The sequence below is a fragment of the Rhodococcus sp. WS1 genome, from assembly GCF_003797745.1.
In the GTDB taxonomy this organism is placed as follows: Bacteria; Actinomycetota; Actinomycetes; order Mycobacteriales; family Mycobacteriaceae; genus Rhodococcus_F; species Rhodococcus_F erythropolis.
This window is the reverse complement of sequence record NZ_RKLZ01000004.1, coordinates 230,687-286,714: the sequence shown is the minus strand read 5'-3', so window position 1 is coordinate 286,714 and position 56,028 is coordinate 230,687. Positions and strand designations below refer to the sequence as shown.

The 56,028-nt window shown below is 60.6% G+C and carries 61 protein-coding genes and 2 pseudogenes (2 of these 63 only partly in view); 41 read left to right on the top strand and 22 right to left on the bottom strand.

Features of this window, described 5'->3' with window-relative positions:
* The 8 genes from EEB12_RS29525 to EEB12_RS29490 all read left to right on the top strand — a co-directional run.
* Positions 1–438: the 3' portion of an isochorismatase family protein gene (locus tag EEB12_RS29525; protein ID WP_141489148.1), read on the top strand. 189 nt of this gene lie to the left of the window's left edge; the window shows 438 of its 627 coding nt (coding positions 190–627); its start codon lies off the left edge, out of view; the stop codon is at positions 436–438.
* Positions 435–2,300: an anthranilate synthase family protein gene (locus EEB12_RS29520; RefSeq protein ID WP_141489147.1), complete on the top strand. Its 1,866-nt coding sequence runs from the start codon at positions 435–437 to the stop codon at positions 2,298–2,300. The genes EEB12_RS29525 and EEB12_RS29520 overlap by 4 nt, the downstream gene beginning before the upstream one ends.
* Before the next feature lie 47 nt (positions 2,301–2,347).
* On the top strand, positions 2,348–3,481 hold the full coding sequence (locus EEB12_RS29515; RefSeq protein WP_315985413.1) for a PhzF family phenazine biosynthesis protein: 1,134 nt from the start codon (positions 2,348–2,350) through the stop codon (positions 3,479–3,481).
* Complete coding sequence (locus EEB12_RS29510; RefSeq protein WP_141489146.1) at positions 3,474–4,103, top strand: pyridoxal 5'-phosphate synthase; 630 nt, start codon at positions 3,474–3,476, stop codon at positions 4,101–4,103. The genes EEB12_RS29515 and EEB12_RS29510 overlap by 8 nt, the downstream gene beginning before the upstream one ends.
* 27 nt (positions 4,104–4,130) lie before the next feature.
* The gene (locus EEB12_RS29505) at positions 4,131–5,774 is read left to right on the top strand and encodes a flavin-containing monooxygenase (protein WP_141489145.1); all 1,644 of its coding nucleotides are present in this window, start codon (positions 4,131–4,133) and stop codon (positions 5,772–5,774) included.
* Entirely contained in the window at positions 5,755–5,997 is a 243-nt protein-coding gene (locus tag EEB12_RS29500; RefSeq protein ID WP_141489144.1) for a hypothetical protein, read from the top strand. The genes EEB12_RS29505 and EEB12_RS29500 overlap by 20 nt, the downstream gene beginning before the upstream one ends.
* Positions 5,998–6,530: 533 nt before the next feature.
* Positions 6,531–6,857: a hypothetical protein gene (locus EEB12_RS29495; RefSeq protein WP_141489143.1), complete on the top strand. Its 327-nt coding sequence runs from the start codon at positions 6,531–6,533 to the stop codon at positions 6,855–6,857.
* A 4-nt stretch (positions 6,858–6,861) separates the two neighbouring features.
* Positions 6,862–7,122 carry a hypothetical protein gene (locus tag EEB12_RS29490; RefSeq protein WP_181447613.1) on the top strand — a complete coding sequence of 87 codons (261 nt, stop codon included), beginning with the start codon at positions 6,862–6,864 and terminating at the stop codon, positions 7,120–7,122.
* A 180-nt stretch (positions 7,123–7,302) separates the two neighbouring features.
* On the opposite strand, the gene EEB12_RS29485 is transcribed toward EEB12_RS29490, so the two are convergent.
* Positions 7,303–7,728 (bottom strand): hypothetical protein, encoded by a 426-nt coding sequence (locus tag EEB12_RS29485; protein WP_141489141.1) that lies wholly within the window; start codon positions 7,726–7,728, stop codon positions 7,303–7,305.
* 114 nt (positions 7,729–7,842) lie between these two features.
* Between EEB12_RS29485 and EEB12_RS29480 the strand changes: the two genes are divergently transcribed.
* Entirely contained in the window at positions 7,843–8,892 is a 1,050-nt protein-coding gene (locus EEB12_RS29480) for a hypothetical protein (protein WP_141489140.1), read from the top strand.
* Positions 8,893–8,964: 72 nt separating this feature from the next.
* On the opposite strand, the gene EEB12_RS30665 is transcribed toward EEB12_RS29480, so the two are convergent.
* Together EEB12_RS30665 and EEB12_RS29475 are read right to left on the bottom strand one after the other, a co-directional pair.
* Positions 8,965–9,129: a hypothetical protein gene (locus EEB12_RS30665; protein WP_181447612.1), complete on the bottom strand. Its 165-nt coding sequence runs from the start codon at positions 9,127–9,129 to the stop codon at positions 8,965–8,967.
* A 190-nt stretch (positions 9,130–9,319) separates the two neighbouring features.
* Positions 9,320–10,276 carry an SMI1/KNR4 family protein gene (locus EEB12_RS29475; protein ID WP_141489139.1) on the bottom strand — a complete coding sequence of 319 codons (957 nt, stop codon included), beginning with the start codon at positions 10,274–10,276 and terminating at the stop codon, positions 9,320–9,322.
* A gap of 351 nt (positions 10,277–10,627) precedes the next feature.
* On the opposite strand from EEB12_RS29475, the gene EEB12_RS29470 reads away from it, so the two are divergent.
* From EEB12_RS29470 to EEB12_RS29440, 7 genes are all read left to right on the top strand, one after another.
* On the top strand, positions 10,628–11,899 hold the full coding sequence (locus tag EEB12_RS29470; protein ID WP_141489138.1) for a pentapeptide repeat-containing protein: 1,272 nt from the start codon (positions 10,628–10,630) through the stop codon (positions 11,897–11,899).
* Positions 11,900–12,055: 156 nt separating this feature from the next.
* Positions 12,056–12,307 (top strand): hypothetical protein, encoded by a 252-nt coding sequence (locus tag EEB12_RS29465; protein WP_141489137.1) that lies wholly within the window; start codon positions 12,056–12,058, stop codon positions 12,305–12,307.
* A 47-nt stretch (positions 12,308–12,354) separates the two neighbouring features.
* Positions 12,355–13,326 (top strand): DUF2510 domain-containing protein, encoded by a 972-nt coding sequence (locus tag EEB12_RS29460; RefSeq protein ID WP_141489136.1) that lies wholly within the window; start codon positions 12,355–12,357, stop codon positions 13,324–13,326.
* Positions 13,327–13,589: 263 nt separating this feature from the next.
* A complete protein-coding gene (locus EEB12_RS29455; RefSeq protein ID WP_141489135.1) occupies positions 13,590–14,594 on the top strand; it encodes a hypothetical protein in 1,005 nt (334 codons plus the stop codon).
* A 216-nt stretch (positions 14,595–14,810) separates the two neighbouring features.
* Positions 14,811–15,959, top strand: a complete 1,149-nt coding sequence (locus EEB12_RS29450) for an SAVED domain-containing protein (RefSeq protein WP_141489134.1) — start codon at positions 14,811–14,813, stop codon at positions 15,957–15,959.
* Positions 15,959–17,314 carry an SMODS domain-containing nucleotidyltransferase gene (locus EEB12_RS29445; RefSeq protein WP_141489133.1) on the top strand — a complete coding sequence of 452 codons (1,356 nt, stop codon included), beginning with the start codon at positions 15,959–15,961 and terminating at the stop codon, positions 17,312–17,314. The genes EEB12_RS29450 and EEB12_RS29445 overlap by 1 nt, the downstream gene beginning before the upstream one ends.
* 80 nt (positions 17,315–17,394) lie before the next feature.
* Positions 17,395–17,748 carry a hypothetical protein gene (locus tag EEB12_RS29440; protein WP_410055718.1) on the top strand — a complete coding sequence of 118 codons (354 nt, stop codon included), beginning with the start codon at positions 17,395–17,397 and terminating at the stop codon, positions 17,746–17,748.
* Between the two features lie 100 nt (positions 17,749–17,848).
* On the opposite strand, the gene EEB12_RS29435 is transcribed toward EEB12_RS29440, so the two are convergent.
* The 4 genes from EEB12_RS29435 to EEB12_RS29420 all read right to left on the bottom strand — a co-directional run bounded on the left by EEB12_RS29435 (position 17,849) and on the right by EEB12_RS29420 (position 20,714).
* Complete coding sequence (locus EEB12_RS29435) at positions 17,849–18,244, bottom strand: hypothetical protein (RefSeq protein ID WP_141489132.1); 396 nt, start codon at positions 18,242–18,244, stop codon at positions 17,849–17,851.
* Positions 18,245–18,827: 583 nt separating this feature from the next.
* On the bottom strand, positions 18,828–19,073 hold the full coding sequence (locus tag EEB12_RS29430) for a hypothetical protein (RefSeq protein WP_141489131.1): 246 nt from the start codon (positions 19,071–19,073) through the stop codon (positions 18,828–18,830).
* 311 nt (positions 19,074–19,384) lie between these two features.
* Positions 19,385–19,702, bottom strand: a complete 318-nt coding sequence (locus EEB12_RS29425) for a VWA domain-containing protein (RefSeq protein ID WP_141489130.1) — start codon at positions 19,700–19,702, stop codon at positions 19,385–19,387.
* Positions 19,703–20,183: 481 nt separating this feature from the next.
* On the bottom strand, positions 20,184–20,714 hold the full coding sequence (locus EEB12_RS29420) for a MarR family winged helix-turn-helix transcriptional regulator (RefSeq protein ID WP_141489129.1): 531 nt from the start codon (positions 20,712–20,714) through the stop codon (positions 20,184–20,186).
* Between the two features lie 548 nt (positions 20,715–21,262).
* On the opposite strand from EEB12_RS29420, the gene EEB12_RS29415 reads away from it, so the two are divergent.
* Complete coding sequence (locus tag EEB12_RS29415; protein ID WP_141489128.1) at positions 21,263–21,814, top strand: MarR family winged helix-turn-helix transcriptional regulator; 552 nt, start codon at positions 21,263–21,265, stop codon at positions 21,812–21,814.
* A gap of 228 nt (positions 21,815–22,042) precedes the next feature.
* Here EEB12_RS29415 and EEB12_RS29410 read toward each other — a convergent pair whose 3' ends face one another.
* A complete protein-coding gene (locus tag EEB12_RS29410) occupies positions 22,043–23,263 on the bottom strand; it encodes a glutamate-cysteine ligase family protein (RefSeq protein ID WP_258537459.1) in 1,221 nt (406 codons plus the stop codon).
* A gap of 172 nt (positions 23,264–23,435) precedes the next feature.
* Between EEB12_RS29410 and EEB12_RS29405 the strand changes: the two genes are divergently transcribed.
* From EEB12_RS29405 to EEB12_RS30660, 16 genes are all read left to right on the top strand, one after another.
* Positions 23,436–24,653: a CaiB/BaiF CoA transferase family protein gene (locus EEB12_RS29405; RefSeq protein ID WP_258537458.1), complete on the top strand. Its 1,218-nt coding sequence runs from the start codon at positions 23,436–23,438 to the stop codon at positions 24,651–24,653.
* Between the two features lie 16 nt (positions 24,654–24,669).
* Complete coding sequence (locus EEB12_RS29400; RefSeq protein WP_141489127.1) at positions 24,670–25,350, top strand: SDR family oxidoreductase; 681 nt, start codon at positions 24,670–24,672, stop codon at positions 25,348–25,350.
* 67 nt (positions 25,351–25,417) lie between these two features.
* Positions 25,418–26,134 carry a glutathione S-transferase family protein gene (locus EEB12_RS29395; RefSeq protein WP_141489126.1) on the top strand — a complete coding sequence of 239 codons (717 nt, stop codon included), beginning with the start codon at positions 25,418–25,420 and terminating at the stop codon, positions 26,132–26,134.
* Positions 26,135–26,168: 34 nt separating this feature from the next.
* Positions 26,169–26,870, top strand: a complete 702-nt coding sequence (locus EEB12_RS29390) for a glutathione S-transferase family protein (RefSeq protein WP_141489125.1) — start codon at positions 26,169–26,171, stop codon at positions 26,868–26,870.
* 74 nt (positions 26,871–26,944) lie between these two features.
* Positions 26,945–28,300: a non-phosphorylative glyceraldehyde 3-phosphate dehydrogenase TadD gene (gene tadD / locus EEB12_RS29385; RefSeq protein WP_141489170.1), complete on the top strand. Its 1,356-nt coding sequence runs from the start codon at positions 26,945–26,947 to the stop codon at positions 28,298–28,300.
* Positions 28,301–28,361: 61 nt separating this feature from the next.
* Positions 28,362–29,885 carry an isoprene monooxygenase oxygenase subunit alpha gene (gene isoA, locus EEB12_RS29380; RefSeq protein WP_141489124.1) on the top strand — a complete coding sequence of 508 codons (1,524 nt, stop codon included), beginning with the start codon at positions 28,362–28,364 and terminating at the stop codon, positions 29,883–29,885.
* Between the two features lie 35 nt (positions 29,886–29,920).
* A complete protein-coding gene (locus EEB12_RS29375) occupies positions 29,921–30,205 on the top strand; it encodes a toluene-4-monooxygenase system B family protein (RefSeq protein ID WP_141489123.1) in 285 nt (94 codons plus the stop codon).
* On the top strand, positions 30,198–30,542 hold the full coding sequence (gene isoC, locus EEB12_RS29370) for an isoprene monooxygenase ferredoxin (RefSeq protein WP_141489122.1): 345 nt from the start codon (positions 30,198–30,200) through the stop codon (positions 30,540–30,542). The genes EEB12_RS29375 and isoC overlap by 8 nt, the downstream gene beginning before the upstream one ends.
* An 18-nt stretch (positions 30,543–30,560) precedes the next feature.
* Positions 30,561–30,893, top strand: a complete 333-nt coding sequence (gene isoD / locus EEB12_RS29365) for an isoprene monooxygenase effector protein (protein WP_141489121.1) — start codon at positions 30,561–30,563, stop codon at positions 30,891–30,893.
* A complete protein-coding gene (isoE, locus tag EEB12_RS29360; protein WP_141489120.1) occupies positions 30,890–31,912 on the top strand; it encodes an isoprene monooxygenase oxygenase subunit beta in 1,023 nt (340 codons plus the stop codon). Before isoD ends, isoE begins: the two co-directional genes overlap by 4 nt.
* Before the next feature lie 11 nt (positions 31,913–31,923).
* On the top strand, positions 31,924–32,961 hold the full coding sequence (locus EEB12_RS29355; protein ID WP_141489119.1) for a 2Fe-2S iron-sulfur cluster-binding protein: 1,038 nt from the start codon (positions 31,924–31,926) through the stop codon (positions 32,959–32,961).
* Positions 32,962–32,994: 33 nt separating this feature from the next.
* A complete protein-coding gene (locus EEB12_RS29350) occupies positions 32,995–34,368 on the top strand; it encodes an aldehyde dehydrogenase family protein (RefSeq protein WP_141489118.1) in 1,374 nt (457 codons plus the stop codon).
* Positions 34,365–35,405: a glutathione synthase gene (gene gshB / locus EEB12_RS29345; protein WP_141489117.1), complete on the top strand. Its 1,041-nt coding sequence runs from the start codon at positions 34,365–34,367 to the stop codon at positions 35,403–35,405. The genes EEB12_RS29350 and gshB overlap by 4 nt, the downstream gene beginning before the upstream one ends.
* Positions 35,402–36,826 carry an FAD-dependent oxidoreductase gene (locus EEB12_RS29340; RefSeq protein WP_141489116.1) on the top strand — a complete coding sequence of 475 codons (1,425 nt, stop codon included), beginning with the start codon at positions 35,402–35,404 and terminating at the stop codon, positions 36,824–36,826. The genes gshB and EEB12_RS29340 overlap by 4 nt, the downstream gene beginning before the upstream one ends.
* Positions 36,827–36,885: 59 nt before the next feature.
* Positions 36,886–37,869, top strand: coding sequence for an AraC family transcriptional regulator (locus EEB12_RS29335; RefSeq protein WP_141489115.1), 984 nt, complete (start codon positions 36,886–36,888; stop codon positions 37,867–37,869).
* 173 nt (positions 37,870–38,042) lie between these two features.
* On the top strand, positions 38,043–38,186 hold the full coding sequence (locus EEB12_RS30660) for a hypothetical protein (RefSeq protein ID WP_181447614.1): 144 nt from the start codon (positions 38,043–38,045) through the stop codon (positions 38,184–38,186).
* Between the two features lie 608 nt (positions 38,187–38,794).
* Here the strand turns inward: EEB12_RS30660 and EEB12_RS29330 are convergent.
* Complete coding sequence (locus tag EEB12_RS29330) at positions 38,795–39,277, bottom strand: hypothetical protein (protein ID WP_258537457.1); 483 nt, start codon at positions 39,275–39,277, stop codon at positions 38,795–38,797.
* Between the two features lie 971 nt (positions 39,278–40,248).
* On the opposite strand from EEB12_RS29330, the gene EEB12_RS31015 reads away from it, so the two are divergent.
* Both EEB12_RS31015 and EEB12_RS31200 read left to right on the top strand, forming a co-directional pair.
* On the top strand, positions 40,249–40,413 hold the full coding sequence (locus EEB12_RS31015) for a hypothetical protein (RefSeq protein WP_258537456.1): 165 nt from the start codon (positions 40,249–40,251) through the stop codon (positions 40,411–40,413).
* Between the two features lie 63 nt (positions 40,414–40,476).
* The gene (locus EEB12_RS31200) at positions 40,477–40,671 is read left to right on the top strand and encodes a phytanoyl-CoA dioxygenase family protein (protein WP_369021484.1); all 195 of its coding nucleotides are present in this window, start codon (positions 40,477–40,479) and stop codon (positions 40,669–40,671) included.
* Positions 40,672–40,909: 238 nt separating this feature from the next.
* Here EEB12_RS31200 and EEB12_RS29320 read toward each other — a convergent pair whose 3' ends face one another.
* The 7 genes from EEB12_RS29320 to EEB12_RS29290 all read right to left on the bottom strand — a co-directional run bounded on the left by EEB12_RS29320 (position 40,910) and on the right by EEB12_RS29290 (position 45,060).
* Positions 40,910–41,434, bottom strand: coding sequence for a hypothetical protein (locus tag EEB12_RS29320; RefSeq protein ID WP_141489114.1), 525 nt, complete (start codon positions 41,432–41,434; stop codon positions 40,910–40,912).
* 54 nt (positions 41,435–41,488) lie between these two features.
* Positions 41,489–42,136, bottom strand: coding sequence for a hypothetical protein (locus tag EEB12_RS29315; RefSeq protein WP_141489113.1), 648 nt, complete (start codon positions 42,134–42,136; stop codon positions 41,489–41,491).
* Positions 42,136–42,846 carry a hypothetical protein gene (locus EEB12_RS29310; RefSeq protein ID WP_141489112.1) on the bottom strand — a complete coding sequence of 237 codons (711 nt, stop codon included), beginning with the start codon at positions 42,844–42,846 and terminating at the stop codon, positions 42,136–42,138. The genes EEB12_RS29315 and EEB12_RS29310 overlap by 1 nt, the downstream gene beginning before the upstream one ends.
* Positions 42,847–42,898: 52 nt before the next feature.
* The gene (locus EEB12_RS29305; RefSeq protein WP_141489111.1) at positions 42,899–43,432 is read right to left on the bottom strand and encodes a hypothetical protein; all 534 of its coding nucleotides are present in this window, start codon (positions 43,430–43,432) and stop codon (positions 42,899–42,901) included.
* 10 nt (positions 43,433–43,442) lie between these two features.
* Positions 43,443–44,090, bottom strand: a complete 648-nt coding sequence (locus tag EEB12_RS29300; RefSeq protein ID WP_141489110.1) for a hypothetical protein — start codon at positions 44,088–44,090, stop codon at positions 43,443–43,445.
* Entirely contained in the window at positions 44,087–44,542 is a 456-nt protein-coding gene (locus tag EEB12_RS29295; protein ID WP_141489109.1) for a hypothetical protein, read from the bottom strand. The genes EEB12_RS29300 and EEB12_RS29295 overlap by 4 nt, the downstream gene beginning before the upstream one ends.
* 104 nt (positions 44,543–44,646) lie before the next feature.
* Entirely contained in the window at positions 44,647–45,060 is a 414-nt protein-coding gene (locus tag EEB12_RS29290) for a hypothetical protein (protein WP_141489108.1), read from the bottom strand.
* A 500-nt stretch (positions 45,061–45,560) separates the two neighbouring features.
* Here EEB12_RS29290 and EEB12_RS31105 point away from each other — a divergent pair.
* Positions 45,561–45,833: pseudogene (locus tag EEB12_RS31105) on the top strand (type 1 glutamine amidotransferase domain-containing protein); the annotation flags it as partial.
* Positions 45,834–45,897: 64 nt separating this feature from the next.
* Positions 45,898–46,050, top strand: a complete 153-nt coding sequence (locus tag EEB12_RS31100; protein ID WP_306461764.1) for a DJ-1/PfpI family protein — start codon at positions 45,898–45,900, stop codon at positions 46,048–46,050.
* 1,232 nt (positions 46,051–47,282) lie between these two features.
* Here EEB12_RS31100 and EEB12_RS29280 read toward each other — a convergent pair.
* Both EEB12_RS29280 and EEB12_RS29275 read right to left on the bottom strand, forming a co-directional pair.
* Positions 47,283–47,975: a 5-methylcytosine restriction system specificity protein McrC gene (locus EEB12_RS29280; RefSeq protein WP_141489107.1), complete on the bottom strand. Its 693-nt coding sequence runs from the start codon at positions 47,973–47,975 to the stop codon at positions 47,283–47,285.
* Between the two features lie 27 nt (positions 47,976–48,002).
* Entirely contained in the window at positions 48,003–48,278 is a 276-nt protein-coding gene (locus EEB12_RS29275) for a 5-methylcytosine restriction system specificity protein McrC (protein ID WP_141489106.1), read from the bottom strand.
* A 255-nt stretch (positions 48,279–48,533) separates the two neighbouring features.
* Here EEB12_RS29275 and EEB12_RS31195 point away from each other — a divergent pair.
* The 3 genes and pseudogenes from EEB12_RS31195 to EEB12_RS31190 form a co-directional block, all read left to right on the top strand.
* Positions 48,534–48,599: pseudogene (locus tag EEB12_RS31195) on the top strand (hypothetical protein); the annotation flags it as partial.
* A 58-nt stretch (positions 48,600–48,657) separates the two neighbouring features.
* On the top strand, positions 48,658–48,918 hold the full coding sequence (locus EEB12_RS29270; RefSeq protein WP_181447610.1) for an integrase catalytic domain-containing protein: 261 nt from the start codon (positions 48,658–48,660) through the stop codon (positions 48,916–48,918).
* Between the two features lie 32 nt (positions 48,919–48,950).
* Positions 48,951–49,058, top strand: coding sequence for an integrase core domain-containing protein (locus EEB12_RS31190; RefSeq protein ID WP_181447609.1), 108 nt, complete (start codon positions 48,951–48,953; stop codon positions 49,056–49,058).
* A 637-nt stretch (positions 49,059–49,695) separates the two neighbouring features.
* Here EEB12_RS31190 and EEB12_RS29260 read toward each other — a convergent pair.
* Both EEB12_RS29260 and EEB12_RS29255 read right to left on the bottom strand, forming a co-directional pair.
* Entirely contained in the window at positions 49,696–50,547 is an 852-nt protein-coding gene (locus tag EEB12_RS29260) for an ABC transporter ATP-binding protein (protein WP_141489104.1), read from the bottom strand.
* A complete protein-coding gene (locus EEB12_RS29255; protein ID WP_141489103.1) occupies positions 50,537–51,388 on the bottom strand; it encodes an ABC transporter ATP-binding protein in 852 nt (283 codons plus the stop codon). Before EEB12_RS29255 ends, EEB12_RS29260 begins: the two co-directional genes overlap by 11 nt.
* Before the next feature lie 116 nt (positions 51,389–51,504).
* Here EEB12_RS29255 and EEB12_RS29250 point away from each other — a divergent pair.
* A protein-coding gene (locus tag EEB12_RS29250; RefSeq protein ID WP_141489102.1) for an IS3 family transposase occupies positions 51,505–52,766 on the top strand; the annotation gives its coding sequence in 2 pieces (ribosomal slippage) (positions 51,505–51,793 and positions 51,793–52,766; 1,263 coding nt in all).
* Positions 52,767–53,474: 708 nt separating this feature from the next.
* Here the strand turns inward: EEB12_RS29250 and EEB12_RS29240 are convergent.
* Both EEB12_RS29240 and EEB12_RS29235 read right to left on the bottom strand, forming a co-directional pair.
* A complete protein-coding gene (locus EEB12_RS29240) occupies positions 53,475–55,598 on the bottom strand; it encodes an ABC transporter permease (protein ID WP_141489101.1) in 2,124 nt (707 codons plus the stop codon).
* Positions 55,599–55,883: 285 nt separating this feature from the next.
* Positions 55,884–56,028 carry the end of an SDR family NAD(P)-dependent oxidoreductase gene (locus EEB12_RS29235; protein WP_141489100.1) on the bottom strand. It continues 629 nt past the right edge of the window, so 145 of the gene's 774 nt are visible here — the last part of the coding sequence; the start codon falls outside the window, past its right edge; it ends in the stop codon at positions 55,884–55,886.

Here is a 56,028-nt window from a genome sequence, read left to right as displayed (position 1 = left end):
TCTTGGGCGCAGCGGGCAGGGGCGGCGACGGCTTATACCGCGCAGCCGGGCCGGATGAACGTCACAGATCGCGGACTGTTGCGGGATTTCTGGGGCCCGGGGATGCAGACCACGGATGCGGACCGAGCACTTGTCGCCGAGCTCGAACTCGGTGACGATGCATGGCCCTTCGTCAAGTGGCGTTACAGCGCCTTCCACCGATCCGACCTGCTCGCCCGCATGCGCGAGAACGGTCGCACGCAACTTGTCCTGTGCGGGGTGTACGCCCATGTCGGCATTCTTGCCACCGCCCTGGATGCGTACACCCATGACATCGAAGTGTTCCTCGTCGGCGACGCAGTTGCCGACTTCACCGCTGCAGACCACCGCCACACCCTCGAATACACCTCACGCTGCTGTGCACGTGTCGTCGCCACGAAGTGGGTGACCGAGCGATGAGTCCGCCGCTCTCGACCGATCTCCTGACCGAGATACTGGCCGGCAACCGCTCGGTGTACGCCCTCCTCTGCCGCGCCGATCCTGCCACCGGTGCTCGCACCGTCACAGCGTTGTCCGGGCAGCTACGTCAGCACGAGCTGATCGAGGAAATATCCACGACCGCTGATGTATTCGTCCTTCTTCCCTATCGTCAGATACGCGAACGCGGCTATCCGGCTCACGATGATGGCGCCCCGCTGCTCGCCATCTACATCGACGAACAGCAGGACTACCCCTTGACCAGCGTGCTCGACAAACTCCCGCGCCGCTCCTTCGCCCTCACCGACGGGCACTTCGACAGCTCCGACGCCGACTACGAACGGAAAGTCGCAGCGATCGTGTCCGAGGAGATCGGCAACGGGCGCGGTGCGAACTTCGTGATCAAACGCGAATTCTCCGCCGAGTGCACGCCCTACAACTCGACAGTCCCTCTATCCGCGTTCGGGGAGCTCCTCGACAACGAACGCGGCGCCTACTGGACCTTTCTCGTACACACAGAGGGTCTGGTACTCGTCGGCGCATCGCCTGAACAGCATGTTGTCCTCGACAACGGCACCGCCGTGATGAACCCGATCAGCGGAACCTACCGTTATCCGCCCGGCGGGCCGACTCTGGACGGAGTTCAACAGTTCCTCGACGACCGCAAGGAAACCGACGAGCTGTACATGGTGGTCGATGAAGAACTGAAGATGATGTGTCGTATCTGTGAACCCGGCACCACTCGAGTCCACGGACCAGCGCTCAAGGAGATGGCGTGGGTCGCTCATACCGAGTATTTCATCGAGGGGCAGACGCGCCGCGACCCACGAGAGATATTGCGGGAAACGATGTTTGCGCCCACCGTGACCGGAAGCCCGGTAGAAAGCGCGACCGAGGTCATCGCACGTTACGAGACGACCGGTCGCGGTTATTACAGCGGTGTGGCGGCATTGATCACCCGCTCCGGTGGCGGGGCGCCGACTCTCGATTCGGCGATCCTGATTCGTACAGCGGCGATCGAGCCTGACTGTGGTCGTGTACGAGTTGCTGTAGGGGCCACGTTGGTTCGCCATTCCGATCCTGGGGCCGAAGTCTACGAGACCCATGCCAAGGCGCAATCAGTTCTGGCGGCATTCGGGCACAGCAAGCCCCATGCCAGCTGGAATCGGCACCCGATGATCACCACCGCCTTGGCGCATCGCAATGACCAGATCGCAGGATTCTGGTCACCGAACTACCCCCACGACGTCCGCTCCCGGGTACTGGACGGGCGTAAGGCGCTCATCGTGGATGCCGAAGACACGTTCACTGCGATGCTCGACCATCAGTTGCGCTCGCTCGGCTTGACGGTCACTGTGCGGCGATTCGACGACATGTACACCACCAGTGACCACGATTTGGTCATCGTCGGGCCGGGGCCCGGTGATCCCACAGACGTCGATGACGAGAAAATCGTGCACCTCCGAACACAGATCGACGACCTGCTCTCGACGCGGCGACCGTTCCTCGCGATTTGCTTGAGCCATCAGATCCTGGCCTTGCGTCTCGGTCTCCCCCTCACCCGCAGAGCTGAGCCGAACCAGGGTAAACAGGCGCGCGTCGACGTCTTCGGGCAGAGCGAGAACGTCGGCTTCTACAACACCTTCGAAGCACGCAGTGCTCCCGGTCGGATCGATGTCGCGGGCGTCGGCCCGGTCACTGTTTCCGCGGACACGGCCACCGGAGCAATCCACGCCCTCGAAGGGCCTCACTTCGCGTCCGTTCAGTTCCATCCCGAGTCGATCCTGACCGTGAACGGCCCTCGCATCCTCGCTCACATGTCCGAAAGGCTGCTCTCGACGTGAAACTCGAATACATCATGTGGGACCTTCAGTCAGACGATGACCCGTCAGTGACCCACCTCAATGAGCTGACCGACACCGCAGCTGTCGATGCGTGGCGCTCGGTACCCGGTCTGGCTGCCAAATACTGGATCCACGATCGAGGATCCGGACAATGGGGAGCGATACTGCTCTGGGATGACGATCGCCCCGCGGGAGCGCTCCCCGCTGGACCGGCCCTCGAACTCCTCGAACGAGAACGCGCGCACCGCAAGGACTTCTCGGTGCATGCCCTCATCGAGCATCGACCCGAAAGTTCTCGGCGGAGCCTCCGATACTGCGTCGTCGACGCATTCGCCAGTACGCCCCTCAGCGGTAATCCGGTAGCAGTATTCTTCGGCGCAGACTCGCTCTCGGCGGAAACGATGCAGCGAATCGCCGCAGAGTTGAACCTGTCCGAGGTCACCTTCGTCCTGTCGGCTGACTCGGCAGAATCGACTGCGCGGATTCGCATCTTCACTCCCGTCAACGAACTCCCCTTCGCCGGGCACCCCATCCTCGGTACAGCTGCCGCGGTTGCCGCGCAGACAGGTGCGAAGGAACTCGCGTTCGAAACTGCGGTGGGTCTGATTCCGATGACCGCTGAGGCCGTCGACGACTACTTCCGCGTCACGATGGACCAACCGCTGCCGACTTGGTCGCCGATGCCTGACGCCGAGCAGAGATCACTGTTGGCAGCCTTGGGGCTCGACGCAAGCGCACTTCCGATCGAGACCTACGACAACGGCCCACGTCACACGATCGTCACCGTCGACAGCATCGAGGCGCTCTCTGCTCTACGCCCCGACCACCGCGCCTTGTCCGAGTTCGAGAACATGGCGATCAACTGCATCGCCGAAGACCTCGATGGAGTCTGGCGGAACCGAATGTTCTCTCCCGCGTACGGGGTGGTCGAAGATGCCGCCACCGGGTCAGCCGCCGGTCCGATCGCCATCCACCTCGCGCGTCACGGACGGATCGAATACGACCACGACCTGCGTATTCATCAGGGTGTCGAACTCGGACGACATTCCGTGATGCATGCCCGGGCGAGTCTCGATGCACACACCCACGATCTCATCTCCGTGCAGGTCGGCGGCGACGCGATCACGATCGCTCACGCAACTTTGTACCTCGGGTCCGATCGAGGCACCGACGATGAGTAGCCAATACGAAACCATCACCGGAACCGCTCGTCCGTTCCTGGAATATTCCGATCCACCACCCACGCCGCTGGACCTGTTCCAGGTATGGATCGAGCAAGCTGAAATCGCCGGGGTCCGTGAGCCACTCGCGCTGTCCTTGGCCACGACGGACAGCGCCGGCCGCTGTTCTCAACGCACGGTCGCCGTCACCGACATTTCCGCTAGCGGATTGTCCTTCTCGACGCATACGACAAGCAGGAAAGCGCGCGAACTGCAGACGAACTCGTGGGCCAGTGGCCTGTTCTACTGGCGCGAACTCGCCCGTCAACTGATCGTCTCCGGTCCCGTCCTCAAACTCAGCTCTGCGATCGCCGACAAGGTGTGGGACGAGCGCGCCGAACCCCTCAAACCGATGTCGACCGCCTCGCATCAGAGCCTGCATCTCGGCGATCCCAAAGTGCTGCTCGCACGCAGCGACGGCCTCGGCCTACGCACCGATCTCGCCCGCCCTCACCGTTTCGCCGTCTACCAACTCCAGCCGCATCGCGTGGAGTTCTGGGCAGCAGACCAATCGCGCCTACACCGCCGATTGCTCTACGAACGCAGCCCACGTGGGTGGACCGTCGATCGACTTCAGCCCTGAAACGCTTGTCCTACACAAAGGATTGACATGGAACCCGACACGTCACTGGACGCGATCGTCATCGGCGCCGGATTCGCCGGCATCTACGCCCTGCACAAACTTCGCAACGAACTCGGACTCGCAGTGCGATGCCTCGACAAAGCCGACGGTGTCGGCGGCACGTGGCATTGGAATCGGTATCCCGGCGCGAAGTCGGACAGTGAAGGGTTCGTCTACCGGTATTCCTTCGACAAAGAGATGCTTCAGGAATGGTCGTGGACGAACCGCTATCTAGAACAAGCGGAAGTTCTCGAGTATCTCAATGCCGTGGTCGATCGCCACGACCTACGCCGCGATATCCAGCTCGCGACCACCGTCACCTCGGCACGATGGGACGATTCCCTGGCACGGTGGGAAGTGCGCACCGAGTCCTCCGAGGTTTACCTATGCAAGTACCTGATCACCGCCCTGGGGGTGCTTTCCGAACCCAACGCGCCGGAAATACCTGGTATCAAGCAGTTCTCGGGACAGGTAGTCCATACCAGCCGTTGGCCGGACGGACTAGAGGTCGCCGGCCGCAAAGTCGGCGTCATCGGCACCGGCTCCACCGGCACCCAGTTCATCTGCACCGCCGCGGAAAACGCTCGGCACTTGACGGTCTTTCAGCGCACCGCGCAGTACAGCATCCCCTCCGGCAACGGACCGATCGACCAGGAATACCTCGACCGGTGCCGCAGCAACTACGACGCCATCTGGGACCAAGTCCGCAATTCGATCGTCGGTTGCGGCTTCGAAGAAAGCACGGTCTCAGCGACATCGGTGTCGGAAACAGAACGAACCCGTGTGTTCGAGGAAAGCTGGCAGCGAGGTAATGCCTTCCACTTCATGTTCGGGACCTTCAACGACATAATCTTCGATCCCGCAGCGAACCTGGCCGCAGCGGATTTCGTTCGGGACAAGATCGCCGCGATCGTCGACGACCCCGCCACAGCCCAAACGCTGATGCCTTCGGGGTATTACGCCACTCGGCCCATCGCGAACAAGGGATACTACGAAACTTTCAACCGGCCGAACGTCTCTCTGGTCAGCATCAAAGACAACCCGATCACCAGGCTGAACGAGAACGCAGTAGTCACCGCCGACGGGACCGAACACGAGATCGATCTGCTCGTACTCGCCACCGGCTTCGACGCTGTCGACGGCGGATACAAGAAAATGCATCTCACCGGGCGCGACGGAACACCGATCAGTGAACTGTGGAACGAGACCACCGCCGCCTACCTGGGTATCGCCACACATCAATTCCCCAACATGTTCATGGTCTACGGCCCCAACAGCGTCTTCACGAACCTGCCGCCGGGAATCGAAACCCAGATCGAATGGATCACCGAACTGATCCGCCAAGCCGAAACCCGCGGCTCCGCCGTCGTCGAAGTCAGCGAAACCGCCGTACGCGCATGGGCGCAACTCTGCGACGACATCGCCAACGCCTCACTGTTCCCGAAAGCTCATTCCTGGATATTCGGCGCCAACATTCCAGGAAAAACGAGCCGCGCACTGTTTTATTTCGCCGGCCTGGGCAACTATCGACGCGTTCTCGCGGACGAGGCCGATGCTGACTACCCGAACTTCACCTTTCACAGCGATGACCACACATCCCTGGAGCGAGAGCATGCCTCCATTCCGCAGTGACCGCCGCACATCTACCGACTACGGGCTTCTTGTAGCAGCCGCCACCCTCTACAACGACAGCGCCGTCGGCTTAGTCCAACAACAACTTTCAGAGCACGGAATCCGAAGCACCATCTCGGGTCCCGAACTGTCCGGCCCCGGAATTGCCCGCAAAGTCCTGGTCTTCCCCGAAGACCACCACCGAGCCTTCCGCGTGCTCTGCAACGAAAACGAAGACCTGTAGAACCCGACTGACGATCCACTCACCCGCGCTACTCATCCGATGCCGCATCGACGTCATCGGATGAGTAGCGCGGTTTTGCGGGCCGCCCGACTGGTCAAGCGACGCGTCGGGACGCGACAAGCCCGCCGTTACCTCTCTCCTGTTCCACTACGCCGCCGAGGTATCCACTCTGGAGCCTCATCTTCCGTGCAGAACCACAACTGTTGCAGGTCATCGGATCGCATAGCGTTCGCACACAGTGGTGCCCGGCGCTCACATTTGGGTTTTCGTGAGCCGTTCTTCGATCGCTACGCGCTTTCGGCGTTGGAGCTTGGCGGTTTTGATGGATTTCAGGTGCTCTGGCGGCTCACACCCAGTTCTTCTGCGGCCTCGCTGACCGATACGAGCGTCGGCAGCTTCGCCCTATGATCTTTGCATTCGAACCCGCGCCCGTCCAACGCCGACTAACCGGTACCCGGGTTTTCCGAGTGCAATCGCGAGAGCGTGCCCGCGCGGCCGAGACGAACAACGATCTTCCGTCTAGTCTGCGTGGCATGCACCTGGTTCCGAATCCTGACGACGACGATTTTTACTACGAGGACGACACGTTCGATCCGGATGCACCGACGTTGACCTCACGCCAGTCCTACGTTGTTTCGAAGGTAGCGACAGAGCTTGCGGATGCGCTGTTCGCCGACGCCCACCTGCTCGGCGATCTCCCTGTCCAACCAGGGTCCGGCCGCGGGGTGCTGGCGGAACTGCCGGCATGCACCTGGACTCAGGCAGGATGCGACGTGGCGACGCACCATGGCTCGCGCGTTCGACGATCTTTCCGCCGATGCGACCGCGACAGTCGATCCCGAACCTCGCTGTACCGGTGAGGAAATGGCGCTGCATTTGATCATCGGCCGCGCCCGCATCGCGATGCTGTCGGACCGATTCGCAGAAGAACTCACCGATCTTCCCGCGCACAAGAATGACGACTACTGGGACGACCCGCTCGACTACCTGTTCCAAGACCACGACGTGCTGACACTGTTCTGGCCAGAACCCATCCCGGACGGAGTGAACCTCGACCCCGAGGATTGGTTCATCCCCTTCGAAACGGGCCTCCGACGCGACGACGACCGCGGCTTCCGCAAATAGAGACCCGGCGATCTTCTCTCGCGTTTACACCTGTCCCCGCCCCGCGCGACAGTTTCACCTTTGACCTCGATAGATGACACGTCCCCACCGCGGGTGTTGGCGTCATGCCGACCTGCCTCGACATGACGAGCACAGCGACGAAAAGTCCGGCCGGCACGGTTGCCAGCTGCTTTTCGTCGCTCAGACGAGCGCGTCCGTCGTCGCCAACACATCAGCGAAGGCCACCAAGTAGTCGAACGAGCACCCGCGGAACAGTTCGGTTCCCGCGGGCTTGGACGCATCGCGCCCGACTCCGATGACCCGCGGATTGAAGGTGCTCCCGTCTGACGTTCTCCGCGCTTCGGCGTGCAGTCGCTTCTCGATCACGCCAAGCTCGGCGCGCGGTACCACGCACGATTTCCACGGGTCCTGCGACAACTCCCACCCCAGCCTGCGGAAGGTCGATGTATGCGAGTGCCGGCGCTTCGGCCAATCGGTCGTCAGGCCGACTTTCGTCCAGCCCGAATCGAACGCCATCACGTACAGGTAACCCATGGTGGGATCGGTCGGGTACACCTCGTCCCACGGCCCCGCCAGATCCGGGTTCAACGCATAAGTCCAGTTCATGCGTTCACGCTAGAGCGGTCCACCGACAGCCGAACGCTCAGAATGGCACCCGGGAATGTCGGCGCTGTCCTGCACACTTGAGAAGAGCGACGGCAGCAACCACTGGAGGTCTCCATGAGTACCCAGGCACGACTCGAAGGCACGACCGTGGACCTCTCGGCCCTCACTCCCTCCGACATGGCGAGAATCGCCGAGCTGCACGGCAACATCGAGCGCGGCGACGGTGTCCTCGAATGCAAGGAGTCGGGTGGCGGCGAAATGTACCTACGCAAGCAAGGCGACCGGTACTACGCAGTGCACTTTCCCGGCGCTCAATGCACCGCAGAGCACACCATGACGCCTGAGACCGACGAGCACAAGCGCCAGAAGGATTACTGGTGCCGAGCCGCTGACAGCGCCGGCTTCGAGGCAGTTCCCGAGTACAAGACGACCGGGGGAACTCGCGTCGACGTCTTGGTCAAAGGCCCCGTGCTGGTCGGTGCCGAAGTGCAACATTCCAACTTGAAGCTCGCCGCAGCACACAGTCGGACGACGAAAACTGCACGTGCCGGCATCGTCCCGCTGTGGACGTCGGATTCGGACAGACAACCTGCCTGGCTTCACAAAGTGCCCTCGATGCGCGTGAACGAGACCGACTGGTCATCGAGCATGCCGCCGGCTGGCACCGCAACCGCGACCGCCCTCCGCGAGATCGAGATGACGGTCTGTGACGTCACTGGCTTCTCTCGATGCCCGATCAGTGGTGGCCGACACTGCGGGGATTGGCACCCGAAGCTCGTGCCGCTGATCGGAATGACACTGGACGGCGCAATCGCCGGTGCTGCGAGCGGCGACCTGGTCCCTATCATTGACCGGTCCGGATACGTGTATGTCGTTCCCCGACGCGACCGAGACACGCTCGGTCCCAACGGTGAATCCGACTGGACGCCGGGCCTGAAACAACAGCAGAAACCGGACCCGACGCAAGGCCGCCGAATTTGTGAGGCACCGATTCACGCGGGCGCAGCAGGCACGCAGAATCAGGTCATTCAGCCGGTACTCGGCCCTGCACCGAAATGTTCGTTCTGCGGCTTTCCGCTCGACGGTGCCGCAGCCGGTCTCGTGATGCACCATGACTGCGCAAGCAAGCGCGCCCGGGAGATGGGAACACAATCCGACATATAGCGCAGGCGCGCGAGTTCGATTGCCGCGCAAGCGGAAGAGTTGAAGACGCTATCTGGCAGCTCAACTCGCGAATCAGTCGACCCAATTGCGTTCCTTGGCACGTGTGTAGAGCCAGACGAGACCGAGAAGGAACAACACAAGGAGTGCGCCGAGCACGATCGCGTTGCGAAGTACCTCATCCCAGAGTTCTCGGGCCGTGATCTCTCCGACCTGGGTGACCACGAACACGACGAACATCGACTTCTGCTGCTTCTACTGACCGATACGAGCGCCGGCAGCTTTGAATGCGATTCTGCACCAATACAATTCAAAATCTGCATTGGATACGTCCGATGCGCCGAATCCGCAGACACAAGACCTCCGCCGCTGACGCCGGAGATCCACCTCCCGCGCAACCCTCCCGAGTAAGAAGACAGGCCGCGTGACATTAGTGGTCAACGATGAATGTGAAGCCACCCGGCGGCAACTCATGCACGAGGACCTCGTTGCCGACACCGGTGACAATCGTCAGATAAAACCTGGGGTCACCATCGACCTGGACGACCGAATTCATCGTCACCCCATGTTGGCGGGGGACCCGCCGGAAAACCACTTCCCCGCCCTGCACCTCCGCACCAGGATGACGCGACCGTGCGGTGTCGAGGACAGCAGCGCGGACGACATCGAGGTCAACGAGGTCGTCATCAGAGGTGATCAGTGAAGGTTGAAAGTCACTGAGCGGGAACGGAAGGTGCAGCGGCATCGGATCCGGCTGCGGCTCCATCGGAGGTCGATCGGAGAAGTCAACCTCCCACGCCAACGCCCCCTCGGTCACTGACGGCACCAGATACGAATGCTCGGCCCTGGACTCGACACTACGGCGAACCGAATCCACGTACTCGGTCAGGGAAGCGAACAGGGGGCCGCCCTCGTCCGCTGCCTCCGCCGCGAAATAGCGGATGCATCCATGCTGTTCGCCCTCGCGGGTGTCGACATAGAGAAAATCTCCGGCCCCGTCCTCAGCGAACGGAATGTAGGCAGGGACAAACATTTCAGCTGTTTCCCCTGCACGCTGCGCCCGAACCGTGGCAGGCCAATTCGGCCCCAGATCATCGATCGGATGCAAAGTTTCACCACAGAGCTTGTGCGTGGCGACCACCTGTTCCAGCGACAGCAGTTCCACCCCCGGCAGAACTTCACCGACGAACTGATTGTCTTCCGAACGGAAAGCCTGGCCGTCGTGCAGAGCGAAGAACCCACGCAGCTCCTCCGTCCACGAAGCGGTCGCGCGTTCAGCGGCCTCTCGCTCCGCCAGAACCCGAGGTGGGCGCACCGCCGATGCCGTGACCGGTGCGCAGTCGCGAAGGACGTCCATATAAGCCTGCCATGCATCGGTCAGTGTCATGGCCCGAATCTATGTCATGGCCCGAATCTATCGGCGAACAAGCACAACCGTCATCGCACCCGACGAAAACACACCACTACCCCCGATCGACCGGCATCGACCACTCAGGCTCGGACGGCGGTTGCCGCCTCCTCGAATAAATCGCCGCACCCATCAACACCCACCCGACGACAGCGAACACCGACGCCCTGCCGTCGAACACCACCCGCCCCTCGCGCACATCGTCGACCACAGAACCCAAAAGGGGCCACGCAAACTGGAAAGGTCCGGCCCGGTTGCTGCGGGCCGGACCATCCGACCAAAAGGTCTGTTCTGTACGGTTGCCTTCCCACCGATACCCGAAGGACACGCATGACCACCCAAAACTCAGGACAAACTGCCCACGGAACCACCTGCACAACTAGCGAGAAGAATTCCGGGTTTTTCTGGGGGATCCTCCTTTCGATAGCCGCGGCTGGTCTTATCTGGTTTGCACTTGACTACGCCCAAGCCGAAATGCTCACGGCACCGGGCGAAGCAGTGACTTCAGTGGGCGGCGAACAGCTCTTCCAGATATCCAGGTCATCAGCCTTCGCTGTCGGTGCGCTCGGCGCCGTCGTGGCGATCGTTCTCGGCTACCGCCGCCAAAAATCGACCGAGACAACGCATCAGCACCTCGTTGTCACGACCGAAACGAACCTCGAGCTCGAACGCGCCAAACAAGATGCAGAACGAGTTGCGGACATGCACGACCGCTACACCAAAGCTGTCGAACAACTGGCGAATGAAGAACCTACGATCCGTCTGGGTGGAGTCCATGCCATCGCCGCGCTCGGTGACGACTGGACAAGCATTGGGATCTACAGCCAGCGCCAGGTCTGCGTTGACCTCTTGTGCTCCTATCTTCGTAGCGTTCCCCGAATCAACGAAGAGTTCGAGAGCAGTACGCAGGAACTGGTGGGCTGGGACGCCGACGACGTTTTCCTGAAAAAAGACCGCGATGTCCGCAAAGCCGCGCTCGAATGGCTCAGCCGAGTTGCCACCGCAAACTACCCCTGGCCAGGTCACCCGGACCGGAATCCCCTAAACGTGGTCACTATTGACCTCCGTGGAATCTCTCTCCGCAAGATGGACATGCGCTTCAGCCGTCTTGTACATCTACCTATGGAAAACGCCGATCTATATGGAACCAGACTCATGGGCGCGAATCTGAGCGGAGCGAACCTACTTCACGCTGACCTGTCCTATGCCCGACTGGAAAACGCTGACCTCCGCGGCACAATGCTGCCAGGCGCGGATATGCAGGGCACCCGCCTAGACGACGCGAAGATGCAGAAAGTGCAATTGCCAGGCGCGAAACTAATCGGCACCACATTTGACGGCGCGGATCTCACTGACGCCAATCTGAAAGGCGCAACCATCGACCAACGCGTCACCTTCCTCGAAGCCACCCTGGTCAGGACAGACTTCACAGGAGTGCGAGGCTTCGGGGTCCCGGTAGATGTGAGCGGCGCCAAAGACATCACCGACGCCATAGGTCTTCGAACCCCACGAAGGGTCCGAAGCGCAGACAACGAAGACTCCGACAACCAACCCGCTACCGGAATCGACGACACCGAAGCCGTCCCCGACTCCGCCAGCTAGAAGGGCACAACGTAGTGGGCTTCAACCCCACCAGAAGTCGATTCGCCTTGCGACAATGACGACCTCACCACCAGCCGAGGAGATTCCACCGATGACCACCACCGCCCACACCTACACCTCGAATGTCGTCGTCCGGTAGTCCGACATCGCGGTACGATGTGGATCGAGAAGCTCCGCGTCGTCGATGCCACCCTCCGCTACGAGGTGCGCTCCGCACACGCCTCCCCGGACTCGAAGCCTGCGATCACCGCCACCACCCAACTCGCGTTCGCCGATCCCGAAGCCGGCACGCTGCGACGCCCCTCCGTCGACGAGCGGGCCGCACTCACAACGTGGACCACAACAGACCGACCCCAAAGCAGCACGCGCCAGACCGACCCCAAAGCAGCACGCGCCGCTAAACATTGACACAGAACTGCGGCGACGCTCGCCGTGGACCAACTGAAAGGCTTCCCATGACGAATCCTGCTGGCTGGCATCCGGACCCCGAAGGCAACAATCAACTCCGCTACTGGGACGGACAGCAGTGGACATCCGCGACTCAGCCGATGCCCGAAGCTGCACCACAGTCCGAGCCACCATCACCTGAGACGCCCGAAGCGGCACAGAAGCGGAAGCGAACCAACCTCATCGCAGCCGGAATCGCAGGCGTCGTGATCGTCGGATTCCTCGGCTATGCCTTGGTCGGCAACGGTGGTGACGACAAAGAAACGGCGGCTGCCGAGACCACCACATCAAGAGCGGCACAAACAACTGCCCCAACAGATTCTGTGGCTGACAAGAAGGCGGCCCGCGCAGCGTGCGACCAAGCCATCATCGACAAGTGGAACCCTTCGATCGATCCATCCGTATTCGCGTTTCAGTCTTTACAGTCTGGCGACAACGTCACAGTGACCGGAGCGATCGATACGTCATCAGGTTCGGACAAAGTCCGGTACGAATTCACTTGTACCGCAAAACGATCCGGCATCATTTTCACTGCTCAGATCACCGAATCGAAGGTAGCACCTGTCACCACAACCGTTGCGCCAACTACGACGATCACTTTGCCTGTCGCCGCTCAGACATCGAAACCACCTCCGAGCACGTGCAAGGTGCCGGCACGATCAGTAATCGATCAGATCGATGCATCATTCATCGAGGCCGATCAGCACCTCAAAGTCGTGTTCATGGTCTACGGACGCAAAGATGTCGCGTACATCGGAGCGAATATCATGAACTCGGCTGGCGACCGGGTATCAAGCGCCGATGTCTGGGCGCAGAGCGACGGCATGATCTTCTCGCTCTCAAGTGATGCTCGACGACGCACCGCCTTCCCAGATGGACGGCAACTGCTCGACATCAACGCAGGCGATCAATACGGCTCTGCCGTATCTGACTGCATCATGATTAGCGTTATCAACCGAAACGTCACCGGCGGAAACTGATGCCTAGCTGACTAGAAACCCCACGACGCGACAGTCATTCCGTGCGCGCCTGCACGCGCAGCAAAACCGGTCTCGTGCTACCTGCTGCGGATGGAAATGGTTCCCTGGAATTGCAAATTCGTCGAAACCCACTGACACTGAGATACCGTGCCCCACGTAGTCGAGTTTCGCCGGTTCGCGCAGGGCCGTTTCGTCGAAGTGGTGCCGGAGTTCGTCGTCTGTGGGCACCCGAGCCCGGGGATATTCAAGGCTAGGGTTGCGTCGTGACCCGGTCTTTTTTCAACGACGATTTCCTACGGATGATGCGCGAAGCCACCGGAATGGCAAAGATAGCCCAAGGTGCTCACGGGCAATTCGTGGAAAGTCCAACTGCCCAGTGGCAACGGGATCAATCAGCTGCGTTCGACCAGCTTCGTAGTGTCTTCACCATGCCGAAGATCAGTCTCCCGGACTCGTACAAGGTTGGTGCACACCTCCCGGACGCGTACAAGATCGGCGTACCCATTCCTGACATCATGAAGATCGCGCCTGTACTGGACTTCAAGTATCCAAGCTTAGATTTCAGGCTTCCTGATATCGCAAATTGGCCGCCCAACGATTTCAAGACCCCCTGGCTCGATCGGGTCCTTGCCGACCTGGCAAAGCGGCTTCCACCCAACTGGCCCGACGAGCTACCCCATCTCGAGTTCGTGCGCGATATCATTCAAAATGAAGGGATTCCGCTCGTCTACGTCCCAAGGGCAGACATTTTCACCGAACTCGTCGCAGCCGACGACAGACAATCACGCGTGGACATCCTGGTAAATCGAACAGCCGAAATTCTCGAAGACTGTTTGGAAGCACTCAAGCCATCTGTACATAAACAGGTGGACCCACAACGGGAATTGATCAGTGACGCTGTTGCTTCACTCAGGGACGGACACACGCGCCCGACGCAAGCCTTGGCGATTAACGTCTGTGACACGCTCATCAGCGCCCACATCAACAGTTCCCATAGCAAAGCGAAGAATCAATGCCATCTTGGTGACCGCGACGACATTTCGGCAAACAATATGAAGTACGCGTTCGGGGTCGCCCCGGTAGTCAATCTGATGACTGACTGGAATGTGAAGAGCGGAAAGCCTCGACCCCATGCTCTCTCGCGCCACGTAACAATCCACCAAGCTCACCCCGATCACTACACACCTGGCAATGCGATCATCGCAGTGATGGTTGCTACAGGGCTAATGCTGTCCTTGGACGAGATGTATACCGCTGCAGACGATTAACGAGGTAAGGCCGTCGCGGTGGCTGGCGCACTCGATTACGTGGGGGATGGTGAACACGACCTCGATATGGCCGAGTTCCGAGCACGGGGCCGCGCCGCGATGTCTAGATGATCATGATGGTCCCTGCTCGCCGGCATTGCGGGCGCGCGGGGCCCGACTTCGCGTGTCGGACTGGACCTGTAGATTCTCCTGGAATGTGAGACAGGAAGTGATTTGGTGAGCATTGGCGATCTTGATCGGCGCATATTGTGGGTAAGAGCTGGCGGGCGATGCAGCCTATGCAAGGCATATCTCCTTGAGGGCAAACTCACCGCGAAGTTCGTGCCATTGGGCGAAGCAGCCCATATCGTTGCACATTCGAGCGGAGAAAATGCGCCGCGGGCGGATGCGTCATTCTCCGAGGATCGGCGGGACACCCACAACAACCTGATGCTTGCATGTGCCAACTGTCACAATGAGATTGACAAGCAGATTGTCGCTGAGACGATGACTGTTGATCTCCTTCGTGAGCTCAAGAAGGCGCATGAAGACGAGATCCTTCATCTGACTGGTTTGGTCTCCGACCGACGAACCGTCATGCTCCGAGTCCACGGTTACTTACGGGACAGCGCAATGGTGGTCGACGCGGACGCAGCGACCACGGCGATCATCCACTGCGGCCACCGGTTCCCCCGTATGGACGACAGCGGCAGTGGTCGCGGGTTCGATATAGACCTTACGGCTCTGCCGGAAGAAGGTCAGCCGACAAACGGCTACTATACGATGGCGGCCAAGAAGATCGATCTCGCTATCAAGAATCGACTGGCGGACGCGATCGAGCGCGGCCAAATCAGTCATTTGAGTGTATTCGCGATTGCGCGCCTCCCGCTGCTCGTCTACCTAGGTGTGGCCTTGGACGACGGTATCGATACCGACACCTACCAGCTACACCGTCCCGGCAACGAGTGGGTATGGCCAGCCGCTGGCACCCCGACGACGTTCTCCACCGAACTCACGACTATGGGCGACGCGGGTTGCGCGGGCATCTCTCTAATCACCAACCTTTCGGGCACAACCTCACCGGCGCAACTTCCAAAAGAGTTGCGGGGCTTGACAACCTACACATTGCGTGCGAACGGTCCTCTCGCCCACGAAGGGGTGATCGACCATCCCGAAACGCTCGTCGAGTTCGAGAAAGAGATTCGCAAATTTTTTTCGATGCTCGAGGCTGATCATGAAGAAGCAACCATTGTTCATGTCTTCGGTGGGCTGCCCATCTCCGCGGGCGTGACTTTCGGTCGATCCCTGAAGGCCCGTGCTCTGCGTCCTGTCGTGGCGCTCTACGACCGGACTGAACACGGCTACGAGAAGGCATTGGAGGTCTGATGAGCACCAACGCGCATTTCGAGGCATTCCTCGAAAGCACTGTGAATCTGAAACCATGGAAGCTGACACAACTCGACTCTCACGTGCAGGCCATCGTCAATGCCCTGCAGAAAGACTCGATCGTCGGCCCGATGTACAAGGAGCACATTCGCCAAGGCTCATGGGCCCACGAGACGATCATCAACCCGGTCGGCCCTTACGACCAATTCGACGCAGACTTTCTGCTCCACCTCGAAGAAAACGACGACTGGTCTGAAGATCCTGGAGCATACTTGCGCGAGCTCCGGGCGGCGTTCAAGCGGCACACCACCTACGCACCGAAGGTCAAGAAGAAGAACCGCTGTGTGAGGATCGACTACGCCAACGAGTGCCATGTCGATGTCGTGCCTCATCTTACCCTCGCGAACGGTCGTGAGGTCATCGTGAATTACGCCGACGCTACGTTCGAAGATACCAATCCAGCGGGTTTCACTGAGTGGATGAAAGAACGGGACGACCTTACCGGAGGAAACCTACGCAAAGTACTCCGCCTATTGAAGTACCTGCGAGACTACAAAAACACGTTCGACTGCAAGTCCGTAATTCTCACGACGCTCGTCGGTGGGCGGATTCAGCCATACGACCTTGCCGCCCGTTACAGCGACATCCCTTCTACCTTCGTCGCGATCCTCAACGATCTGGACACCTATCTCGACCTCTACCCCACAATGCCGCTGCTCGATGATCCGAGTTGCCCAGGAACCTCGTTCAATCACCGTTGGACTGAGGAGAAGTACACCAACTTCAAATCCCAGATCAAGAGATACGCGGAGTGGGCTCGTGAAGCGCATAGCGAAGAGGACGAAGAGCTCTCGATCAAAGCGTGGCAAAAACTCTTCGGACCCGAGTTCATAGCCTCGGATGTCACTCTGGCAAAGTCCGCGATCCTGGCTTCCGGGCGCAACATGAACAACAAAGCGCTGGTAGTGCGCGCTCCAAATGAGCAGTTCATCGAAGAGAAGGGGTTCGTATTCTCGCCGCGCTACACCGCCACAATCGTAGGCAAAACGTCCGAGCTCTACGGAGCCCTAGCCAAGACCATCCGTTCTGGAAGGAAGCTCCGCCGCGGACTCCAGTTGGAGTTTCGAGTGCGAACGGACGCCCCGAAGCCATACGAGGTGATTTGGAAGGTCCGCAACCACGGCGAGGTAGCGGAGGCCATCGGCCAGCTTCGCGGCGAGCTCATCGCACCGAATCGCGATCAGCACCGCCGGGTCGAACGAACGCTCTATCCAGGTAGACACTTCATCGAGGTCTACATCGTCGTTAGCGGCATCGTCGTCGCCAGTGACCATCACGAGGTCGTCATCGAGTAGCGAATCACCGGCGAGTCCGGAGACCCGGATTTGTCCACGCTGTTGTGGGTGCCGACGCCGGTCTGGTCTTGCTTCGGTGGATGCCCGACCTCCTCTTGGCCAGACTCCGGGCAGCCCGACCCGATCTCGACATCGATCGCTACCTGACACCACGAGGCACCGCGATCGGTGATCTGGTGAACCGGCCCCTCGACGATCCCGCGGTGTTGGCTGCTGCTCGCGGCATGCTGGAGATCCCGACGACCGGGTACGACCGGCAAGTGTTCCTTGGGCAAGGGCTAACGGACGAGATGATGCCGGCACCGCTGGCTTTGAAACTCGCCGCCAACCGCCAGCCAGTCACATTCCGCACATATCCGACCGGTCATATCGAGACAATGCGGGCAGCGCTCCCCGAAAGCCTCTCCTTCGCCTCGAACTTTTTCGAGCCGTAGATACGTCGATACTCATCACTGCCATCCCCCAGACCACGAAAATGCAATTCGGATAACCAGCTGGGCTGCAACCTGTTTCGTTGACGGACAGCTCTGACAATCAATTCAGGGAGTCTTTGCCGAGCCAATCGATCAAACATTTCTCGATAGCGATCAAACATTTCTCGATAGGGTCAGGGTTCTGCTTGACTGCCATCTTGGCCAGGTGGGGTTCGATGATGTCCTTGTATTCGTCTCCGAGAACCCGCTCGACGGCTTCTCGCGCCAGTCTGAACGAGCGTTGCCATCGCGGGCCGCGCCGCTCGTCTGGTCCCGGTCCGACCGATTCGCAGTCGATGGTGTGCACTGCGACTTGAGCGTCTGCACCCTTGAACGTCTTGATCTGCCGGTCGATTTTGTCCCGGCCCTCTCTGATCGCGGCTTCCTGCTTACTATCGAGGCCTCGGCCCTCGACCAAATCGGCGATGAGCTGGGAATCTTCCCTCAGCCAGATCACATGTAATGGGCCCGATTGGGGTGCATTGCCGACCCCCTTCGGCGGAGTCGGTAAGAAGTGGTCAGGAAGGACATCGGTACCTCGATGGGACCAGACGTAGCGAGGCCAGGGCTTGTGCAGGTGTTCTCCGTGGAGTTGCGATCGGTAGGCGTCTAGTTCTTCGCTGGTGGGAAGGCTGTTGTTGGGCCTATACCCTTGGGCAATTTTCCGAGTGGTGAAGAATCCGTATCCCAACATTCTCGCGACGAGTGCTGCGACATCTGCCGGCCAAGGACCGTTCAGCGTCGGTGAGAGTGCCCACCATGTCCAAGGCGGGCAGCGGCGATCCGTCCCCGAACTGCAGATCCAACACCACCGCGTCGATGCACATACCCTGCCCCCGGCTCGATCTCGCAGAAATTCTGTCGGGCGCAGGTATCGTCCGGCGACCTCGATCGGCGGGGTAGCTCCGGCGCACTAGGACGCGAGGCCCTCGTGCACTACGTCGTGGTCGTCGATCAATGCGACGTTGATGCCGGTCAGGTCAGGTGTGGTCATCGAATTGGCCCTCTCTTGCGGGCGACTCGCCCTCGGTTGGTGGTGTTCACAGCCCAACGTCAGACAGCGGTACGGCCCGCGCCGATGTCGGAGCTGCGGTGGCCTGCACCCAGATCAGGCCCTCGTCGTACTCGACTCGCACCGGAACCTCCGTCGTCTCGTTCTCCCATTCCGTGGTGCGTGCGTTGGGTCCGGAATCTTTGGTGTAGACAGGCTCGAATGTCGAGGACTCGTACTGTTCGAGCGTGTTGTCCTGTTCTTCGCCGGAGCCGCTGACGCCGACGAAGTACACGTCATCGCACTCGGCGGGGTTAGCCTTTCCACTGCCGCCGAGATGGCTGTGGCGAGCTCGTCGGTATTGGTGGCGGTGGAGTACTGCCCCCGGTGGCACTGGCGATGCAGCTCAGTTCGCTCTCGGCATTGGTCGGGGCGTTGAAGCCGACGGCATGGACTCCGAAATCGACCCCAAGATCGTTTTTGATCTCCTGGGCAACCGTACAAAGGTTCCGCAACTGCTCTGTCCGTCGCTGATCAACACGATGGTGCGGTCACCACTTGGCCGGGAGGTCACGCGCTGCTGCCCGTAGAGCGTCAGGGGTGGGGCTACCGCCGTCTGCGGAGTTGCGTTGTTGCGGCATTGAGTTGGTCTTTGTTGTCGGTGGCGACAGGCACAAGCAACCGGCAACCGTCACCGCAGCTGCCGCTGAAACTACGGAGCCCGGCGGCCTGGCCGGGAGCGAGCGCGTCGATCCCGGCGCACAGCGCCTCTTTCGCCTGCGAGAGTGGGGACCCCGACATCGAGCCCGAGGTGTCGACCACGAACAACACACTCGATTGTCCGGATGTCGATTCTTGAGCCTGCGCGACCGGCGCCGAGATTGTGGCCACTGCAACCTGCAGGCTCAGCAGAGCTACCACCATATTTCGTCGATGCCCAAAGGGCGAATTTGTTGTGCCAGCGAGCGCGGCGCTGACGTAATCGTGACGTCATGTTCTCGTCATCCCATCACTGCCGTCGATGCACCTGCGCAGTGAGGTACGGGATCATGTCATATGCGCGGTTTCGTCGCACGAGCGGACTGGTCGAATGTTTCGGTACGGTCGGCGGAATGGCCTACCGGTTCCGGCGGGCGTGTCCGGCCGGGCAGCTGACAGCGGATCAGATGTATCTCCGTCGAAACCACACCTCATCGCATGCCCCCCAACTCGTTCTCGGCCTGCGCGAGCGCCGATCGAGACGATCAATCTTGCCGCCTTCGCCGATCTACCTGCAACAATTCGGGCAAATGGCGTCAACCCCAAGACTCGCCTCTTGTTCCGATCTCAACGGTCAGCGGCGAGTCCCGGCGCCGAGGGTGTCGATGTTGCGTCGATTGGCACCCTGCAAATGCCGCACCCCTGTTCAGTCATTTCCCGGATCCTCGAACTGCGCCAGGAGGACTTTGAGGAGCCTGCGAAGTTCGGCGTGGTCGGTCGCGCCGATCAACGCGAGCAACCGTGACTCGTGATCCATGAGATCGGAGACGACCTCATCGACAAGTTGGACTCCCTTCCTCGTCAACTGCACATCCACACGGCGGCGATCCTTCGGATGAAAGCTCCGCTTGAGCATTCCTCCCCGCTCAAGTCTGTCCAGTCGATTCGAGATCCCACCGGGAGTGATCAGCGCCGCCTCGGTAAGTTGCCCGGCCGTCATCCGATACGGCTTTCCCGATCGTCGCAGCACCGCGAGAACCTCGAGTGTCGCGTGATCGGTTCCGAGCTCGGCCAGACGTTGACTGCGTGCACGCTCCAAATACCGGGCGATGCGCCAGATCCTCGACACAATCCCCACCGAGCTTACGTCGATGCCGGGTCGTTCCCGGACCCATGCCTGCTCCACACGATCGATGCCATCGTCACCAGCGAGCTCCGATGGCGCCTCAATACTCATGCGATGCCCCATCTTTTCCCCTGCAATTAATTAGCCCGGAACTATTCCTGACTAAATAGTTTTCTGCGAAATTTTAGCGTGTACCTACAATATTTCCAACCGTTCCACCAATCACATAGCATCCGAGGGCCTTTCGACCGACTCCTATCATTCGCAGATCACAACTCAATCGAGGGACGCGTCCCATACGGCAAAGACGGCACGATCGCTTTGTTCACCAACTACCGATAGCTGCAATATTTTTCGACATCACAGTGTTCCTCACTTGCCGACACTGACAACATCTGACCGTACGAGAGCTGCTCGACGGGGACAGCCGTCGTCCTGGTACGTCGCGGGATCGGCGGGTAGGCCTTCCGTGCTGTCGCCGGAGCGTGCCGATACAGGAGGGTGACGTCCGAGCTAAAACGCCGCCATGGATGACGAATGTGTATTTCGAAACAGCCTTGCGGAGGTAGCTTCGAGTACTCAAATCTTGCGTGCTCGTGTTTTTCAGACGTGAACTTCTTCGTCGTCGTAGACTGCATCCATGCGGCTGCGAGGAAAAGATGACTGCTGAGATTTCCCGGGAGGGTTCAGATGCGATCCGCGAGGACGGTGTCGACCGGATCGAACAGGCGTGGGCACGCGAACGCCCGGACATGGACGTCAGCTCCGTGGGGATCGTGACCAGGATCTGGCGCATTGCAAGACATTTGGAGCGGGAACGTGTCGAACGGCTGACCGAGCTGGGCACCGACCGAGTGACGCTCGACGTCCTCGCGATGCTTCGGCGCGCCGGGAAACCGTATCGGATGACGGCTGGACGCCTCTCAGAGGCTGCACTGATCACTCCCGGCGGGATCTCGAACCGTCTCGACAAGCTCGAACGCAGCGGACTGATCAAACGGAGCTTTCACCCGAAAGATCGCCGTCGCGTCGACGTGCAATTGACGAAGAAAGGCGTACAACTTGTCGATGAGGTCGTCTCCGACGTCATGGATCACGACACACGGCTTCTGGAGGCCTTGGATGACGGCGACCAGGCCGATCTTCGTCGGCTACTCAAGTTGCTTCTGGCTCAGTTCGAGGATCCTGAGGACGGGCTGGAGACCGATTGAACTGCGCGTCGTTCCAATTCCTCCTGCGCTCTGCGGCATTTCACCGGTGATAAGTCACCGGTGAAATGCGCCAGATCGAAAACCCCTCACCTAGCCCAGAGCTGGCCTGAGAAGGTCTGCATGGACGCGGTAAAACGTCACAGCTGCGCTGCATGTGCCACGCGGGTTTCGTAATTGAGACCTCGCTCCCCGCGCACGCGCCCCGAACAGGTGAGCTGCAGGTCTAAGTCAAGGCGCCGTCACAACCACATCGTTGAGCCGTCGAAAAGCGTCGGTTTCGATATCGCCCCGAAGGTGCGCGGGGGCGAGTCCAAGTTTTGTGTAACGATCGTTGAATTCACCAACCGTGTGTGCGGCGGATGCCTCGGTTGTGTGCTGGCGTAGGTGCAGTTCGACCGCGTCGAGCAGGATTTTTGCGGAGTCCCGGAGCACCGGATGGTTGAGCCCGTCGCGAGCGGCCGTCGCCCAGAGGTCGCGGGTATCCGGGAGCACTTCGTCCAATTCCGCGCAGAGCCGTCGGTCCATCGCCGTTGCGACCACAAGGACCGCGGCGGACCGGCATTGTGGCTCCAACGCATCGATCATCCTGAATTCGAGCCAGCCACGGGGGCGAATCGGGGGAAAGAGCGTTGTCAGGTGGTAACGAAGGTCGTCCTCGGTCGGCCAACCTGCTGGGTGCCCTGTTGCCATCCAATCGGCGAAGGTCAGCCCGGGCGGAACGCTCGTGCCTAGCTCGCTGCCGCGAATGTAGAACACATTCGCAGCGAGAGCGTATCTAGCCCAGTCGATTTCGGGTTGGCCGCTGAGCGTTACCGGTGCCGTCCTGCCGGGATCGATGCCACCCCAGATCGCTTGCCTCACCGATTGCCAGTGCGTCCCATCCGGTCCAGTTCCAGGGGAGTTCGCGAAGGCCGCGATGAGCAGGGGCCCGATCTTGTTGGCCATGACCCACCGCATGTTTCGGCCATCGGGGTCATGGCTGACGTTGACCTGGACGGATGCCGTGTTCGTCATCATCCAGGTCCCTTCGCGCCCGCGGTGCGCGTAGAAATTTTCCATCGCTCGATATCGAGGCAGGTCGAGTATCCGGTGCGGGGGCCTGCGATCGTCGACGGCGAGGTTGGTCGCGATCAGACCGTGAGCATTGAGTCGATGGTGAAGAATCGCGGCGTCTTCGTCGATAGCGCGCAGACTGGCGGGCGCGGATTCGAGCGGTGGGCCGGACAATTCGATCTGCCCCCCAGGTTCGATCGTGATCCGGCTACCGTTCGGCAACGGTCGATTCGCAATGGGCAGGAAGTCGGCAAAGTTCGGCCGAGAGAGGCTGCCGCGCTTGTGCACTGGCCATTCGACCTCGACTCCTACGAGGTCGTCCCCGGAGGGGTCGAACGCCTCACGTGCGATCTCGTATGCCCGCTGGGTTGTCAGGGTGGGGCGAGAACAGGACATATCAGCCTGGTCCTTTCGTCGTTATTACTATAGCTGGAAAACATTTCACGTCGAAACAATTGACGAGCAAGAGGTTTCTTCATACTATTGAGTGAAGCAAGTCACAACAAGCCCCAATTTGTGTCGATCGACACTCCCAAAACTGTTCTCCATCAGGCGAAAGGCGCTACGCATGAGCGGCCCAATGACCGGAATCAAAATCGTCGACCTGTGCTCGATGATGTCGGGCCCCTGGGCCACAGACATTCTCGGGGACCAGGGTGCGGACGTCATCAAGGTTGAGGTGCCAGGCAAGGGGGATCACGTTCGATCGCTACCCAACCGCTCCGGCGACATGTCGGCGATGTTCGTCAATGTCAACAGGTCCAAGCGGTCCCTGACTCTCAACCTGAAGACTCCCGAGGGCGTCGCGGTACTGAAGAAGCTGGTGGCCACGGCAGACGTTGTGGTTCAGAACTTCCGGCCAGGCGTCGTCGAGCGCCTCGGAATCGGCTACGACGACCTCGCTCCGCTCAACTCGAAACTCATCTACCTCTCCATGAGCGGCTTCGGTGAACGCGGGCCGGCCTCCGGCCAGCGGGTCTATGATTCGCTGATCCAGGCCCTGACGGGGCTAACCACGGTCCAGGCAGGATCCGACGAGGAACGCCCCCGCCTCATTCGCACGATCCTCCCCGACAAATTGACCGCAGTGGTTGCCGCGCAAGCACTTTCGGCGGCTTTGTTCGCTCGCGAACGCACCGGCGAGGGGCAGCATATTCGCTTGTCGATGCTTGAGGCGGTCCTGTCCTTCCTGTGGGCGTCGGATATGGGCGCCTACACCTTCCCGGATCAGCCCGTACCGCTGGCAAAGGGCGGCAGCTTCATCGACCTGATCTACCAGACCGCAGACGGCTACATCACCGTCGCGACGAACAGCAACGGCGAATGGCAGAGCATGTGCAAGGCACTCGGCCACCCTGAGTGGATCGAGGATGAGCGGTTCTCGACGCCGGTCGGCAGGTCGGCACACATCAATGAACGATTGGAACTGATCCAAGCCGTACTGCTCGACAAGAACTCTGCCGAGTGGTTGGCACTGCTCGACGAGTTCGACGTTCCTGCCGCGCCCATCCTCAAGCGCTCCGAGGTCATTGAACACCCCCAGGTCAAGGCCTCCGAGATCATCGTCGAATTGGAGCACCCCACCGCGGGGCGCCTACGGCAGGCACGAGTGGCGGCCAGGTTCCTGGGCACCGTTCCGGATGCACCGAAGGGTGCTCCGCTGCTCGGCCAGCACAACACCGAGATTCTTGCGGAAATCGGATATAGCAACGACGAAATCGCCTCGCTCGCTGCGGAAAAAGTCATCGGAACCGAACAGGACGCCAACGCCGGCGTCCTAGCCTGAAAGGAAGTGTTGGACAGTGTCCACTGTATTGGTCGTCGGTGCGGACAAAGGCATCGCTCATTCGATCGTTCGCCAACTGCACGATCGCGGCGATAACGTCATCGCGGCTTGCCTGTTCGAGGGCACCGATCTCACCGCCGATGGCATCACCGTCGAACCGCATGTCGATGTCACATCACAGGAATCGGTCGCGGCCCTTGCCGCTCGACTCATCGAGACCGGAATTAAGCTGGACGCACTGATCCATGTTGCCGGCGTCATGTGGCTCGACGAACTCGGATCGCTCGACTACGACCTGGTCCGCAAACAGATCGAGATCAACACCCTCGGCCCCCTGCGCACGATCGAAGCGCTGAATTCGCTGCTCAACAAGGGCGCGAAGGTCGGCATCGTCACCAGCCGGGTGGGATCCCTTGGAGACAACACCTCTGGCGGCATGTACAGCTACCGAATCTCCAAAGCTGCCGCCAACATGGCCGGACTGAATCTGCACCACGACCTATCCAAGAACGGGATCAGCGTGCTCCTCCTCCATCCGGGCATGGTGGCCACCGATCTGACGAAGGATTTCCCCGGCGAGCACACCTACATCACCCCGGAACAGGCGGCAGCCGGGCTGATCAAGAACATCGACAACCTCACACCCGAGAACTCGGGCAGGTTCCAGCACTCGGACGGAACCTTCCTCCAGTGGTGAGGACGCAATATGCACCTCGTTTACCAGTGAATATCCATCCGATCGAGACAGAAGGACGACACACACAATGATCACCGTCTATGGATATGTTCCAGCCTGGGGGATCCCAGACATCAGCCCGTACGTGACGAAGGTAGTGAACTATCTGACGTTCGCTGGTATCGAGTTCGAACACAAGACACAGGATCTGGCGACGCTCGACCAAGACTCTCCCCACGGCAAGCTGCCGTACATCGTCGATAGTGACGGGACCAAGATCGGCGACTCCAACACGATCATCGCCTACCTGAAGAACAAGTACGGCGACAAACTCGATGCAGACCTGAGCAAGGAACAGCTTGCCCTCGGACTTGCCTTCAACCGGTTGATCGAAGAGCACCTCTATTGGAGCGGCATAATCCAGCCGCGCTGGCGCGAGAACAGCGGATGGGAAACCTACATTCCGTACATCGTTCAGGGCGCCGAGGTTACTCCCGAGATGCGCGAGGGTCTTGATGCATTCCGGGGCAGGATCCTCGCAGAATTCGACGGGCAAGGCATGGGCCGTCGCAGTGCGGAGGTCGTCGATGAGTTCTTCCGCGCAGACATCGACGCCCTGTCCGACTTCCTAGGCGACAAACCTTTCTTCCTCGGCGACAAACTCCACTCGATCGACGCATCGGTGTACTCGACGCTGCGGCAGATTGCCGACCAGCCCCAGCAGTGGCTCGGAACCGGATACGTCCAGTCCAAGCAGAACCTCGTGGACTACATGGACCGCATTCGCAAGCAGCACGACATCTGACCGTCCGTAATCGACTCTCTTGGAGCATCGTTCGATGATTGATCTCTACTACTACACAAGCCCCAATGTTCGGAAAGTGCTCATCGCACTAGAGGAAATGGGACTTGACTACCAGATCGCCTGGACCGACATCAGAGAGGGCGATCAGTTCGAATCGGAGTACGTCGAGATCAATCCGAACAGCAAAGTGCCGGCCATCGTGGACCACGACGGTCCCGGTGGCCGGCGCTTGGCGATCTTCGAATCCGGTGCCATCCTGCTCTACCTGGCAGAGAAGACCGGCCTACTGCTCCCAACCGATCCGATCGACCGACAAGAAGTGCTGTGCTGGCTGTTCTGGCAGGTATCCAACCATGGACCGATGGCTGGACAGGCCGCACATTTCGTCTCGCACGCCCCCAAGCAGGGAATCGACAACCCATACGCCCGAAATCGGTACGCGGGCGAGGTGGCACGTCTCTATCGTGTTCTCAACGACCGGCTCGCTGATCGCGAGTACCTCGCCGGCGAGTACTCGATCGCAGACATCGCGACCTTCCCCTGGACTCGGGTGGCCGGTGGACACGGAATCGATGTCGCCGACTACCCCAACGTCAAAGCGTGGGCAGACCGCATTTCCGCCCGCCCCTCCGCCAAGGTCCGCATCTCCGACCCGCGCGAGGAGAAGGCCCGAAGCCACGAATACAGCGCGGAGCAGTTTCAGACGCTCTTCCGCCCGGAAGGAAGTCAAGCATGAGTATCACCGCAGATTCATTGCCCCACTTCACCCCTGGATTGACCATCGACGGACAGATCACCACCACCACAGCGGTGATCCCAGTTATTAATCCCGCTACCGAGTCAGTTTTCGCAGAGGTTCCCAACGCAGGTGTCGAGCACCTCGACACCGCAGTCATTGCGGCCCGGCGCGCCGCTCGGCACTGGTCGAGCAAGGACCTTGCCACCAGGCAGAGCATCGTCCTCGAACTCGTCGACCACGTGCGCGCCAACATCAGCGAACTTGCCCGGCTGGTGACTCTCGAACAAGGAAAGCCTGTCGCGAAGGCAGCTGGCGAAATCGAATCGGGCCTGCGCAGCCTCGAACGTTACGCGAGCTGGGATATTCCCGTCGAAGTCATCCGAGACAACTCCGACGAGCTGATCGAGGTACATCGCGCACCGGTGGGCGTGATTGGCGGCATCACTGCCTGGAACTACCCCCTCCTGCTGGCCCTGTGGAAGATCGGCCCGGCACTCGTCACCGGCAACCCAATCATCGTCAAACCCTCACCGCTGACCCCAGTGGCCACCTTGCGACTGGGTGAGCTGGCCCAAGAGATCCTCCCCCCGGGAGTCCTCCAAGTACTCAGTGGCGGTGACGATCTCGGCCGAGCGATGACTGCACACACCGGGATCGACAAGATCACGTTCACCGGGTCCGAACGTGCGGGAAAGTCGATCATGGCAGGCGCCGGCCCGACCCTCAAGCGCCTGACCCTCGAACTCGGTGGCAACGATCCCGGCATCGTCCTCGACGACGTCGACGTGGAATCCATTGCTGCGGACCTGTACTGGGGTGCCATGTCGAACTGCGGCCAGGTCTGCGCCGGCCTCAAACGCCTCTATGTGCCTGAGCACCTCGCCCCCGCCATCGAAGAAGCACTCGCCGAGGTCGCCAAAGGTGTGAAGGTAGGCAACGGGCTCGACGACGGCGTGGACATGGGACCGGTCCAGAACGCCGCTCAGTTCGCCAAGGTCCGCGGCTATGTCGACGACGCGGTCAACCGCGGCGCCGACGTCTACTTCCGCGGGGAGGTACCCGAGGGGCCCGGCTACTTCCACCCTGTCACCCTGGTCCGTGGGATCGATGACACCGTCCCTCTGGTACGCGAGGAACAGTTCGGTCCTGTCCTGCCGATCCTGACGTACACCGACATCGACGATGTGATCGCACGCGCCAACAACTCCGACCTGGCGCTGGGTGCCTCTGTGTGGTCCTCCGACGAACAGCGAGCGACCAAGGTCGCCGCGCAGGTCGAAGCGGGAACAGTCTGGGTCAACCAGCATCCGATGCTGTCCTCCGATGTCCCGTTCGGAGGCATCAAACAGTCCGGTCTCGGCGTCGAACACTCCATCCACGGAGTCCTCGAGTACACCAACTACCGAGTCTTGCGAGTCAAACGATGACCGCAAAAACGCACCGCCCACAAGACAACCGCCCATACCGCCACAATGGAAGGCGAACAACATGTTACTGAACCGGGACGATTGGTACGACACCTCACGAGACCTCGATTGGGAACTGAGCTACGTCGATCCGGCGGTAGCGTTCCCGACGAGTTGGAGCGGCGCTGGAGACGTACCGAAGGAGGCTTGGGACAAATGGGACGAACCGTTCCGGGTTTCCTATCGCGATTACGTCCGTATCCAGCGTGAAAAGGAATCCGGTGTCCGCGCCGTCAGTAATGCTCTCGGGCGCTCCGGAATCTTCGAGAAGCTTGATCCCGCGCATGTTGCCGCATCGCATCTCCATATGGGAACGACATGCATGGTCGAGCATATGGCTGTGACGATGCAGAGCCGATTCTGTCGATTTGCGCCGACTCCCCGTTGGCGCAACTTGGGCGTCTTCGGGATGCTCGACGAGACCCGTCATACCCAGCTCGACCTTCGTTTCTCGCATGATCTCCTCAAACAGGATCCGCGTTTCGATTGGGCACAAAAGGCATTCCATACCAACGAGTGGGGCGTGTTGGCGGTGAAGAATTTCTTCGACGATGCGATGCTCAATGCGGATTGTGTCGAAGCTGCCTTGGCCACAAGCCTGACCGTCGAACACGGATTCACTAACCTGCAGTTCGTCGCGTTGGCAGCCGATGCCATGGCCGCAGGTGACATCAATTGGTCAAACCTGCTGTCTTCCATCCAGACTGATGAAGCGAGGCACGCGCAGCAGGGCTTCCCTACGCTGTCCATCCTGATGGAGCACGATCCCGCCCGCGCCCAGAAGGCACTCGATATCGCCTTCTGGCGGTCCACCCGGCTTTTCCAGACGCTGACCGGGCCGGCGATGGACTACTACACGCCTCTCGATCAACGAAAGATGAGCTTCAAGGAGTTCATGCTCGAGTGGATCGTCAACCACCACGAGCGGATCCTCGAGGACTACGGGCTGAAGAAGCCGTGGTACTGGGACCAGTTCATGTACTCGCTCGAGAACGGTCATCACGCCATGCATCTCGGGACGTGGTTCTGGCGTCCGACGTTGTTCTGGAAGCCGAATGCCGGTGTCTCCAAGGACGAGCGCGAGTGGTTGCGTGAGAAATACCCCACCTGGGAAGAGAACTGGGGCGGGATGTGGGACGAGATCATCAAGAACGTCAACGATGATCGGATCGAGAACACTCTGCCGGACACATTGCCGGCGCTGTGCAATCTCACCCAACTTCCGTTGGGTTCGGCATTTGCTCGGCACGATCTCGCCGATCACAGCCTCACGTACAAGGGCCGGCTGTACCACTTCGATTCCGAGATCTCCAAGTGGTGCTTCGAGCAGGATCCTGATCGCTACGCCGGCCACCAGAATTTCATCGACCGCTTTATCGACGGCCAGGTCCTCCCGGCCGACCTCGCCGGCGGGCTCCTGTACATGGGGCTGACGCCGGACGTGATGGGAGACGACGTGTACGACTACGCCTGGGCGAAGGACTACATCCCGTCTATTGGTGCAGATATAGCGAATATCGCTGCACGCGAACCAATTTCACTCTGATTTCGGATTCCCACGATCGGCAAGGAGAACTGATTATGGCACCTTTTCCCATCACCGGACGTTTCATCGACGACTTCGTCCCGCACCTTGTCGCGGTGGACACCGACGACACCTGGAATCAGATAGCCCGAAAAGTCGCATTACATTCGGTGGGTCGACGGGTCCCGGAGCCAGAGGTGAATCCCGGGTATGACGTGTTTGTCGAAGGCACGTTGATGGCCCCCGATGCCACCTTAGGCGAGCTGCTCGGCACTCGCACGCTCCCACCACTGCAATGGGTCGACGTGGGCTTCCGAGAGCAGGCGAATATCGATGTCTGACGATCCCGACAACGACTATGTGGATCTGGTCGCCGAGGATGAACTCTGGGACAACGAAATGGAATCGTTCGACCTCGGTGACGACGAAGTACTCGTGTTGAAGGTCGACGGCGAGGTCCGCGCCTACGACGGAATCTGCCCACACCAGAGCATTTCACTGGTCGAGGGAGAATTCGAGAACGGTGTCGTGACCTGCCGTGCCCATGAGTGGCAGTTCGACGCACTGACTGGTGCAGGAGTCAATCCTCGGGATACCTGTCTGCACAAGCACGACGTCCGCATTGTGGACGGAGTCATCCAAGTTCGTCTCAAGTCGCCGGTCCAGGCGCATCACTGACCGTAGGAGTTCACACTCATGACCATTGTCGACATGGATGTCTCGGACGAGTCGTCCCCCGACCTAGTGGGGCCGGTCATCCGGGCCGGCAACCTGGCCGAGGCGGTGATCGATGCGATCGATGAGGACAACCCGGGCCAGGACGTGCTGGTACTCGATCGCGAGGACTACGTCCGCATCCACACGCGCGGAGCGTGCCGCCTCACGCAAGCGAGCCTGGAAAAGCATCTCGGCCAGAGTTATCAATTGGCCGCTCTCGAGATCGATATGCCCTCGTTCAAGGGGCGCCTCAAGACTCGCACCGGTGAATACGTCTGGTTCTACCAGAATTCGGGACAGGAGAAGTCATGACCAGCAAGGCACCACGGTCCCGTTCGCGCGGACTCAAGACCTGGAGCGCATTCGGCAATCTCGGGCGGCGCCCCACTGAGTACGAAGTGCTCACGCACAACATGAACCACACCAGGGGCGCCGTTCCTCTCGAAATGGGGCCCGACGTTCACGGGAACGTGTGGTTGCGCGAGCACCGGGACTCGATGAAGTTGACGGTCGACGACTGGGACGCCTTCCGGGATCCCGACACCGTCACCTACGGCAGTTATGTCGCCGATCAGGACGATCAGGAGACCTACGTTGAGAACTTGATCGCCCAGTTCGACAGCGAAAGCTCCGACGAGAAGCTTGCAGATGAAGCACTGACCCTGCTGTTACGGGCCATGACCCCGACCCGGTATGTCGCGCACAGCCAGCAAATGCTGTCCGCGTATGTTCAGCAGCTTGCGATGAGCAGCTACGTCGGCAACTGTGCCGCATTTCAAACCGCGGACCAACTCCGCCGCGTGCAGCTCACCGCGTACCGCACCACCCAGCTTCAGCTGACACATCCCGAACGCGGTTTCGGCACCGCAGAGAAGAAGCTGTGGACCGAGCACCCCGATTGGCAGCCTATTCGAGCCGCATTCGAATGGGCACTCGTGGAATTCGATTGGGACCGAGCATTCGTCGCGATCAATTTGGTGACTATGGCGATTGCCGATCAGCTCTTCCTCGTCCAACTCGGGCGCCAAACTGCCCGTGTGGGAGCGCGATTGGACGCGTTAGTTCTGGAGAACCTCTGGCGGGACAGCCAACGCAGTCAGCGTTGGTCGGCAGCCTTGGTCAATTTCCTCGTCGCTGCCGACCCCGGAAATCTGGACGTGCTTCAGGGCCACGTGAATGAATGGGCCGCTCGCGGTCACGAGATGATCGAGGCCGGCGCCCGGATCATCGCAACTCCAAGTGGAGCGTCCGCGGACGGGATCGCTACCGCTGTCCGCCGGGACTGGCACTCGTCCCTCAAGCGTCTCGGTCTCCGAGCCGAAGCCAATTGAGAACTGAGACCATGGCTGTCACAGTGGATTTCCGGGGATACGAGGGACCGGTGACGTGTGGACCCGAAGAGACACTTCTTCGGGCTGGCCTCCGGGCCGGGCTCGCACTGCCCTACGAATGCGCCAGCGGTGGATGTGGTAGTTGCCGGGCCCAACTCGTGGAAGGGGAGGTCAACTCGCTTTGGCCAGATGCCGCTGGTCTTTCCGAGCGTGATCGACGACGTGGCAATCGGATCCTAATGTGCCAATCGGTTCCGAGAGCCAACTGCATCGTCAAGGCCCCGGTAGTGGACGGGCCGCCGTCGAGTCGAGAGGCTGTGCCCGAGCGCGTGACTTCCCGGCTTCTGGGCCGGGAATCGCTGACCCCCGACACCGCACTGTTCACCCTCGACTTCAACACCCCGATCAACTTCCTGCCAGGGCAGTTCATGCTCCTCGAGTCACCAGACGGAATCCGCCGGGCTTACTCGATGGCCCACCCGGCCGATGGTGCCGGCTCCGCCACCGTGGAGTTCATTATTCGCGCCAAACCCGGTGGGGCCGCGTCGGCTTGGCTCTTCGACAAGGTCCAGGTTGGCGAGGAAATTCTGGTCGAAGGGCCCTATGGTCGTGCGTACGCACAGCTGGGGTCCGAGCGTCCGGCTGTGTGCATCGCGGGAGGCACCGGCTTGGCGCCGATACTCGCGATCACCGAGGAGCTCCTCGTCGAGAATGGGGCTCGGGCGGTGGATTTGTACATCGGTGCACGTATGGCCAGCGACGTCGTTCTCCTCGATCGGCTCGCTCGGTTGGGAGAACTCGGTGCCCGCGTCTTCGTCTCGGTCGAAGATCCCAACGTCGCTGACAACGAACCCTCGGGATGGCAGATGTTCACCGCTGCCCGGGTGGGGCGGGTGATCGACCACGTCGCCGAGGACTGGACCGATCTCAGCGAGCACGACATCTATCTCGCCGGCCCTGCCGGAATGGTCGACGCGGCCCTGCGAGCGTTGGTGCGTGAGCGTGGAGCCTGCGCCGACCGGCTGTTCTTCGATCGTTTCATTGCCTGAACGCACTACCCCTCGTACCCGGAAGGAACCACCATGTTGCTGGAAACCATCGAACTACCGACCGGTGAGCATTACGCACGCAACCTCATCGACGGAAGGTGGGAGTTCCCGGCCGCGCCTTACGAGTACGAGATCCGGAACCCCTCCGACAGCACGATCACTGCCGTTGTCCCCCTCTCTTCACGATTCGATGTCGATCGGGCAATATCGGCTGCACGGCAGGCTCTGTCGGGCCCCTGGTCCGAGCTCCATACCCGGGAGAAGTTACTGGCACTGCTCCTACACCGACTGGCCGAGGCCGCCCCCGACCTGGCGCGTCTGCAGTCGACGGAGACGGGTCTCAGCTACGCCGATTCCCTCGCAACGATCGAATCAACATTGAGGATCGCCCGCGTGATTCTCACCCGGGAGGTCTTGCATCCACGCCCCGGTCCCGCCTGCATCTCCGGGCACGTACTGTCTTGGGGGGCACCGTTTTCGGAAATGTTGCTCAATGTATTCCCCGCCTTGGCAGCCGGGCACACCGTTGTAGTGAAGCCGTCGCTACGTGGACCCCTGTCGCCGGCGGCGGTCGCATTCATTGCCGATCAGCTGCGGTTCCCCGCCGGCGTGGTCAATATCGTGCAAGGCACCGGCGTCGACGTAGGCGCCGCGCTCATCAGCAGTACCGCGCTACAGACACTGCACGTACGAGCGAACGAGTCCACCCTGAGCCGGGCAAGCAGAGCCGAGGAGCGGACACATGTTCCGTTGCGGACCGTGTCCGGCGGCGGCAACGCCGCGATCGTCTATCCAGGACTCGAGGAGCACAAGTTCGCGACGATGGCCACCGAAATCGCAGAGGCGGTGCGAGTCCATAACGCCGGCGGACCTTTCGGTCTGCACACCGTCGCCGTGCACCGGGACGTCGCCAAGAATGCCATCGCCTGCATCCTCGGCCAACTTGCCCTGTTTAACAATCGCGCCGCTCCCCTGCCCACTGAGCCTCTGCGGCGACGGGCGCTCGACCGCGTCGACCAGCTGGCTGCCGGTGGCGGCCGGGTCTTACTGGGGGGAACGATCCCCGATGACATCCAGCATCGAATGGGTTGGCGACTGCCCACGACGGTCGTCGACCTCGGCGAAGTGACCTCGAAGGTGACGGCGCTGGCGCACTCGCGTGAACCGTTGGGACCGGTTCTGACCTTCGTCCACTGGAACACGCTCGCCGACCTCGACGGAGTCTTCGACTCACGGCGCCACCGAGACGGTTACGCCGCAGTCTGGGGTGACGACTCGGCTGACGACCGCACCCGGTTCGGGGTCACCGCCCGCGAACAGGGACCTCGCAGTGCGATGCACAGCGGACTGGTACCTGCCGCATGGACTGGAGAGTCGGCACATCGAGGGAACGAGGTCACACCATGAGCCAGGTACTCAACGACGCGCAGGCGCGGTCCGGGTTTCGGTTGGACTTCGTGTTCATCACCGACCCACTCACAGCACTCGAACCTGCGCACGACACCACCATCGCGTTGATGGAGGCCGCGCAGTTGGCCGGACACCGTGTGCTGACCACGACCATCGGTGAGATCGGCATCGACCAAGGGCATGCGTTCGCCCATTGCCGCGAGGTCACGCTGCGCCCAGCGGTCTTGAGCGAGAACAAGTGGATCGCCGACACCGACTGGTACACCTGCGGCAGTGCCCGCCGATACCTTCTCGATGAGGTAGCGGCGATATTCATGCGGACCGACCCTCCGGTCGACAGCAACTATCTGCGGGCCACTTTCATCCTCGATCTGGTCGATCCGAGCAAGACACTGCTGATCAATTCGCCTGCCGGGCTTCGCGACGCGAACGAGAAACTGTTCGCTCTCCAGATGCCCGAACTCGGTCCACCCACCCTCGTCTCCGCCAACCGAGAAGAGCTTGTTGAAGCCGTACGGACTTGGGGCGCAGCAGTTCTCAAACCTACCGACGGTATGGCTGGACGCGGCATCATGCTCCTACGGCCGGATGACCCGAACCTGCACTCGATCCTCGACACCGCCACTGACCGCGGTTACCAGCACGTGGTCATCCAGAAGTACATCGCGGAAGCGAAGACTGCGGGAGACCGACGGGTGATCGTCCTCGACGGGAAACCGATCGGATCAGTCCGCCGCATCGTCGACAGTGGAGGCGGCGACGAATTCAGGTGCAACATGGCCACGGGTGCACGTGTCCTGCCCGACACCGTAACCGCCCATGATCGTGAAATCTGCAACACCCTCGGGCCCGAGCTCATCAGGCGTGGACTCGTGTTCGTCGGAATCGACATCATCGGAGACAGGCTCACCGAAGTGAACGTAACCAGTCCAACAGGAATCCGCGAGATCGATGCGCTCAGTGGCACCCACCTGGCCGCCGACACAATCGAATGGGCGACCGCCCGATGCACACAAATGACGGAGATGCGATGAGTACGACGGCCTCACCGAAGCGGCGCGAGCAGATCGTGGTCATCGGCGCCGACGCCGCAGGAATGAGTGCGGCCCATCAGGCGCTGCGCAGTGCCAAAGCGGAGGGCCGCGACGTCGACGTGATCGCACTCGAGAAAACATCCGACACGTCATACTCCGCCTGCGGTATCCCCTATCTGGTGTCCGGGACGGTCGGCACTACCGACGAACTGAGTGCTCGCACGCCCGAGAAGCATCGCGCGATGGGGGTGGACCTGCGAATGAACGCCACAGCTACGCGGATCGACCTCGACGCTCGCACGGTGACGTATGTCCACAACACCGGAGGTGAGGAGGTCGTTCGGTTCGACAAGTTAGTCCTTGCCACCGGTGCTCATCCGATCATTCCGCAGTGGGCAGTAGCGGAGAGCGGTGAGCTGATCGGGGGTGTGCATCCGGTCAAGAGCCTCGATCACGCCCGGCAATGGGTCGATCTCGTCTCACGCCCGGTTCCGCACGGTGCAGCGGCGAGCGCCCCCCGCGCTGTGGTGGTCGGCGGTGGATACATCGGCCTGGAAATGGCCGAAGCGATGGTCCAACGCGGATTCAGTACTACGCTCCTGACCCGCAGTGCTTTGATGAGCAGCCTCGACAGCGACATGAGTGAGCGTGTGCGCGGGACCGTCCATGCCAGCGGCGTCGATGTCGTGACCAACACCACCGTTGTCGGCCTCGACAGCGTCGACGGTCGCGTGCGGGCGGTGACCGGAAGCAACGGGCAGGTCTACCCCACTGACGTTGTCGTTCTCGGACTCGGCGTCCGCCCAGCCACCGAACTCGGAGTGGCCGCCGGGCTGCCCACTGGCGAACACGGCGGCTACCTGCCCAACGATAGGCAAGAAGTCGCAGAGGGTGTCTGGGCTGCCGGGGACTGCTGCGAGGTCATCGAACGTATTCGGGGAAAATATGTCCTCGCGCCCCTGGGCACCCATGCGAACAAACAGGGTCGGATCTGCGGGTACAACGTCGTCGGCGGATCACACGAGTTTCCCGGCATTCTGGGCACAGCCATCACCCGCTTCGTATCGGCAGGCACACATGTCGAAGTAGCACGCACCGGTCTGGGCACGCGGGAGGCAACCGAGGCGGGGTACGAGGTGCAATCGCTCGTCACGGTCGGCGGCACGGCCAGCGGCTATATGCCTGAGCGCTCGCCGATCGCTACCAAGATCATTGCCGATCGTCAAACGCGCCGGTTGCTCGGTGTGCAGATAGTGGGCGGGATGCAGTCGGCCAAACGGATCGACACAGCTGCCGCGGCACTGTGGGGCGAGATGGGCGTCGATGACCTTGCGGCGATGGATCTTTCGTATGCCCCGCCGTTCGCGACGGTCTGGGAGGCGATTCAGCTCGCCGCCCGCCGTCTGTCGGATCGGTTGTGAGCGCCGCACACCCGCCGCTTCAGACGAAAGGCGCAGCCGTGGACCGCGTGGCTCAGTCAATGGCAACACAAGAACTGCTCGCCGAGCTGAACCGCTGGGTGGGCGGAGTCGGAGCGCGGGAGGTGCGGCCAGGGCTGACCGTCTGCAGGTTCGATGAGACGGGCCCCTACCTACGGGAGCCTGCCCAGGGCATTACCTTCGGACTCGTTGCCCAGGGCCGTATTTCGCTAGAAATCGATCGAACCGCGTACGGTTGCGAGCCCTTTCAAGGTGTAGTTTTCACAGATCGCCTATGCCCTAGAGTGGAAATCGTCGCGATCTCCGCCGACCAACCCTTCATCGCAATGTTTCTGCAGATCGACGCGGCCGTCATTCGTCGCATATCAACAGATGTCCTGGTCAGTGATGCATCGGCAGTGACGATGACCTCTCGCGCCCGAACCAGTTACAACCAGTGCAGCGGCATCTTCAGTGCGGACGCGCGACTACTCCACTGCGTTCTCCGATTTCTTCGTACCCTCGACTGCGAACTCGACGAGCGTGTCCTCGCACCGATCTGCCTGCAGGAGATTGTGTATCTCCTTCTCCAAATCGTGTGCTGCCAAGATCCGCTCGAGGTTGTCGCACGCGAGTCCGCCGCCGACCCCACGCGGGCGGCGATTGAATACATCAGATCGCACCTTACAGATTCGATCACCGTGAACGACATTGCGCGAGAAGTTCAGCTCAGCGAATCGGCGTTTGCGCACACCTTCCGCGCGAGAATCGGCGTAAGTCCCTACCAGTTCCTCAAAGCCGAGCGACTCGACGCTGCGCGGCGCATGCTACTGACCGGATCCGGCAACAGTGTCAGCGAAGTCGCACGCGCGGTGGGCTATTCGAGCGCATCCCACTTCATTACCGAGTTCAAGCGGAGATACACAGTCACACCCCGCGAATACGCAAACGGTAGTTACTCCTGTGCCGCACAGGAGGCCGTCGACGGACACGACCTCGCCCAGACCAGAACAGCAGAATTATTGCGCTTTCCCGCAGACAAGTGATACGCGAAATACTGCGGAGGTCGTACCGTCGATTGTGCGCAGCCACGCATCTCATCTGACGAAATCCGCACAGCACGGGATCCAGGCAGTCTGCGGACCTCGAAATTGGCTGCTGCGAAGCAGAACTCGAAAAACGGGAGGTGATGATGCCGGCCAAGAAGATCCTTCTGGGAGTGAGCGCCGCACTTGGGTTGCTGCTGTTCCTGTTCCCCCTCGTCACCAGCATCCTGCAAAACCCGAAGGAGTGGAAGAGCTCACGTGACCCCGTGGCTCTCGTTCTGGGTGCGGTCTTAGTGTCGCCGGTGTGCTCGGTCTGATGATGCGTGGGCCAGCTCTTGGACCCCACCCGACGACCCGAAAGTCGACACTTGCCGTTTCCTGAGAGGAGGTGAAAGCGGCAGCAGTTGGAGGTGAGTGCTCTAGCAGCAGGGTACTCACCCCAACTTCTGTGCTCGCGCTGGTCCGAAGGTTCACCAGCCCTCCCGAAGGTTCACCACCCCTCTTCGGTGACAGCCGGTTCGAGTAACCGGTTCAGCTCTTTCCACACTCGAATCCACCCACAGGAGTCGAGAATCGAGGCGCGGAGCGCTCACTGCGCTGCCGGTGCACAGAGCTCAGGCAGCGTGATGGTGCTGACGGCGTTTTCCGCTGCCGTGGATGAGTCGGCATGGCCGGCGGATCACTTATGCGCCGGGTGGGTGTCCACCGATTAGTGCAGTGAAGACGACGGTGAGCGTGAAGGTCGGATCACCGATGCCGGTTGGCATCGATGCGACCGCACCGACTCTTTGGGAACAACCCTTCGGTCGGCCCTACTGGATCGCGACTCCGGGTGTTGATTGCTCCCGACGTGACTGCCGTGTACAACCATCGTGATGTTTCTGCGGGCATTGCTGTGCGTCCAGTTACCGTTCAGGAACAGGGATTACGCCGCGCGCTGGACAGGTGCAAGTACCGGCACCAGAACCGAGTAAACCTCGGTCACACTGACCATCTGACGAATCGGACCGCCCCGCAGCAGCTGGCTGGCCAACATTCTCTCGCGACACCGTACGGGATCCACCGTCGTGGGATCGATCGGAATGCCGATCAGTATCTCCGCTAGTGCGGAGGTCCGGCGCGCATCGACTAGTAGCGATTCTTGGTCGACAGCCCGGACAGGCACATCGTGTCGGCCGCGTACCGATCCGATGATCACCACGACGAAGTCGTCGCCGTCATAGGTGAAAGTGATCAAGCGGCAGTGGCGCCCGGCAATCACAAGCCGGACATCGAGGCCCCGCTTCGGCGAATCGTCCACCACATCGTCAGGCGCCCAAACTGTTTCAGGCGCTGTGGCGGCTCGGGGAGCTGTCCCGATGACAGCTCGTCGTGAAGTCCAGCTGAAAAAATCGTCCGTCGCGTCCATTGGTCGCGCCTCTTCTTGCATCCGCTCGTGCGTGTCGGGCTTACCACCCGAGACCTCGACATTGTGTCGTGGATCACATAATTATAAGAGTGAAAAGATCGCTCGTCAATTATTATGGTAGTATGTCTTCTTAGTCGTGAATGAATGCGCGACAGATCAACTTCACTCCGCCGGGACCAATCAGTGGGCAATCGGGACGTCCGACCGGTCGGACGCAACACCGGACCATGCCAACCACACTCCAGGGCGTCAGTGGTGAAATTCGAGTCCGGACCAGCCTAGAAAACGAGGTGGTCTCAAAAGACAATCCGCCCGGATAACACCGAGCATGGGTCGAGACCAGCCGGACACACATTGCCGACTGTGGGATCTCCTACTCTGGTCGGTGTTCATGATCGCCGCGGCAGTGGCAGTTGGCGCGGTACTGACCATGTAACTACCACAGCGCCACAACTCAATACCACAGAGCAACAGGACTTGTCGGCGCTCCGTTGTGCGCTCACTGCTCACTCGTTGACGCGAACATCGCGAGGGCAACGGCGCTGCCGCGAATCATCTACTGCAGAGGAGGTCCGATGACCAGCAATAATCCGGGCGACCACCCCTCCGAGGGATTGCTCCGTGCGATCACCGACGAGGAACGGGCAGATTTCGTCGCTCATGGAGTAACGCGCGACTCAAGGACGTGATCGCTCCATCATGGATCGATTATCTCCGGATTGCAGTGGATCGGCTGATGACGGACGTTCATTCTACTTCTCAGAACTACACGGCCCCAGTTCAACCCCGATTCTTTTCCTAGGCCTTTCCTCGCTTCGTCGACTCGGCATTCGACTCATGGGCTCTGCAAGGGCCGACCAAGGACATCGCCCGTCAAATGCATCCAACCGCAGGATCATTGCGGTTCTTCTACGACCAGGTGTTCGCGCAAGAACCCGGGGCGGCCCAGGGCGCACCCTTCCACCAGGACTATGCCTTACCTGCCGATCGACGGCGAGCAGTACTTCCGTATCTGGGTTCCTCTCGACACCGTCGCGAGCGACAACGGCGCTGTTCACTACCTGAAAGGCTCCCATCTCGGACCCGTGTACCGCCCTCTCAGTTTCAGCGGCAACCCTGAAGTTTCTGCCGTGTAACAACATTCGCCATACCCTGAACCGCCCGATTTCGGCGCCGACTACGACCGTCATGACTGGTTCATCGGGCTCGCCGAGCCAGGCGACGCGCTCCTGCACCACCCGAAGACCGTTCACGGCTCACCCGCCAACCACTCGACCCGCCCCGTCGTGCCGTCACAACCATATTCACCGGCGACCAAGTCGTCTGGGATCCACGGCCCGGCAACAGCTTCGACCACATCGTCGAAATCGGCGGCCGATCGGTCCCTACGATGATTCCCGGCTCGCCGATCGGCGGTGACATGTTTCCCGTTGTCTGGCAGAACCCGTCGCACGAGGACTGATGAGACTTCGGTCCTATCAACCAACTTTTACGCCCACGCCCCCGGTCGGCCTTGGCAACCGGAGACCGCGCGGCGAAACGAGGTCCGGTCCGGATCCGCGACAACCTCAGATGCCCCAGCTCGCCAGGAGCCGGAGTCCGAGGTCGTCCCGCCCCGCGTAGCGGTGGTGATCATTCTCCAATGACCGGCAGTATCAGGGCGATCCGTAGCTTCTGATCGATTGTCTGCCCGAGGGAAAGTGTCTGGTCCAGCAGGGGGGCCAGTGCTTGAACCTTGGCGTCCGCGTCGGCAAGGGTGTGCACGATCTGCGCCGCTGGAACGGCGGCGGCGTTGGCTTGATCGGTTGCCGACGCGCCTGCGGTGATGATCCCGGCAAGGGGCGCGTCCGCGGATGTGAGGGCGTCGCCGAGTGCCTGAAGTTGGGTGCCGAGGTCGCCGAGGGTCCGATCCGCGTGGGCGAGGGAATTGAGCACGCCGACGACTTCGGGCAGGCCCCGGTTGATCGCGGTGTTCGCCGGAGGTAATTCCTGTGCCCCGGCGAGTGCATCGTTGGTGGTGTTGTCTACTGTTTTCGCCTGACTGACACCGTCTTTGAAGATGTCATTGGTGATACTCAGATCCCGTGTGACGATCAGAATGCCGCACAAGAGTGCGATGGTGAATGCCAGGGCAATCGCCCAGGATAGTCGGAACATGTCGTGTTTGCCTTTCACTCGCGTCGTGATCGCTGTTCGAGATCCGTCCGAGCGTTACGGGTTAGGGGTAGCCGCCACGCCGAGAGGGGGGAGGTTCAAAGAATTGACCGGCGGGCCGATCACCGAGAGCAGCGGCCCGAGTGCCTGCACATGGCGGGCTTCTTCCTCGACGTTCGCCAGGGTCGCGGCGATGGCGGTGGCCTTAGGTTCGAGCGTACCCAGAGTGCCCGAGACCGTGGTCAAACCGGTGTTGATGGCCTCGAGTTGCGTGGTGACCGATCCGACCGCCATCGACAGCCCCGCCACCGTTGGGCCCGCTTGGTTGGCGCGGGCGGTCACATTCGCGACCAGACCCGGCAGAGGCGCGGCAATCGTGCTGACGCCACCGGTGGAGATATTGAGCGTCTTGGATTGTCCGGTCAGCTCAGCGGCCTTAGCAGTCAGACCTTCCAGGTCGTGTGCCAGCGGTGTCAGGGCTTGAATATCGGTGGCAAGTTGGGCATGTTTGGGGACGAGAATCGAAGTGAGGGTGTCGAACTGGTCGGCGGAATCGATGACCTCAAGGCTGAGCTGCGACGGTCGTCCCAATGGGTCGATTACGTTTTCGAGGGCGGGAACGAACCCGTTCACGGCGCAGAGTAGAACTGTGGGCGCAAACCCCAGGCCGACCACGACCCCGAGCCACGTCTTCTTCGTGATCATCAGTTCCCTCCAGGTGCTGGAATGAAGGCTCCCTGTTCGGGGATCAGCGCGAGTTTGTTCGTCGTCCGCGTCAATTCCGCGTTGAGGGCGTTCACCAGCTCGATCGCGGTGGTGAGCTCCTCGTTCACATCACTGACAGTGGTGTTCGCATCGGCAGAGATTTGATGTAGCGATGCTGCCGAGCCCTGCAGTGTGGTGGCGACAGTTTCGAGTTGCCCGGCAATCTCGGCGTCACCCTGACCGGCGGCAAGCAACGCTCGCGCGTCGGGCAGCAACGCGGCCAGGTGGTCGACGTCGGCGGCGGTCGCGGTATTGAGGTCAGCCAACACCGTCGCCAATTCATCGAGTTGCTTACGGGCGGTTGCCGGAGCGGTCAGATCGGCCCGTTGGCTGAAGTAGTCGTTGGTCAGTCGGAAATTGTCCACGATCGTGCGGGCGCTGTCCTGAACGAGCTCACCCTTGTGGATGGCCGCGAGAACCAACCCGAACAGGATCACCGCCAAGACCGCAGCGAGACGGCCCAACCATTCGGTGACGATGGCGTACCCACTCGAGCTCGCTGTCGCACGTGTATTGCTCGGCAGGTCCAGGCGGTAGGGCAGTGCGCCCTTTCGATATGGCATCGCCGATGCTGGAATATCGCGTCGCTGAAGTCCGGCCAGCCCACGCCGGGGGACTTGCTCTATCCGTAAATCGTTGTCCTGCTGCATGTCACGTCCAGTCGGAGAGTAGGTGCGTTCGGTGAGGCGGAGTCTGTCCGGCTCATCCCGGGAGTGGAAGCATCTGGTTGATGGTCTGCGCAGCCGTCACTGAACCCTGCAGGTCGCCGACGAGTCCCCGAACGATGACCAACAATTGACGCCCCTGGTCACCGAAAGCTTGCGCCGAGTTCACGAGCGGGAGCACGGTGTTCTGGACCTCGTCGAGGATGCCTTGGATGGTGGTCAGTTGCTCGTTCGTGAACTGCGCCCCGTCGGTGCTGTTGGCAAGCATCCCGGCTGCCGGAGTGATTGCTTCATCGAGCTTGGTCAGCAATGGACCGAGTGCGGAGGTCGCATCGAGTGCGGTTTGCGCGGTGTGGGTCAGTTCCGTCAATTGTTGGAGCTGCTTGGTCAGTCGGTCGTTGACGTCGACAATGCCTTGGGATGCGGTGATGCTGGTCCTGTTGGCGCGTTGCTGGTTGTCGAGTCGGGTGTTCAGATTGAACACAACGAAGGCAAGAAGGCCGAGAACACCCACCGCGACTATCGACAGAACCATCCGGGCTGGCCCGCCGCGGCGTCCGAAGAAAATCAAGGTATTTCTCCTACTTTCCAGACAGGTCGTTAGCGGATTCTTCCGCTGAGAGGCGGGCACTGTGCACCTTCTCTGCCGTCACACGTATGTCGGTGAGGATGGCGTTCAAGGTGGCGCGGTCCGCGGCGACAGCCGTAGTAGCGCCGTCTACCGGTGCCTGCAAGGAACTGATACGTGTGGTCAACGTATCGAGCGAGACGACGAGATCAGCCACGTTGGCATCTGCTAGATCGAGGGTTTTCTGGATGTCGCCGGTGATCCGGCCAGTGAGGGAGTTCAGTTCCGTCGTCACGGTCACATCGGTGCTCAGGACACTCGCCAGGGATGCGTCCATCTTGTCGAGCGCGTCAAATGCGGCCAGGGTGATTTTCTCGTGTTCGACGATCTGGTTCAGTGCGGGGTTGTAGTTGCCGGCGGACACCACGGCTTGGTCGAGCCGATAAGGCGTGGCCGTGAGTTCGGAGATCCGCGGATACAGGTACAACGCACCTACAGGAATCAGCGCGAGAACCAGCAGGATGCGCGCCGCATTCATTCTGGTCGACGCGCGTCGCGGCGCATCGGCGGAGCTCTCGGGTGGCACCTCACTGGATGTTCGGATCGGCGCGGTGACCTCGGCGTCGAACGCATGCCGGTTCCGGCCCGAAATTGCCGTCACGATTCGACGACCGAGACCAGCGCGATGGTGCGCAATGCCGTCAACGTGTGTGTGAGAAGGCCCTTCACGACCAGCTTATGCGTGAGGATCCCGCCCAGCACGGTCATCCCACGGCTAGTGAAGAAACCCACTGGAATCAGCCCACCAGCCTTCATCGGCAACTGTGAAACGTCTAGGATCTGATCCACGCTGGCACTGATGGTGACGCTCGGCCTGCCCACGATGTCGTTGTAGACAATTGCCTCGTTCGTGCCGAACACAATCGTGCAGGCACTCTCGGTGTCGGTGCTGTAGATCGACACGGGACGCGAGATCTTGCGGGCAAATCTTCTGCGGTCGGGGAACTTTTCGATGTTCTGCCCGAGGATCATCCCGACGATGCTTGCTACGCCGTTGGCGTCCTCCCCGTCGTACAGGGTGACCGGGTAAATCTCGGATTCAACTGTGGACATACGATTTTGGCCTTTCACTGCAGGGGTCAGCGATTCTCAGATCGGCCCCTGTGTGGGACTTGCGGAGAACACGCAAGTCCCACACGGGCCCGTCTACTAGTGCGTCACACGTCCCAGTCCGTGGGCACCTGCCCCCACGACAACAGGAAATTATTGAATGCTGCAGCGTTTTCGATCGCTGCCGACATAGGGCCCTTGGCGAATTTGATCTTGCCGGCCAGCAGGAGTTTTCCGCCCTCCGCATCTCCCTCGGCAGCGCGCTTCCACGTCTCGAGGGTGCCATTGATTTTCAACCAGAGAACACTCTCGTCGAACTTGCGGATTGTCCATGAGATGACTTTCGCTTTCTCCCACTCGATATGACAGGCCACGTCGTCCCGCCCGATGGTGCCGAATTCCATTCGGTTGGTAAAGGAATCGGGGTCCTTGAACCCTTTGTGCACCTCAGGGTTCGCGTTGACAGCCTCGCGCGCCTTCTCGCACCACGCCTGTGAGAACAATGTCAGTTTGTCGGTCATGGTTCGACTCCTGTCGAGTGGATTATTCCTGGAATAGACTGTGCTGATGCACATTTCACTGGATCGGCCCGGCGCTCGACGCTGGCACGGTCAGTGCGCCCACACGTCCCGTCTAGTGATGCCGCTCACATCCAGAATTACCGTAGACGCGGATTTTTCACTCGTCAATTACTGAATCCTGTGAGCCTTTACGGCATGAAAGGTTATCGGCAAACATCCAAGTGGGACATCACACGCCTACCGCAAGCAGGCCTTACGGCACATTCTCAATATTCCGATCGCGCGCCCTGCACACATACCCCACCAACTGATCGATGCGCACGATCAATATTGGAATCCTGCTGACTCGTTGCACATTCCTCGCTGATTCACCACTGCACTAACTGCACAACCGCAACTGTGCGTAATCTACGAGACCTCGGTGGGCGTGGAAATGGAATCGTCCAAATGACACTGCCAGTACGGTTCGCCCGCATCGAAATGACTAGGTGGGAATCAGGATGCCTTCCGTATTGATCGCCGTCACCGGTGTCGACTATTGGACACTCGCAGACGGCACCAAACACCCCTGCGGGTACTGGCCAGAAGAACTCGCAACGCCGCACCGCATCTTCACTGAATCGGGCCTCCGGATCACAATCGCGACACCGGGCGCCGTGTCACCCACCGCTGACCAAGCGGGCTTCGCTCCAGAGATGAACGGCGGCGGTGCCGAAGCCGGTCAAAAGATCGCCGACTATCTCACCTCGATCGCCGACGAACTCAACAATCCGACGGCGCTGGAGGACATCAATCCCGACGAATTCGACTTCGTGTTCATCCCAGGAGGACGGCCCGATGGAAGATCTTGCCGAATCGAAACACTTCGGGGACCTCATCCGCAACTTCCACGATTCCGGGAAACCGGTTGCGGCGGTATGCCACGGTCCCGCAGCGCTGCTTCCGGCACGAACGAAAGTGGTTCCTGGCTATTCACCGGCCACAGGCTGACCGCGTTCAGCAACGTCGAGGAAAACCAGGTCGGCTTCGCGGACCGCGCAAAGTGGCTCTTGCAGAACCGACCTGTATCCGAGGGGGCGTCTACGGTGCCGCTTCACAACCTTGCGAAGAATGCGTAATCGTGGACCGAAACCTCTACACCGGCCAGAATCCTGCCTCCTCTGAATCGCTCGCCCGCCTGGCGGTCACAGCGACCAGCGGTCGTACACCGGACTGACCCCGAGCATTGCGACGCGGTCGGCACAGAGCAAGGGACCGCAGTCTTCGACGGCGAGCCCGTTTCCCGCTTTCCGGCCTGAAACACCGCGTTACACCCTTTTTCACGGGCAATAATACGTCTCCACAAAACAGATACACGACATGCACAGCCCGGCGTGGACCGCATCTGCCAGCAGATTCAATCGGCCAGAAGCCTGACGTACGTAGCGGCGATAATCGTCAACGCTTGTCGACTACGTCGACTACCCGATCTGGAATTGACCGATTATCTCGCCCTCGCGCGAAAGCAGCGATACAATTCTCGTGGTCGCGGTATCGGTGGACGGTTGCGCCGTCAGATCGCCCTGACGAATCCGGCTTGCAGGTCGGATCCGATAGCACTAACCAAGTCAGGCAGCTCAGCGTCGCTTTGAATGTTCAGCGCGTCCCCGTAAGTCTCGCCCCTGGCGTTGACTCCGCTCTCGCCCGCTGCGGGAGCGGGCTGACGCTGAGGGCGCAGGGAACTGGAGCGGATCGCTCGCGAACGTGACGTATTCGTTGATGGAACCGTTCGATTGATTGAGAACTGCCACGAATCCGTAACTGTTGTAAAAAGCCTGCACCGCAGTCCCTCTGCGCGCTGGCAACTTGGGAGTTAGAGATGAGGGCATTCAATCCGGTAGTCGGTGGCACTCTACACAGGGCGGCTTCCCGGAACAGCCCGCGCCTTCGCTCCCACGATACCCGGGAGACCACGTTGGCGAACGCGGTGTAAATCCGACTGCTGTCGATGGGCACTCCCCCGTTGTCGATAGTCGAAGTGTGGAGGAAAATCGTGCCGTTGACCGGCGGGGGTGGGCCCGATCCCAACCGGTGCGCACCTCCGCTTGAGCTGGTGACGCGCCTACCAGTGCAAGAACAGCTGCTGCGGCGATGGCACCTGGAATGATTTTTGGTAGAGATGTCATGCCTTTGTCCTTTGTTTGGTTGACGGGCAGAGACATTGATGCGCACGGAGTTTCGGATCAGCGATTGAAATAGCAGACTCGGTTTTGGGTGGGGCAGATGAATCGTTCACTCTGTGTCCCAGAACCCCATACTGAAGCCGTTGTCGGAATCGACCAGACATAGTCGCAGCCGGATGGCTGAAACTGCATACGCCCTTCGATGAAGTAAGTGCCGGCATCGACGATGTTCGACCCTTGAGCTGGTCCGTAGTTGAATCTGGGGCTCGCCTCCGAGACGGTGAACCGCGATCCCATGTAGTTGATTCCGCAACTCGTATCCAGGATCGGTCCGGGAACCACTTCACGGCAATGGGCTTCGTGCCGAATGAAATTCAGCGAAGGCCCTTCATCATGGATCACTGTTGTAGTGATTCGCGTGGACCGCCCGTTCAAATTCAAACCAACGGTGGTGGTCATCAGGAAATCCTCGAACACTTTCCACATGTCGAGGACGAAGCCTCGCACGACGACGTTCCCGATGCGGTGCTCGATGGACCGATGCGAGGTGATCAGCTCCGCCAACTGCAGTGCCCAGTGGTAGCGCTCGTTCAATCTCGTTCGCGCCGCCGAGGGTTCGGCACCAGCGGTGGGCGGTGTGACGTCTGCGAGGGCGCGGCAATCCCTGGCCCACCTCGTCTGCAGAAGGGGCGGCACTACCGCGGAACCGAGCAGAATCACGATGGCGGCGAGCAGCAGCTGGTTTTCGGCGATGTCTTCGCCCGTATTCGTCGTAGCGGATCACCCGCCGGGCGGATCACCCGCGCGTAGCCGCCCGCGCAAGACCGGGCCCGAGCCTTCGACTTCGCGGTAGCCGGAGAGCAACCCGCGGGCAGTCGCGCGCTCGGCGGCGACGACGAACGCTTCGGCCAACGCCGCAACCAGGTCGGTATCCGTGTCGGCGAGTGCGGTGTGCTGCGACCACCACGCAGGGTCACCGGCGTATCCCATCATCCACATCACGCAGCTGATCGGTGTTTTCGATTCCACCCTCACCATGAGAGCACCGATGGTCACGGCACCGATCTTCTTCGGTGGCAGCCAGTGCGAACACGCCGGGAGTGGCCGTGGGTGTGACCGTGACCAGCCCAGGGGCCGCGAACGCGGCAGCGCCCTCAGGCGCCAAAGAAACCTTCGGGCGGCACACCAGGCAGCCGGCGCAGCCGTAACCGCACGGTGGCCGCTCGAAGAGGGTCACTACTGAAATGGTTGCGAGACTAGCCCAAAGCCAACCAACGAAAAGGGTTCCGGCGAGCGTGAGCGGATCTACGTGCCGCCGGCTGGGTGATCAACAAGAAGAAGGTGCAGCGCCTCTGGCGCAAGGAAGGATTGCGGGTGAAGGTCCGCAAGATCCGGAAACGTGCCAGCGCCTCGACCACTCCGATCACCGAGGCGAATGCACCGAAGGTGGCGTGGGGCGATCGACTTCCAGTTCGATTCGACGACGGACGGGAGGAAGTTCAAGATCGCGTCGATGGTCGACGAACACACCCGTCAGTCGGTGCTCAACATGGTCGAGAGATCTATCCCAGCAGAGGATCTCGTCGCAGCTTTGGAGAAGGCGTTCGCGCTCTGGAATGGCCCGCCGCAGGTGTTGCGGTGCGACAATGGACCCGAGTGCATCTCCGAGGCGTTGCGGAGGTTCTGTGAGGACTGACTGGGAATCGGATATGTTCCCCCTGGTCAGTCGTGGAAGAACGGTACATCGAATCCTTCAACAATCGCGTTCGCGACGAGTGCTTGAACTTGAACGAACTCCACAGTCTCCTCGAAGCCCGGGTGGTCATCGAGGACTGAAGGAGGACTACAACAACCGACATCGTCATTCATCGCTGGCGTACCGAACTCCGAATGAGTACGCTGCCATCTGCATTCACACGCGTTGATTCTCTGATACCGAGTGGCTCACCAAACGGGATCCTTCCAGGCCCCCTTCGATTGCTGCTACCAACTCAGCGGCACCACTCGACCGACGACCACTTAGAAGAGTTCATCCCCATCTCGGTCCGCGAGGCCAAGGGTGACGAATCATGAGCGGCTGCAACATCGTTCCGATGCGAGATCAGACTCTCTCTGCTTCGACTTCTGACTCGATTCACCGAGCGCCCCGACCAACGATCAGGGCCGAGGGGCCTCGAATCCCGAACGTATCCGTACTCGCCACCACCTCATCCGCCTTAACACCTTTGCCTGTTGCCTGCGGCATTTCCAGTTTTCCAGCCGTGCGCCATAAGACTTTCCACATTTCGGTTAGCGCGCATGGATAATCGAACCCCTCAAACTGCAACTTGAGTCGACGATTCGAATGCCACGTCGGCCTGAGCAAATCAACTGCGGGTCGGACCACGGCACTACGTCCACGGTTCCGGCTGTTGGGCACCTCCGCCCTCCGAACAGTGCGTTCTCGGCGTTCGCTGAGGTGCCTCACCCGCCACTAGCGGCCAGACGGATGCTCAGTCAGTAGCCTCCGTAGCTCCTCTCGCTCCGTGCGGTCCACTGCGCCGCGGCGCAGCGTCGGAGCGGAACCGACAAGGAGTCGGCTGTACGGATGCTCTGGCCGACACAGAACATCAGCCGTCGATCCTTCCTCCACGACCCGACCTCGATACAGCACGATGAGTCGATCTGTTACTCCAGCGACTGAGCCGAGGTCGTGAGAGATGAACAGCAATGTTGCACCCGAGTCACGCAGCGAAGCGAGGATCTCGATGACATTGACGCGGTTCGCCGAGTCGAGCGCGCTCACCGGTTCATCGAGAATGATGAGCCGGGGGTCGGTGATGAGCGCACGCGCGACCGCGACCCGCTGACGCTGACCACCGGAAATCTCACCGGGGAAACGGGGAAGAATGTCGGGGTCGAGAGCAACTGTCGCCAGACGAGCCGCAACCCGCTCACGGATCACGCCACGACCGAGTACTCCCGCAATTTCGAGAGGCTCGGCAAGCGACTGTGCAATCGTGCGCTCCGGATCGAGACTGCGCAACGGATCTTGAAAGACATACTGCACGATGCCTTCTCGGCGAAACTGGCGCCACTGGGCGCGCGAAAGCGTCGTCAGATCATGATCGTCGACGTGAATTTTTCCGCCCTCGGTCTCGATGAGCCCGAGCACCGCGCGCGCGATAGTCGACTTACCCGAGCCCGTCTCGCCGATCAGGCCTAGTGCTTCACCGGGGGCAATTCGGAAGCTGACGTCGTCGAGGATCTGGCGGCGCTTCGCGCCACGGCCGTATGAGACGTCGAGGTTCCGGACGTCGAGCAAGGGTTTCGGGTCAAGAGACATGTGCGGCAACCTCTCTCGTGAATCGATCGAGACCGTAAAGCTCGTGTTCCGAGACGAGCAGCCGGGTGTACTCGTGCTGCGGATCGTGCAGCACTTGTGCAGTTGATCCGCGTTCTACGATGACACCGTCACGAAACACCACAACCTCGTCGGCAACTTGAGCGACAACAGCTAGATCGTGGGATACGACGATCAGTGAAAGCCCGTGACGCTCGGTCAGATCGACGATCAGGTCGAGTACCTCTGCCTGTACCGTGACGTCGAGTGCGGTCGTTGCCTCGTCGGCAATCAGAATGCGTGGCTCCAGCGATACGGCTATCGCGAGGAGTACACGTTGAAGCATCCCTCCGGAGAGTTCGTGCGGGTACTGCCGGAACACAAGCGCGGGATCGTGAATCCGCACTTCGTCGAGCAACGTCAACGCCTGTGCCTTTGCCTCCCGGCGCCCCAATCCGCGTTTGACACGCAGCACTTCGACAACCTGCTTCCCGACCGGGATCGACGGATTCAGATACGAGCCCGGGTCCTGGAAAACCGCCGTAATTCCAGACCCGCGAGCACGATTCCAGTCGACATTCGTGAAACGGGACGTGTCGCTTCCGAAAAGTTCGATCGTGCCCCCGGAGATCGCAAGGCCGGCAGGCAGAAGACCGAGTACCGCCCGGAGACTGATCGATTTCCCGCTCCCCGATTCACCGACGATACCGAGGACTTCGCCTCGCCGAAGCTCGAAATCGACACCGCCCACGAGAACAACCTCGTCGACTTCATTGACAATCCGCAGATCAGCCACGCGCAGAACCGTTTCCGGCTCGGCTTCCGCAGTCAGCAGTATCGACATCGGTTCAAACTCCTTGCTTCGATGTAAGGCCCCGTCGACGACGTGACCGAGCGAGCAGTTGCCGACCCGACTCACCACTGACGTCGATGTCGAGGGCCCCGCCCGGACGGCGGCTGATGAGATTAGGAACGAACAAGAGGTACCCGCCCGAGTTGCGTGAGCGTGCGGTGCGGATGGTCGCCGAGGTCCAACACGAGTACCCGTCGGAGTGGGCCGCAGTCGAATCCGTGGCCGACAGACTCGGTATCGGAACAGCGCAAACGTTGCTCAACTGGATTCGGAGAGCGCAAACTGATGTCGGCGAGCGGCCTGGTGTGACGAGCGAAATGGCAGCGGAGATGCGCAAGCTTCGCGCTGAGAATCGGGAACTCAAGCGTGCCAACGAGATTCTGAAGTCGGCATCGGTTTTCTTCGCAGCGGAGCTCGACCGCAACAACAAGTGATCATCGACTACATCAACCGATACAAGAGCGAGTGCGGCGTCGAGCCGATGTGCAGAGTGCTCAGCGAGCACGGCTGTTCAATCGCGCCGTCCACCTACTACGAGGCCCGCAACCGTTCCGCTTCGCGGCGGACCGTGCGCGACGAAGAGCTGAAGATCGAGGTCATCCGTGTGCATGCCGAGAACTATTCGGTCTACGGCGCCCGCAAGGTGTGGTCGGAAATGCGGAGAGAGGGCATCGACGTGGCCAGGTGCACGGTCGAACGGTTGATGGGCGTTCTCGGACTCGAAGGGGCACGTCGAGGCAAGAAGAAACGGACCACCATCGCCGATACGCAAGGCCGTCGCGCGGAGGATCTGGTGCAGCGAAAGCTCAACCCGGCTGCGCCAAATGTGTTGTGCGTAGCTGACTTTACATACGTTTCGACGTGGTCGGGTTGGGTGTATGTCGCGTTCGTGATCGATGCGTATTCACGCAGAATCCTCGGGTGGCGAACCGCGACGACGATGACGACACCGTTGGTGCTCGATGCGATCGAGCACGCAATCTGGGCCCGCCGCCTAGAAGGGATTACCGACCTGTCCGGGCTCATTCACCACAACGACCGCGGGTCGCAAGGCGGATTCAACACGTCAATTGCGTTCACCGACAGGCTCATTGAGGTCGGAATCGATGCCTCGATCGGGGCGACCGGGTCGAGTTACGACAACGCTCTCGCCGAGACGATCAATGGTCTCTACAAGACCGAGTTGATCAAACCGCGTGGGGCGTGGCGAACGGTCGAACATGTGGAAATCGCCACGTTGGAGTGGGTGGACCGGTTCAACCACCGACGACTCTACGAGCACTGCGGCGATGTGCCGCCAGCTGAACTCGAGGCGTTCTACTACGGTGAACACAGAACTACGCGAATCGCGGAGTTCTCAAATCAGTAAGTCCGCGGACTCGCCGGTGCGATTCAGAGTGAATCGTGCGTCGATGTGATGTCGCCACGGGAAGTGGTGCTGCTGATGAGTCAGCTTAAGCTGAGCCGCTTCCGATGCAACGAAAATGGGACTGGCGTCCTTCACCACCAACGCGCAAGGTCTATCGTCCGAACTGGCTGGGCCTCCCGGACTCTGCGCGAGCAAGTGTGACGTCAACGCTAGGAAGATCCAAGTTGCCGACCGAGTCCTCAGGTTCCATCACTGACCACCCTCCGCCGTCCGACTCACCTGGTTCGACTCCCTGATCAATCGATTCATTGTGCAGTCTGGGCGAGTACGCCCGAGATGAAAAGTTGTACAAGAACCCTCGGCCTTGTACCGGGCATCGGACCCAGCACCAATACAAAGGTTCCCGATGGATTTGAGCACGTTGTACGCATCGATCCGCGAAGCAGTGTCAACGGACTCAAGTGCTGCCTCGAGCTTCTTTACTACGCCGACAGCATTACCGAGCCACTCTGAGCGAACGACTATCCCTTGCTTACTTCGCCGAGGGCCGACGCATCGGTAATCTCAACGAACTTTGTCGGACTCGCGGAAGAAGTTGGCCTCGATCCGGATGCCCCGACATTTGGCCGCACGCGAGACTTAGTCGATTTGCTGATGTCCACGATCTCGTCGATGCGGGAATAAATGTTCTTCAGCGAGTTCCAAAGCTCATAGCGAGGCGAATTCGGATTCCGCAGGCATGTTCGACGACTGCTCCGAGCTGATCTTTTTCTTGGCGCGAACCCCGTCGATGAGGATGACACACAGCAGAGAGATGACGCCCCAGGTCACAAACGTGATCAAATGCGACCCGACTGTGTCCGAGCCGAAGTACAGAATCGACCGAACCGACTCCACCGCAGCAGGCATAGGCAGGATATCGTGCAGGGCCCGGAAGATCTCTGGTGCCATGTAGACCGACATCGCGCCACCCGACGCCGGAACCCCGAGGAACATCAAAATTGCAACCGCCGGGAGGACTGCGAGAAGTCCGAACAGGCGCACGAACACGGTAGTGAACAGTGCAGTACAGAAAATTGCGACGCTTCCAGTCCCTAAAAGTTGCCAAAAGTGCCCGTCGATCGCTCCGGTTATAGGTCCAGCAATCGTCCAAATCACGGCGGACATGAAGACCGACCAGCCTGCGAGTGTGGGGAGCAGAGTCCGCAGCTTCATCACAGTGGGCGCGGCACTGCTCGCGACGACGATGACCATGAAGCCGGACAGGATCCAGCCCATAGCGATGTACATGCTGACCGTGCCACTGGAATCGGAGCCGACAAGCGGCGCAAGGTCCTGCGTGGTCAGTGGCACCTGCTGCCCCGCCGCAACCTGCGTGAAAACAGCGGCAACTGCTTGCTGCTGGCTCACACCGGCAGCCTGGCTGGTGATCAGGGTCGCGGTCGGCGAATCAGCGGACGGCAATATGTACGCAGCGACCACCGTACGGTCCTGAACCAGGGCGCGAGCGTCGTCAACCGAATCGACTGCACGCAAATCGAACAAACCACCCAAATTCTGTTCAAGTCCGACGACGGCTTGCTCTGTTTGCTCACTCGTCGCAGCGACCATGGCGACCGGCATGTCGCGGGGCGCCGGCTGATACATCGCACCGAGCATGACCGAGAGCATCAGCACAACCATGGCAAACGGGAAGAACGCAAGAGTGGCGTATCGAACCTTGTTGCTGGTGGGGCGGGCTCCCGCTGTCAACGACTCCATCGTCACCTCAGGAGTACCACCTTCAGGACTGCGACGACGTTTGAGCGCGTCGACACCCAAGGTCGCGAGAAGTGCCAACGCTGCGCCGAGAGCCAGGACGATCAGGTGCGAGCCGAGACCGTCGCCGCCGAAGTACAGCACCGATCGCAGAGCCTCTCCCGTCGCCGCGGTGGGCAGGAAACCATGCAGCGTCGCGTAGATCGACGGCAAGGTGTAGACCGACATTCCCATGTTCGATGCCGGGACTCCGAGCACCATGATGAACAGCATGCCGACCAGAACCGCCATCGGCCCGAATATCCGCGTGAGGAACAACTGCACCGAACCCACAGCAAAGACGGCCAGCCAGGAGATTCCGAGAACAGCCGCCGTATGTCCCTCCACTGCACCGAGAATCGGGCCCGTGACCAACCACACGAGCGCTGCGATCAGCGCAGACCATCCCGCTAGGAGTGGTACCACTCGACGGAATCGCAACAGCTCCGGCGAGTTCGACAGTGTGATGCTCAACGGCATGTAGCCCGCAAGCATGAGCGCTGTTGCCATGAACATCGCCGCCAGGCCAGCGGTGTCGTGGGCCGGAAGTGGAGCCAGATCCTCGACTGTCACGTTGAGCCCCTGCTCCAGCACTTGCGGGGCAACGAGACCGGTGACGGTCGAGACCTGGGCAGCGCCCGCCGCGCTCGCGGTGTAGACCGTTGCGGTGTCACCGCCCGCCGTGGGCAATGACACAACTCCGGATACCTCACGGTCGAGAAGGAGTTGACGCGCTTCTTCCTCGCTGCCGACTACTCGCACGTCGACTGCTGACGGATCTGACGCCTCGAGCGCAGCAGCGAACTGATCGGCCTGCTGTATCGGCCCCGAAATCGCGATCGGCATGTTGTTCGGGGACGGCGCATGCATCGCAGCCAGATACCCCGTGATCATCATGCCGACCATCAGGAAGGGCAGCAGAATCATCGCGACGTATCGCCCGATCTGCTCTTTTCGGGCGCGAGCTGCAGCGGCTTCGGCGTCCGTGGACTCGCCTGGTGGATACTCGGTTTCCGGCGATGCGGTGGTGGTCATAGTCGAACTCCTTAGATGTCGTTCGGTTACGCACGGGTCTCCAGTGCAGATCGGTTGCGACGGCGCAACTTCTGCCTTCCCGCCATTGGCATTGACCCCAGAAGCAGGGCACCCCGACCCACGCTCGATACAACCAAGGCGCCCACCATGACTGTCACCGGACGGCGCTTCGGTCGGAGCGCACGCAATCACGTTCCGACCGAGAGGAACTGGCAGTAGCATTACCTCAAACGGCGGAACCCGCCTGTTAGGTCTCGCCCGTTGCGGCCATCGTCGCAGAGAAGGTCATTCACGCATGTTGGCGCCACCGTCGATCGCCCAGGTTTGGCCGTTGATCCACTCGGCGTCATCCGAGAGGAGGAAGGCTACGGCAGCGCCGAGGTCACGCGGTTCACCGAGTCTTGTTGTCGGAACCATCGACAAGAACATC

Excerpts from the sequence above, each read along its gene's own strand:
- EEB12_RS29320 (WP_141489114.1), bottom strand. The coding sequence starts at position 41,434 with ATGTTCCGACTATCCTGGGCGATTGCCCTGGCATTCACCATCGCACTC.
- EEB12_RS29330 (WP_258537457.1), bottom strand. The coding sequence starts at position 39,277 with ATGGACGCGACGGACGATTTTTTCAGCTGGACTTCACGACGAGCTGTC.
- EEB12_RS29475 (WP_141489139.1), bottom strand. The coding sequence starts at position 10,276 with ATGACACTGACCGATGCATGGCAGGCTTATATGGACGTCCTTCGCGAC.
- EEB12_RS29315 (WP_141489113.1), bottom strand. The coding sequence starts at position 42,136 with ATGATCACGAAGAAGACGTGGCTCGGGGTCGTGGTCGGCCTGGGGTTT.
- isoC (WP_141489122.1), top strand. The coding sequence starts at position 30,198 with ATGTCTGACGATCCCGACAACGACTATGTGGATCTGGTCGCCGAGGAT.
- EEB12_RS29355 (WP_141489119.1), top strand. The coding sequence starts at position 31,924 with ATGGCTGTCACAGTGGATTTCCGGGGATACGAGGGACCGGTGACGTGT.
- EEB12_RS29470 (WP_141489138.1), top strand. The coding sequence starts at position 10,628 with ATGACCACCCAAAACTCAGGACAAACTGCCCACGGAACCACCTGCACA.
- EEB12_RS29420 (WP_141489129.1), bottom strand. The coding sequence starts at position 20,714 with ATGAGTATTGAGGCGCCATCGGAGCTCGCTGGTGACGATGGCATCGAT.
- isoE (WP_141489120.1), top strand. The coding sequence starts at position 30,890 with ATGACCAGCAAGGCACCACGGTCCCGTTCGCGCGGACTCAAGACCTGG.
- EEB12_RS29445 (WP_141489133.1), top strand. The coding sequence starts at position 15,959 with ATGAGCACCAACGCGCATTTCGAGGCATTCCTCGAAAGCACTGTGAAT.
- EEB12_RS29390 (WP_141489125.1), top strand. The coding sequence starts at position 26,169 with ATGATTGATCTCTACTACTACACAAGCCCCAATGTTCGGAAAGTGCTC.
- EEB12_RS29310 (WP_141489112.1), bottom strand. The coding sequence starts at position 42,846 with ATGCAGCAGGACAACGATTTACGGATAGAGCAAGTCCCCCGGCGTGGG.
- EEB12_RS29340 (WP_141489116.1), top strand. The coding sequence starts at position 35,402 with ATGAGTACGACGGCCTCACCGAAGCGGCGCGAGCAGATCGTGGTCATC.
- EEB12_RS31015 (WP_258537456.1), top strand. The coding sequence starts at position 40,249 with ATGCCTTACCTGCCGATCGACGGCGAGCAGTACTTCCGTATCTGGGTT.
- EEB12_RS29495 (WP_141489143.1), top strand. The coding sequence starts at position 6,531 with ATGCACCTGGTTCCGAATCCTGACGACGACGATTTTTACTACGAGGAC.
- EEB12_RS30665 (WP_181447612.1), bottom strand. The coding sequence starts at position 9,129 with ATGTTCGTCGTGTTCGTGGTCACCCAGGTCGGAGAGATCACGGCCCGA.
- EEB12_RS31100 (WP_306461764.1), top strand. The coding sequence starts at position 45,898 with ATGGAAGATCTTGCCGAATCGAAACACTTCGGGGACCTCATCCGCAAC.
- EEB12_RS29510 (WP_141489146.1), top strand. The coding sequence starts at position 3,474 with ATGAGTAGCCAATACGAAACCATCACCGGAACCGCTCGTCCGTTCCTG.
- EEB12_RS29480 (WP_141489140.1), top strand. The coding sequence starts at position 7,843 with ATGAGTACCCAGGCACGACTCGAAGGCACGACCGTGGACCTCTCGGCC.
- EEB12_RS29375 (WP_141489123.1), top strand. The coding sequence starts at position 29,921 with ATGGCACCTTTTCCCATCACCGGACGTTTCATCGACGACTTCGTCCCG.
- EEB12_RS29405 (WP_258537458.1), top strand. The coding sequence starts at position 23,436 with ATGAGCGGCCCAATGACCGGAATCAAAATCGTCGACCTGTGCTCGATG.
- EEB12_RS29295 (WP_141489109.1), bottom strand. The coding sequence starts at position 44,542 with ATGTCCACAGTTGAATCCGAGATTTACCCGGTCACCCTGTACGACGGG.
- EEB12_RS29425 (WP_141489130.1), bottom strand. The coding sequence starts at position 19,702 with ATGGTGGTAGCTCTGCTGAGCCTGCAGGTTGCAGTGGCCACAATCTCG.
- EEB12_RS29485 (WP_141489141.1), bottom strand. The coding sequence starts at position 7,728 with ATGAACTGGACTTATGCGTTGAACCCGGATCTGGCGGGGCCGTGGGAC.
- EEB12_RS29440 (WP_410055718.1), top strand. The coding sequence starts at position 17,395 with ATGCCCGACCTCCTCTTGGCCAGACTCCGGGCAGCCCGACCCGATCTC.
- gshB (WP_141489117.1), top strand. The coding sequence starts at position 34,365 with ATGAGCCAGGTACTCAACGACGCGCAGGCGCGGTCCGGGTTTCGGTTG.
- EEB12_RS29490 (WP_181447613.1), top strand. The coding sequence starts at position 6,862 with ATGGCGCTGCATTTGATCATCGGCCGCGCCCGCATCGCGATGCTGTCG.
- EEB12_RS29505 (WP_141489145.1), top strand. The coding sequence starts at position 4,131 with ATGGAACCCGACACGTCACTGGACGCGATCGTCATCGGCGCCGGATTC.
- EEB12_RS29350 (WP_141489118.1), top strand. The coding sequence starts at position 32,995 with ATGTTGCTGGAAACCATCGAACTACCGACCGGTGAGCATTACGCACGC.
- isoA (WP_141489124.1), top strand. The coding sequence starts at position 28,362 with ATGTTACTGAACCGGGACGATTGGTACGACACCTCACGAGACCTCGAT.
- EEB12_RS29260 (WP_141489104.1), bottom strand. The coding sequence starts at position 50,547 with ATGTCTCTTGACCCGAAACCCTTGCTCGACGTCCGGAACCTCGACGTC.
- EEB12_RS29270 (WP_181447610.1), top strand. The coding sequence starts at position 48,658 with ATGCACCGAAGGTGGCGTGGGGCGATCGACTTCCAGTTCGATTCGACG.
- EEB12_RS29240 (WP_141489101.1), bottom strand. The coding sequence starts at position 55,598 with ATGACCACCACCGCATCGCCGGAAACCGAGTATCCACCAGGCGAGTCC.
- EEB12_RS29290 (WP_141489108.1), bottom strand. The coding sequence starts at position 45,060 with ATGACCGACAAACTGACATTGTTCTCACAGGCGTGGTGCGAGAAGGCG.
- EEB12_RS29410 (WP_258537459.1), bottom strand. The coding sequence starts at position 23,263 with ATGTCCTGTTCTCGCCCCACCCTGACAACCCAGCGGGCATACGAGATC.
- isoD (WP_141489121.1), top strand. The coding sequence starts at position 30,561 with ATGACCATTGTCGACATGGATGTCTCGGACGAGTCGTCCCCCGACCTA.
- EEB12_RS29335 (WP_141489115.1), top strand. The coding sequence starts at position 36,886 with ATGGCAACACAAGAACTGCTCGCCGAGCTGAACCGCTGGGTGGGCGGA.
- EEB12_RS29520 (WP_141489147.1), top strand. The coding sequence starts at position 435 with ATGAGTCCGCCGCTCTCGACCGATCTCCTGACCGAGATACTGGCCGGC.
- EEB12_RS29500 (WP_141489144.1), top strand. The coding sequence starts at position 5,755 with ATGCCTCCATTCCGCAGTGACCGCCGCACATCTACCGACTACGGGCTT.
- EEB12_RS29255 (WP_141489103.1), bottom strand. The coding sequence starts at position 51,388 with ATGTCGATACTGCTGACTGCGGAAGCCGAGCCGGAAACGGTTCTGCGC.
- EEB12_RS29395 (WP_141489126.1), top strand. The coding sequence starts at position 25,418 with ATGATCACCGTCTATGGATATGTTCCAGCCTGGGGGATCCCAGACATC.
- EEB12_RS29460 (WP_141489136.1), top strand. The coding sequence starts at position 12,355 with ATGACGAATCCTGCTGGCTGGCATCCGGACCCCGAAGGCAACAATCAA.
- EEB12_RS29465 (WP_141489137.1), top strand. The coding sequence starts at position 12,056 with ATGTGGATCGAGAAGCTCCGCGTCGTCGATGCCACCCTCCGCTACGAG.
- EEB12_RS29415 (WP_141489128.1), top strand. The coding sequence starts at position 21,263 with ATGACTGCTGAGATTTCCCGGGAGGGTTCAGATGCGATCCGCGAGGAC.